Annotated in this window: 54 protein-coding genes; 30 read left to right on the top strand and 24 right to left on the bottom strand. The window is 68.9% G+C overall.

Features of this window, described 5'->3' with window-relative positions; genetic code table 11:
- Positions 1–130 precede the first annotated feature (130 nt).
- Entirely contained in the window at positions 131–259 is a 129-nt protein-coding gene (locus DID98_RS36405; protein WP_260428116.1) for a hypothetical protein, read from the bottom strand.
- Between the two features lie 1,377 nt (positions 260–1,636).
- Positions 1,637–2,194 carry a sugar O-acetyltransferase gene (locus DID98_RS28080; RefSeq protein WP_124486594.1) on the bottom strand — a complete coding sequence of 186 codons (558 nt, stop codon included), beginning with the start codon at positions 2,192–2,194 and terminating at the stop codon, positions 1,637–1,639.
- A gap of 465 nt (positions 2,195–2,659) precedes the next feature.
- On the opposite strand from DID98_RS28080, the gene DID98_RS28075 reads away from it, so the two are divergent.
- Positions 2,660–3,274, top strand: coding sequence for a glutathione S-transferase family protein (locus DID98_RS28075; protein WP_124571782.1), 615 nt, complete (start codon positions 2,660–2,662; stop codon positions 3,272–3,274).
- A gap of 74 nt (positions 3,275–3,348) precedes the next feature.
- On the opposite strand, the gene DID98_RS28070 is transcribed toward DID98_RS28075, so the two are convergent.
- Together DID98_RS28070 and DID98_RS28065 are read right to left on the bottom strand one after the other, a co-directional pair.
- Positions 3,349–4,317 carry an ion channel gene (locus tag DID98_RS28070; protein ID WP_124486595.1) on the bottom strand — a complete coding sequence of 323 codons (969 nt, stop codon included), beginning with the start codon at positions 4,315–4,317 and terminating at the stop codon, positions 3,349–3,351.
- 193 nt (positions 4,318–4,510) lie between these two features.
- Entirely contained in the window at positions 4,511–5,530 is a 1,020-nt protein-coding gene (locus DID98_RS28065; RefSeq protein ID WP_044846167.1) for a sulfate ABC transporter substrate-binding protein, read from the bottom strand.
- Between the two features lie 452 nt (positions 5,531–5,982).
- Between DID98_RS28065 and dapA the strand changes: the two genes are divergently transcribed.
- Positions 5,983–6,876 carry a 4-hydroxy-tetrahydrodipicolinate synthase gene (dapA, locus tag DID98_RS28055; RefSeq protein WP_124571781.1) on the top strand — a complete coding sequence of 298 codons (894 nt, stop codon included), beginning with the start codon at positions 5,983–5,985 and terminating at the stop codon, positions 6,874–6,876.
- A gap of 21 nt (positions 6,877–6,897) precedes the next feature.
- On the opposite strand, the gene DID98_RS28050 is transcribed toward dapA, so the two are convergent.
- The 3 genes from DID98_RS28050 to DID98_RS28040 form a co-directional block, all read right to left on the bottom strand.
- Positions 6,898–7,278 (bottom strand): type II toxin-antitoxin system VapC family toxin, encoded by a 381-nt coding sequence (locus DID98_RS28050; RefSeq protein ID WP_014895868.1) that lies wholly within the window; start codon positions 7,276–7,278, stop codon positions 6,898–6,900.
- Positions 7,278–7,505, bottom strand: coding sequence for a type II toxin-antitoxin system Phd/YefM family antitoxin (locus DID98_RS28045; protein WP_124486598.1), 228 nt, complete (start codon positions 7,503–7,505; stop codon positions 7,278–7,280). The genes DID98_RS28050 and DID98_RS28045 overlap by 1 nt, the downstream gene beginning before the upstream one ends.
- A 96-nt stretch (positions 7,506–7,601) precedes the next feature.
- Positions 7,602–8,648, bottom strand: a complete 1,047-nt coding sequence (locus DID98_RS28040) for a LysR substrate-binding domain-containing protein (protein WP_124571780.1) — start codon at positions 8,646–8,648, stop codon at positions 7,602–7,604.
- Positions 8,649–8,755: 107 nt separating this feature from the next.
- Between DID98_RS28040 and DID98_RS28035 the strand changes: the two genes are divergently transcribed.
- Positions 8,756–10,030, top strand: a complete 1,275-nt coding sequence (locus DID98_RS28035) for an MFS transporter (protein WP_124571779.1) — start codon at positions 8,756–8,758, stop codon at positions 10,028–10,030.
- Between the two features lie 55 nt (positions 10,031–10,085).
- Here the strand turns inward: DID98_RS28035 and DID98_RS28030 are convergent, their stop codons facing one another.
- Positions 10,086–12,287 carry a TonB-dependent siderophore receptor gene (locus DID98_RS28030; RefSeq protein ID WP_124571778.1) on the bottom strand — a complete coding sequence of 734 codons (2,202 nt, stop codon included), beginning with the start codon at positions 12,285–12,287 and terminating at the stop codon, positions 10,086–10,088.
- A 290-nt stretch (positions 12,288–12,577) separates the two neighbouring features.
- Complete coding sequence (locus tag DID98_RS28025) at positions 12,578–13,216, bottom strand: glutathione S-transferase family protein (protein ID WP_124571777.1); 639 nt, start codon at positions 13,214–13,216, stop codon at positions 12,578–12,580.
- A gap of 111 nt (positions 13,217–13,327) precedes the next feature.
- On the opposite strand from DID98_RS28025, the gene DID98_RS28020 reads away from it, so the two are divergent.
- The gene (locus DID98_RS28020; protein WP_124486603.1) at positions 13,328–14,248 is read left to right on the top strand and encodes a LysR substrate-binding domain-containing protein; all 921 of its coding nucleotides are present in this window, start codon (positions 13,328–13,330) and stop codon (positions 14,246–14,248) included.
- Positions 14,249–14,263: 15 nt separating this feature from the next.
- Here DID98_RS28020 and DID98_RS28015 read toward each other — a convergent pair whose 3' ends face one another.
- The 3 genes from DID98_RS28015 to DID98_RS28005 are packed head-to-tail and all read right to left on the bottom strand — an operon-like array spanning position 14,264 to position 18,260.
- Positions 14,264–16,489, bottom strand: coding sequence for a xanthine dehydrogenase family protein molybdopterin-binding subunit (locus tag DID98_RS28015; protein WP_124571776.1), 2,226 nt, complete (start codon positions 16,487–16,489; stop codon positions 14,264–14,266).
- A complete protein-coding gene (locus DID98_RS28010; protein WP_124571775.1) occupies positions 16,486–17,487 on the bottom strand; it encodes a xanthine dehydrogenase family protein subunit M in 1,002 nt (333 codons plus the stop codon). The genes DID98_RS28015 and DID98_RS28010 overlap by 4 nt, the downstream gene beginning before the upstream one ends.
- 17 nt (positions 17,488–17,504) lie before the next feature.
- A complete protein-coding gene (locus DID98_RS28005; RefSeq protein WP_124571774.1) occupies positions 17,505–18,260 on the bottom strand; it encodes a (2Fe-2S)-binding protein in 756 nt (251 codons plus the stop codon).
- A gap of 559 nt (positions 18,261–18,819) precedes the next feature.
- Between DID98_RS28005 and DID98_RS28000 the strand changes: the two genes are divergently transcribed.
- Both DID98_RS28000 and DID98_RS27995 read left to right on the top strand, forming a co-directional pair.
- A complete protein-coding gene (locus DID98_RS28000) occupies positions 18,820–19,104 on the top strand; it encodes a hypothetical protein (protein ID WP_124571773.1) in 285 nt (94 codons plus the stop codon).
- A 57-nt stretch (positions 19,105–19,161) separates the two neighbouring features.
- Positions 19,162–21,282 carry a phosphocholine-specific phospholipase C gene (locus tag DID98_RS27995; RefSeq protein ID WP_124571772.1) on the top strand — a complete coding sequence of 707 codons (2,121 nt, stop codon included), beginning with the start codon at positions 19,162–19,164 and terminating at the stop codon, positions 21,280–21,282.
- Between the two features lie 54 nt (positions 21,283–21,336).
- Here DID98_RS27995 and DID98_RS27990 read toward each other — a convergent pair whose 3' ends face one another.
- The gene (locus tag DID98_RS27990) at positions 21,337–21,960 is read right to left on the bottom strand and encodes an alpha/beta hydrolase (RefSeq protein ID WP_044846156.1); all 624 of its coding nucleotides are present in this window, start codon (positions 21,958–21,960) and stop codon (positions 21,337–21,339) included.
- 257 nt (positions 21,961–22,217) lie between these two features.
- On the opposite strand from DID98_RS27990, the gene DID98_RS27985 reads away from it, so the two are divergent.
- From DID98_RS27985 to DID98_RS27965, 5 genes are read left to right on the top strand one after another with little or no spacing between them, the layout of a single operon-like run.
- Positions 22,218–22,655 carry a VOC family protein gene (locus DID98_RS27985; protein WP_044846155.1) on the top strand — a complete coding sequence of 146 codons (438 nt, stop codon included), beginning with the start codon at positions 22,218–22,220 and terminating at the stop codon, positions 22,653–22,655.
- Between the two features lie 4 nt (positions 22,656–22,659).
- Entirely contained in the window at positions 22,660–23,601 is a 942-nt protein-coding gene (locus DID98_RS27980; protein ID WP_124571771.1) for a glyoxylate/hydroxypyruvate reductase A, read from the top strand.
- 29 nt (positions 23,602–23,630) lie between these two features.
- On the top strand, positions 23,631–24,563 hold the full coding sequence (locus DID98_RS27975) for a hydroxymethylglutaryl-CoA lyase (protein ID WP_124571770.1): 933 nt from the start codon (positions 23,631–23,633) through the stop codon (positions 24,561–24,563).
- Between the two features lie 23 nt (positions 24,564–24,586).
- Positions 24,587–25,093 carry a YbaK/EbsC family protein gene (locus DID98_RS27970; RefSeq protein ID WP_044846152.1) on the top strand — a complete coding sequence of 169 codons (507 nt, stop codon included), beginning with the start codon at positions 24,587–24,589 and terminating at the stop codon, positions 25,091–25,093.
- The gene (locus tag DID98_RS27965) at positions 25,090–25,296 is read left to right on the top strand and encodes a DUF1289 domain-containing protein (protein ID WP_124571769.1); all 207 of its coding nucleotides are present in this window, start codon (positions 25,090–25,092) and stop codon (positions 25,294–25,296) included. The genes DID98_RS27970 and DID98_RS27965 overlap by 4 nt, the downstream gene beginning before the upstream one ends.
- A gap of 218 nt (positions 25,297–25,514) precedes the next feature.
- Here the strand turns inward: DID98_RS27965 and DID98_RS27960 are convergent, their stop codons facing one another.
- On the bottom strand, positions 25,515–26,417 hold the full coding sequence (locus DID98_RS27960) for a DMT family transporter (RefSeq protein ID WP_044846201.1): 903 nt from the start codon (positions 26,415–26,417) through the stop codon (positions 25,515–25,517).
- A gap of 113 nt (positions 26,418–26,530) precedes the next feature.
- On the opposite strand from DID98_RS27960, the gene DID98_RS27955 reads away from it, so the two are divergent.
- Entirely contained in the window at positions 26,531–27,022 is a 492-nt protein-coding gene (locus DID98_RS27955; protein WP_034177375.1) for an Lrp/AsnC family transcriptional regulator, read from the top strand.
- A 62-nt stretch (positions 27,023–27,084) separates the two neighbouring features.
- Here DID98_RS27955 and DID98_RS27950 read toward each other — a convergent pair whose 3' ends face one another.
- On the bottom strand, positions 27,085–27,981 hold the full coding sequence (locus DID98_RS27950) for an alpha/beta fold hydrolase (protein WP_124571768.1): 897 nt from the start codon (positions 27,979–27,981) through the stop codon (positions 27,085–27,087).
- Positions 27,982–28,261: 280 nt separating this feature from the next.
- On the opposite strand from DID98_RS27950, the gene DID98_RS27945 reads away from it, so the two are divergent.
- A complete protein-coding gene (locus tag DID98_RS27945; RefSeq protein WP_124486615.1) occupies positions 28,262–29,221 on the top strand; it encodes a nitronate monooxygenase family protein in 960 nt (319 codons plus the stop codon).
- A gap of 114 nt (positions 29,222–29,335) precedes the next feature.
- On the opposite strand, the gene DID98_RS27940 is transcribed toward DID98_RS27945, so the two are convergent.
- The 3 genes from DID98_RS27940 to DID98_RS27930 all read right to left on the bottom strand — a co-directional run bounded on the left by DID98_RS27940 (position 29,336) and on the right by DID98_RS27930 (position 32,416).
- Positions 29,336–30,298, bottom strand: coding sequence for a LysR family transcriptional regulator (locus tag DID98_RS27940; protein ID WP_044846148.1), 963 nt, complete (start codon positions 30,296–30,298; stop codon positions 29,336–29,338).
- A gap of 174 nt (positions 30,299–30,472) precedes the next feature.
- Positions 30,473–31,549 (bottom strand): porin, encoded by a 1,077-nt coding sequence (locus tag DID98_RS27935; protein WP_124571767.1) that lies wholly within the window; start codon positions 31,547–31,549, stop codon positions 30,473–30,475.
- Positions 31,550–31,918: 369 nt separating this feature from the next.
- Positions 31,919–32,416, bottom strand: coding sequence for a hypothetical protein (locus DID98_RS27930; RefSeq protein WP_044846200.1), 498 nt, complete (start codon positions 32,414–32,416; stop codon positions 31,919–31,921).
- A gap of 358 nt (positions 32,417–32,774) precedes the next feature.
- Between DID98_RS27930 and DID98_RS27925 the strand changes: the two genes are divergently transcribed.
- The 6 genes from DID98_RS27925 (at position 32,775) to DID98_RS27900 (ending at position 39,861) form a co-directional block, all read left to right on the top strand.
- On the top strand, positions 32,775–33,818 hold the full coding sequence (locus tag DID98_RS27925; protein ID WP_124520621.1) for a bile acid:sodium symporter family protein: 1,044 nt from the start codon (positions 32,775–32,777) through the stop codon (positions 33,816–33,818).
- 331 nt (positions 33,819–34,149) lie between these two features.
- The gene (locus tag DID98_RS27920) at positions 34,150–35,988 is read left to right on the top strand and encodes a phosphodiesterase (protein ID WP_124571766.1); all 1,839 of its coding nucleotides are present in this window, start codon (positions 34,150–34,152) and stop codon (positions 35,986–35,988) included.
- A 351-nt stretch (positions 35,989–36,339) separates the two neighbouring features.
- Entirely contained in the window at positions 36,340–37,359 is a 1,020-nt protein-coding gene (locus tag DID98_RS27915; protein WP_044846144.1) for a LacI family DNA-binding transcriptional regulator, read from the top strand.
- A complete protein-coding gene (locus DID98_RS27910) occupies positions 37,356–38,636 on the top strand; it encodes an AGE family epimerase/isomerase (protein WP_124571765.1) in 1,281 nt (426 codons plus the stop codon). The genes DID98_RS27915 and DID98_RS27910 overlap by 4 nt, the downstream gene beginning before the upstream one ends.
- On the top strand, positions 38,633–39,541 hold the full coding sequence (locus DID98_RS27905) for a carbohydrate kinase (protein WP_124571764.1): 909 nt from the start codon (positions 38,633–38,635) through the stop codon (positions 39,539–39,541). Before DID98_RS27910 ends, DID98_RS27905 begins: the two co-directional genes overlap by 4 nt.
- Positions 39,542–39,639: 98 nt before the next feature.
- Positions 39,640–39,861: a hypothetical protein gene (locus tag DID98_RS27900; RefSeq protein ID WP_044849082.1), complete on the top strand. Its 222-nt coding sequence runs from the start codon at positions 39,640–39,642 to the stop codon at positions 39,859–39,861.
- A 103-nt stretch (positions 39,862–39,964) separates the two neighbouring features.
- Here DID98_RS27900 and DID98_RS27895 read toward each other — a convergent pair whose 3' ends face one another.
- A complete protein-coding gene (locus DID98_RS27895; RefSeq protein WP_124486620.1) occupies positions 39,965–40,159 on the bottom strand; it encodes a DUF2905 domain-containing protein in 195 nt (64 codons plus the stop codon).
- 14 nt (positions 40,160–40,173) lie between these two features.
- Positions 40,174–41,364, bottom strand: coding sequence for a class I SAM-dependent methyltransferase (locus tag DID98_RS27890; RefSeq protein ID WP_124571763.1), 1,191 nt, complete (start codon positions 41,362–41,364; stop codon positions 40,174–40,176).
- Positions 41,365–41,377: 13 nt separating this feature from the next.
- Here DID98_RS27890 and DID98_RS27885 point away from each other — a divergent pair, with 13 nt between their 5' ends.
- The 7 genes from DID98_RS27885 to DID98_RS27855 all read left to right on the top strand — a co-directional run bounded on the left by DID98_RS27885 (position 41,378) and on the right by DID98_RS27855 (position 47,689).
- Complete coding sequence (locus DID98_RS27885; RefSeq protein ID WP_124571762.1) at positions 41,378–42,121, top strand: SDR family oxidoreductase; 744 nt, start codon at positions 41,378–41,380, stop codon at positions 42,119–42,121.
- 78 nt (positions 42,122–42,199) lie between these two features.
- Positions 42,200–42,604: a dihydroneopterin aldolase gene (locus tag DID98_RS27880; RefSeq protein WP_124571761.1), complete on the top strand. Its 405-nt coding sequence runs from the start codon at positions 42,200–42,202 to the stop codon at positions 42,602–42,604.
- A complete protein-coding gene (ttcA, locus tag DID98_RS27875) occupies positions 42,601–43,596 on the top strand; it encodes a tRNA 2-thiocytidine(32) synthetase TtcA (RefSeq protein ID WP_124486623.1) in 996 nt (331 codons plus the stop codon). The genes DID98_RS27880 and ttcA overlap by 4 nt, the downstream gene beginning before the upstream one ends.
- A 135-nt stretch (positions 43,597–43,731) precedes the next feature.
- Positions 43,732–45,093 carry a bifunctional UDP-N-acetylglucosamine diphosphorylase/glucosamine-1-phosphate N-acetyltransferase GlmU gene (gene glmU / locus DID98_RS27870; RefSeq protein ID WP_124571760.1) on the top strand — a complete coding sequence of 454 codons (1,362 nt, stop codon included), beginning with the start codon at positions 43,732–43,734 and terminating at the stop codon, positions 45,091–45,093.
- Between the two features lie 54 nt (positions 45,094–45,147).
- Entirely contained in the window at positions 45,148–46,965 is a 1,818-nt protein-coding gene (gene glmS / locus DID98_RS27865; RefSeq protein WP_124571759.1) for a glutamine--fructose-6-phosphate transaminase (isomerizing), read from the top strand.
- A 50-nt stretch (positions 46,966–47,015) separates the two neighbouring features.
- Complete coding sequence (locus DID98_RS27860) at positions 47,016–47,471, top strand: hypothetical protein (RefSeq protein WP_124486626.1); 456 nt, start codon at positions 47,016–47,018, stop codon at positions 47,469–47,471.
- Positions 47,471–47,689, top strand: coding sequence for a hypothetical protein (locus tag DID98_RS27855; protein ID WP_040142345.1), 219 nt, complete (start codon positions 47,471–47,473; stop codon positions 47,687–47,689). Before DID98_RS27860 ends, DID98_RS27855 begins: the two co-directional genes overlap by 1 nt.
- Positions 47,690–47,762: 73 nt before the next feature.
- Here DID98_RS27855 and DID98_RS27850 read toward each other — a convergent pair whose 3' ends face one another.
- Positions 47,763–48,599, bottom strand: coding sequence for an FTR1 family protein (locus DID98_RS27850; RefSeq protein ID WP_044849093.1), 837 nt, complete (start codon positions 48,597–48,599; stop codon positions 47,763–47,765).
- A gap of 12 nt (positions 48,600–48,611) precedes the next feature.
- Positions 48,612–48,944: a cupredoxin domain-containing protein gene (locus tag DID98_RS27845; protein WP_124571758.1), complete on the bottom strand. Its 333-nt coding sequence runs from the start codon at positions 48,942–48,944 to the stop codon at positions 48,612–48,614.
- A 333-nt stretch (positions 48,945–49,277) separates the two neighbouring features.
- Between DID98_RS27845 and DID98_RS27835 the strand changes: the two genes are divergently transcribed.
- The gene (locus DID98_RS27835; RefSeq protein ID WP_044849094.1) at positions 49,278–49,478 is read left to right on the top strand and encodes a heavy-metal-associated domain-containing protein; all 201 of its coding nucleotides are present in this window, start codon (positions 49,278–49,280) and stop codon (positions 49,476–49,478) included.
- Positions 49,479–49,538: 60 nt separating this feature from the next.
- Here the strand turns inward: DID98_RS27835 and DID98_RS27830 are convergent, their stop codons facing one another.
- Together DID98_RS27830 and DID98_RS27825 are read right to left on the bottom strand one after the other, a co-directional pair.
- A complete protein-coding gene (locus tag DID98_RS27830; protein WP_124571757.1) occupies positions 49,539–51,029 on the bottom strand; it encodes an aldehyde dehydrogenase in 1,491 nt (496 codons plus the stop codon).
- Positions 51,030–51,118: 89 nt separating this feature from the next.
- The gene (locus DID98_RS27825; protein WP_044849101.1) at positions 51,119–51,670 is read right to left on the bottom strand and encodes a cupin domain-containing protein; all 552 of its coding nucleotides are present in this window, start codon (positions 51,668–51,670) and stop codon (positions 51,119–51,121) included.
- Between the two features lie 468 nt (positions 51,671–52,138).
- Between DID98_RS27825 and DID98_RS36400 the strand changes: the two genes are divergently transcribed.
- From DID98_RS36400 to DID98_RS27810, 3 genes are all read left to right on the top strand, one after another.
- The gene (locus DID98_RS36400; RefSeq protein ID WP_006402789.1) at positions 52,139–52,321 is read left to right on the top strand and encodes a hypothetical protein; all 183 of its coding nucleotides are present in this window, start codon (positions 52,139–52,141) and stop codon (positions 52,319–52,321) included.
- 285 nt (positions 52,322–52,606) lie between these two features.
- Positions 52,607–53,392 (top strand): gamma-glutamyl-gamma-aminobutyrate hydrolase family protein, encoded by a 786-nt coding sequence (locus DID98_RS27815; RefSeq protein WP_124486629.1) that lies wholly within the window; start codon positions 52,607–52,609, stop codon positions 53,390–53,392.
- Between the two features lie 29 nt (positions 53,393–53,421).
- Complete coding sequence (locus DID98_RS27810; RefSeq protein ID WP_044849097.1) at positions 53,422–54,759, top strand: glutamine synthetase family protein; 1,338 nt, start codon at positions 53,422–53,424, stop codon at positions 54,757–54,759.
- Positions 54,760–54,909: the final 150 nt, after the last annotated feature.

The raw sequence follows: 54,909 nt of genomic DNA, 5'->3' as shown, positions 1-54,909 counted from the left end.
GGGCTGCGTTTCGGGCTGGCCCGCGCGCTCACCATTCGGTTGCACAGGGTTTCGAGTCGCGCCGGAGGCCGGATGTCCACACCTCGATCGGTCCGCGGTTCGAGCGGATGCCGACGCTCACCGTCGAAATTCACAGCGCGGCGAGTCGATGTTGGCGGAAGATATCCACACCGTCGGATTCCTGCGCCGACGACGCGGCGTTCGACCTCACCTGTGGGATGCACAGGTTTGCGAGTCGATTCGGCAGCGCGATATCCACACCGCCGTCCGCCCTCGCGACGTTTCGGAGCGTCCGGGCGACGCGGGACAGCGCGCTTCAGTGTGGATGGGCCCGCCTCCGCAAGCGCCCGCACGGCCTTGGCGTTCGTCGGCGCATGCAGTCGCGTCGCCGGACGAGGTGCCGGCACGGGTTTGGATATCGCCCACACCAGGCGCTGAAATTCCAGTGAATTTCGATGATGAGCATCGGCACGCAATCGAACAAGGATGCCGATCCGGGTGTGGACAGCCCAACCCGCGACGACTCGAAACGCTGTGCATTTCGACGGTGAGCGCCGGCACCCGATCAAACGCGAGCGCCGATCCGGATGCGAACAGCCCGCCACACGACAACGCCAAACGCCGTGATTTGCAACGGTGAGTGACTGCACGGCGATTGAACGAGGGTGCCGATTCAGGTGTGGATAGTTCGATCCGCGACCACTCGAGACGCTGTGACTTGCAACAGTGAGCGACGGCACGGCAGTCGAACGAGGGCGCCGATTCGGGTGTGGATAGCTCGATCCGCGACCACTCGGAACACTGTGAAATTCAACGGTGAGCGAAGGCACGGTATCGCACGAAAGCGCCGATTCAGGCGTGACCGGCAGCACCTGCAACCACGCCGAGGCCCACGCATCCGCAGTCGCACCGACGCGGCAGAGCAGCACGCGCGCGCCCTCTCCACCGAAAGACACAGCACGTCGACTGCTTTCGGCGATCGGATATCCACATCGCGGCAAGCACGCGAATGGCACGCGCGATCACGCGTGCGGTTAGAATGCGCGACCCCGAAGCCGCGTCGAAGATCGGGAACGGGCACGCAAGGCGACACCTGGCCTGTCCGGGTACCGACGCTCACCATTGAAATACACAGCGCTTCGAGTGAATTCCACGGCAGGATATCCACACCGCGATGCGTGCGCGGCTCTATCTCCGATCCGCACTCGCCGTTAGAATGCGCGGCGCTCCGGATTTCGCGCGACGCCCGGAAGTCCGCACCAGGCAAGTCTCACGCGCGATCGGTCGGCGGCGCTCACCGGTCAAAGGCACAGCATTTTTCTTCGTCGCGATTCCCGGTTGTCCACACCCTGCATCGCGCATCCGGCCGCATCCGGTCGCACTCACCGGTGAAATGCACAGTCTGCCGAGTGGTTTCGAGGCCGGGATATCCACAACCGACGCGGCGAAAAAATTCATCGCGGGCGCTGCGGCAACGTCGGTTCACGCACCTGCCCGCGATCGGCGCCGGATGCCGGAAAGCCCCGCAAATTCGGCCTCCGGACGCACGCTCACCGTTCGAATCCACAGCATTTCGAGTGGGCGGAAACCCGGTTGTCCACATCCGCGCCGAAGCGGACGGCGCCCGCAAGCGCGGTCATTCGGCAATCGAACGGATGATCCGCGCCGGGTTTCCGCCAACCAGCGTATTCGGCGGAACGTCGCGCGTCACGACGGCACCCGCGCCGACAACCGAGTTCTCGCCGACCGTCACGCCGCCGATGATCGTCGCACCCGCGCCGATCCACACGTTGCTCCCGATCACGATCGGCCGGGCGACGACGGCGTCGCGCCGGCGGGACGGCTCGACCGGATGGCCCGACGTGATGAGACTGACGTTCGGCCCGATCATCACGTCGTCGCCGATGTCGAGGCCGCCGAGGTCATAGAACGTGCAGTTCTGGTTGATGAACACGTTGCGGCCGATCCGCGTATCGGCGCCGCCCGTCGCATAAAACGGCGGGATCAGCAGAAAACCGTCGTCCATCGCCCTTCCGATCAGTTCTCCGAACAATGTCCGGACGTCGTGCGCATCGTCGAACGTCAGACGGTTGAGCCGCGCGGTGATCGCCATCGTCCGCCCGAGCTCGGCGCGCATCGCGGCCGATTCCGGCGTGCGCCGGGGAATGATCGTGGTGCGATCGTCGTTCGCCATTCGTTGCCGTTCTCCGTGCGCGATCGAACCGGCAACGCCGCGCATCACGCAGCGCCTGACTCGTCGAATACGATCGCATCGCCTTGAATTCAGTCAGTCGGTCGACCCGCGCAGGGTCACCCGGTTTCCTCGTTTCGCGCCCCGCCGACGGCCATCGACCGGACTCGTGCGGGCAGCGCCGACGCTACTGCAAAGCCAGCGGAACAGCAGGGTCGTGACCGCTGCAGCCGAGCTGCGCATACGTCAATCTCAAACTAGTTGTTTCATGACTAGTTAATTCATGAACTTCCGCCATACCAGGCTTTGCGGGAAATTCCCTACCCGCCCGCATCCGCCCGGACACATACGACACGCGCCCGCGCCAGGCTCCGCCATTCTCGCCGTCCGCCCCTGTCCGAACCTCTCCCGCTCGGGTACGCTTGAGCATCCACCGACCCGACACGCACACCCATACGCGGAGGCGCGATGAAGCTCTACTACTGGCCGAAGACCCGGGCATTCCGGGCGCTGTGGATGCTGGAGGAAATCGGCGCCGTCTACGAGCTCGTGCCGATCGACTTGCGATCGCACGAACAGGGTAGCGACGCGTTCGTCCAGGTCAATCCGATGGCCAAGCTGCCCGCGCTCGACGACGGCAGCGAACCGTTCGCCGAATCCGGCGCCGTGCTGCTCTATCTCGCCGATCGCTGTCCGGGCGCCGGGCTCGGCATTGCACCGGACGATCCGCTGCGCGGCCGCTTCCTGCAGTGGATGTTCTTCACGCCCACCTGCCTCGAGCCGGCGATGGCCGAGAAATTCACCGGCGCGTCGGGCAATCCGGTCGCCTTCGGCTGGGGCAACATCACGCGCGTGCAGCGTGCGCTCGCGCAAACGCTCGCCCACAGCCGCTGGCTCGTCGGCGATCATTTCACCGCGGCCGACCTGCTGCTCGCCAGCACGCTGAAGATCGCGTTCGACGCGCACCTGCTGCCGCACGAAGGCGTGCTCGGCGACTACGTCGCGCGCGCCGAGGATCGCGACGGCCATCGCCGCGCGATCGCGGTCGAACAGCGCGAAGCGGCGCGCCTGCTGCATGCGTGACGCGTGAACGGCGCGGCCTTCCGGCGCGGCAGCCGCGCCCGGAGGCCGGCGCCCGCTCGCGCCGCGCACGGCCGTCATGCAGCCGGCCCGGGCGTCTGCGCGGCCGTGCCGGCCTCGACCACCACGCCCGGCGAGCCGCGCTCGTCCGTATCGGTGTCGACCGGCACGACTTCGTGAAAATGCGTGTAGTCGATGTGCGTGATGCCGCCTTCGTCGTGCATCAGGTCGACATAGCGATGACGCCAGCGGATCTCCGCATGCGTCCATGAGTAGCGCGCCTGCATGACTTGCGCGGTCGTCTCGTCGGAGCCCTCGATCGTGATCAGCAGCGACGCGTCGCGCGCGGCGAGCGACTCGGCCGTCTCGCCGAACAGCGGGCTCGTTTCGTCGATCACGTGCATCAGGTTCCAGCCGAGCAGGAAGATCGGATGCTCGTTGCGCACGAGCGGCAAGTCGTGGATCTTGCGCAGCATATAACCCTCGTGCGTGCCTTCGACGCGCATCAGCCGCAGTTTCGCCTGCGCTTCGGCGATCACGTTCTGGCGCGCATTCGCGGCGCGCACCATCAGCGTCATCCGCCCGTTCAGCGGACGCACGATCGCGTAACGCGCGAACAGGATCTTCGCCTGCGGCCGCGAGAAGCGCGCGAACACGAGGCCGGTCGCGAGCGCGATGCCCGACATCCCGATGAAGATCTCGAAGGTCGAGACGACGTGCGCGTAGACGGTCTGCGGATGCATGTCGCCATAACCGACCGTCGCGAGTGTCTCGACGCTGAAGAAGAACGCGCCGGCGAACCCGGCCGGCGACTGGTTCGCGATCGGCGCGTGGCCGAGCAGGTAGAGCGTCGCGAAGCCGCCGTTGAGCAGCAGAAACAGCACCGCGAGCGACAGGAAGAATACGGGCCAGCTCACCGTCAGCGCGCGGTGATAGAGGTCGCGCCAGCCGAGCGGCGGCATCCCGTACGCGATCACGGGGCGGGTGCCCGACCAGATCTTGCGGCCGCGGCCGCGGGAGGCTGGGGAGGACGAATCGACGTTCATCGCGCGAGGGCCTGGAGCAAGGAGGCGATGAGCGTAGCACGCGCGGGCGGCGGCCGGGAATGCGCAGCGATGCGGAGCGGGCCTTGCGCGTGCGGCGCGAAAAAAAGCCGGCCGCATGGGCGGCCGGCTTCGCGGTCGTTCGGCGTGCTCGCGGCGCGGCCTGGGGCTTGCGGCCTGCCGCCTGCCGCCGAACTTACTTGCGGTCGACGATCACGCGGTCGAACGTGCCGCCGTCGGCGAAGTGGGTCTTCTGCGCATTCGCCCAGCTGCCGAAAACCTGCTCGACGCTGAACGTCTTCAGCGGCTTGAACTCGGCCGCATGCTTCTTCAGCACGGTCGCGTCGCGCGGGCGCAGATGGTGCTGCGCGATGATCTCCTGCGCCTGCGGCGTGTACAGGTAGTCGAGATACGCCTGCGCGACCTTGCGCGTGCCCTTCTTGTCGACGACCTTGTCGACGACGGCGACGGGCGGCTCCGCGAGGATGCTCGCCGACGGATACACGGCGTCGAATTCCGCCCCCGACGCACCGGTGTCCATCAGCGCGACTTCGTTCTCGAACGTGACGAGCACGTCGCCGATGCCGCGCTGCGTGAAGGTCGTCGTCGCGCCGCGGCCGCCCGAGTCCAGCACCGGCACGTTGCGGAAGATCGCCTTCTCGAAGTCGAGCGCCTGCTGGTCGGTCGCGCCCTTCTGCTTCTGGTAGCCCCACGCGGCGAGGTACGCGTAGCGGCCGTTGCCCGACGTCTTCGGGTTCGCGATGATCACCTGCACGCCCGGCTTCGCGAGATCGCTCCAGTCCTTGATCGCCTTCGGATTGCCCTTGCGCACGAGGAACACCATCGTCGTCGAGTACGGCGAGCTGCCGTCGGGGAAGCGCGCGCGCCAATCCTTCGGCAGCAGCTGGCCGCGCTCGGCGAGCAGGTCGATGTCGTTCGGCTGGTTCATCGTCACGACGTCGGCCTGCAGCCCCTGCAACACCGACAGCGCCTGCGCGCTCGACGCGCCGTGCGACTGCTTGATCGTCACCGTTTCACCCGTCTGCTGCTTGTAGGCGGCGGCGAAGCTCGTGTTGATGTCCTTGTACAGCTCGCGCGTCACGTCGTACGACACGTTCAGGATCGACGTGTCCGCATGCGCGGCCGTGGCCGCCACGACCAGCGCCGCCGCGGCGCCCGTGTGCAGCCAGCGGCCGATCCCCTTGATGCTTGCCATCGTGATATGCCCCGTTTCCAGTGGTGGTGGATATGCGTGACGGCACGCGTACGCGCTGTCATCGAAACGTAAGCGGGCATTCTAACGGCCGGGCGCGACGCACTTTCCAATCTGTCGTGGAAAGCAAATCTCTAATTCTGCTAAGCGGCGCGCGTCGCTCGCGTACGCGCCGGATCCGGTGTTAAGATCGCCGTTCAGCCCCTTTCACGGTTCATCCATGTCCGTTGCCCCGCGTTCGCCGTCGATCCTTGCCGCCATCGCGGCAGGCGCGCCCGCGGCCGGGCTGAAACTGAAAAAACGACACCTCGACTGACGGGGGCGTCGCGTCCCGTCAGGCGAATGCCGGACGGGATGCCCGCAGGTCGTTTCTTTCTCCTTGCTCGCACGCCTCGCTCCGGCACCCCGCCGGCGGAACGGTTCCTTCCCACTCCGTTTCCACCATGAGGCTTTGCATGTACACACGTTTCGAAGGTATCTGGCTGCCGCTCGTCACGCCGTTCCACGACGGCGAGGTCGACCACGGCGCGCTCGCGCGGCTCGCGCGTCACTATGCGGCGGTGGGCGTCGCCGGGTTCGTCGCGGGCGCGACGACCGGTGAAGGCGTGCTGCTCGACGCGCGCGAACAGGACGCCGTGTTCGCGACGCTGCGCGATGCGGTGCCCGACCTGCCGATCGTCGTCGGCCTCACCGCGAGCGCGACGCACTTCGCAGCCGCCCGCGCACGCGAACTCGCCGCGCTGCGGCCCGACGGGCTGCTCGTCACGCCGCCCGTCTACGTTCGGCCGACGCAAGACGGGATCCGCCGCCACATTGAGGCGATCGTCGAGGCGGCCGACCTGCCGGTCCTCGTCTACAACATCCCGTATCGCACCGGCGTGAACGTCGAACTGGAGACGCTGCAGGCGCTCGCGCGCGATCCGCGCGTCGCGGGCATCAAGGAATGCGGCGGGACGCTCGACCGGATGAGCCGTCTCGTGCACGAGACGCCGCTCGCAATTCTCTCCGGCGACGACAACCAGAACTTCGCCGCGCTGTGTGCCGGCGCGCATGGCGCGATCGCCAGCAGCGCGCACGTGCTGCCCGAATGGCACGTGCGCATCCACGCGCTCCTGCGCGACGGCCGGCTCGCCGACGCGCGACGGCTGTCGGTCGCGCTGCAGCCGCTCGTCGCGGCGCTGTTCGCCGAGCCGAATCCGGCGCCGGTGAAGGCGGTGCTGGCTGCGCAGGGGTGGTGCGAGGACGGGCTGCGGTTGCCGTTCGTGCCGGCGAGCGCGGGGTTGCGGGAGAGGCTCGGCAAGCTGTGCGCGGCGCTGGAGGCGTCGGCGCAGGGGGTCGCGGCAGCGTAGGATTTCGCTCCCGAAACTGTTTCAGACCGTCAGAATCCGCGACGCGCCATACTGCGCAAGATGGCCGTCGGCGGTGATGAGCAGCATCGGTTCGGACCAGGCCTGCGCGACCAGCAAGCGGTCGAACGGATCGCGATGGTAGTGGGGCAGATAGCGCACGGCCGCGCCGTGCGCGGCCCGAACCGGCAGCTCCCGATATCGGCTCATCGCAATCGCTTCGACCATCCGGTCCACATCCACGTCCAGCTTTCCCGTCCCGGCCTTGATCGCGACTTCCCAGATGCTCGCGCTGCTGATGAACACCTCGTCGGCTTCGGCAATCAGGTTGCGCGCGCGAGCGCTCAATTTCGGATCATTGGCCCACATCCAGAGAAAGATGTGCGTATCGAATAGCAGCCGCATCACTTTCCTTCGAACGCATCCAGCAAATCATCGGGAAGCGGTGCGTCGAAGTCGTCCGCGATCCATATCTGCCCCTCGAGGAGCCCGTAATGATGAATCGGCTTGAGCGGCACGAGCCGGACCGACTGCTTGCCGTCCTGCATGATCACGACGCGTTCGCCGGCGATCGCGGCATCGAGAAGCCGCTGAAGATCGAGCGCGGCTTCCGGGACAGTGGCAACTTGCATGATGGCCTCCGTTGAGTGATCCACCATTGTCACGACATTCGCCCCGTCCCTCCAATAGGCCGAACGCCCAGCCGGGCGCAGGCGTGTCGATCGCCATCACGCCGCCAGCGCCCCCGCGTCCCCTCGCGTCGCGTCCCGCACCGCCTGCGTGACGATCCGCGCGAGCCGCTCGACGGTCGGCGTCGCCGACGACGTCCGCCGCAGCAGCATCAGCGGCAGGCCCGGCAGTGCCGGCAGCCCGGACGACGCCGCGCCGAGCACACGCACCGACGCGGGCAGCCCGTAGTGCGAGCGCACGGTCAGCCCGAGGCCGGCCGCCGCCGCCGCCCACAGCCCGGCCAGGCTCGGCGTCGTGAACGCAACGCGCCACGGTACGCCCGCACGGTCGAGCGCATCGGTCGCCGCGCCGAAGAAGCGGCACGGCCGGTCGAACACGACGAGCGGCAACGGCTCGCCCGATGCGCGCATCGCACGCAGACGCGCGGCGCCGTCGTCGACCGCATCCGCCGGTCCGTCGGCGTCCGGCACGCCGAAACCGCTCGCGCCGCCCGCCGCGATCCACTGCATCGGCACCTGCGCGATCGCGTCGCTGTCGATGCCCGCGCGCGACACCAGCGCCGCCGACGCCGGGTCGCCCCACACGAGCGCGAGATCGAGCTGGTTCGCGTCGAGCCGCTCGAGCAACTCGGCATTGCGCGCGACGCGCGCCTCGATCCTCACCTTCGGATGCGCACGCGCGAAACGCCCGAGCACGTCGGGCAGGATCGCTTCGCCGAAGTCCTCCTGAAGGCCGACCCGCACCCAGCCGTCGAGATTCACGCCGCGCACGGCCGCGGCCGCTTCGTCGTTCAGCTCGATCATCCGCCGCGCATAGCGCAGCATCGCGTCGCCGGCGTCGGTCAGCGCGAGCCCGCGGCCGGCCTTCACGAACAGCGGCGTGCCGGCCTGTTCCTCGAGCTTGCGGATCTGCGCGCTCACCGCCGACGACGAACGCGCGACGCGATCGGCGGCCTTCGCGAAGCTGCCGAGATCCACACCCGCGACCAGGCTGCGCAGCGCCGCGACGTCGAAGTTCGGCCGGGCCAGCGTGGCGTCGGGTGCCACGAGCGACGCCTCGCCGTGGGCAGGGTCTTGTCCGGACATCTCAATCATCCCGTTTTATCGAACGATTCATCAAAAACTTTCCGATTTTCAGGATGAATGTAGGTCGCCACACTGGCGATGTCAATTTCCACACGGGCCCTGTCGCCATGGATACCTCCTGCCTAGCATCCCCGTCCCCGTCCTTGCCAGCGCGCGACGCGCGCGGCCCGGCCCATCGCTGGCGCGTGCTCGCGGCCGGCGTCGCCGCGAACATGAGCTTTTCCGCCGCCGCGGCGGGCATTCCGACCACCGCCGTGTGGATGCGCTCGGCCTATCACCTCGACAACGGCGCGCTGGGCCTCGTGCTCGGCGCGCTCGGCTTCGGCGTCGCACTGTCCGAACTGCCGTGGGGGATCGCCGCCGACCGCTTCGGCGATCGTCGCGTACTGCTCACCGGCCTCGTCGCGACCGCCGCGATGCTGGCGCTGATGGTGGCCACGATCGTCCCGGCCGCGCACGCGGTGCCGCCGCTCATGCGCGTCGTCGCTGCGATGTGCTGCGTCGGCCTGCTCGGCGGCAGCGTGAACGGCTCGAGCGGACGCGCGGTGATGCGCTGGTTCGGCGAGCGCGAACGCGGGCTCGCGATGAGCATCCGCCAGACGGCCGTGCCGCTCGGCGGCGGCGTCGGCGCGGCGCTGCTGCCGTCGCTCGCGTCGCATGCGGGCTTCGCCGCGGTGTACGGCGCGCTGATGCTGCTGTGTGCCGGATCGGCCGCGCTCACGTGGCGCTGGCTGCACGAACCGCCCGACGCGGCGGCCACCGCGCCCGCCGACGCGAACCGCGCCGTCGGGCACCAATCGCCGGCCGCGCCCGCGCGCAGTCCGCTCGCGAGCGGCCGCGTCTGGCGCATCGTGCTCGGCATCGGCGCGCTGTGTGCACCGCAGTTCGCGGTACTCACGTTCGCGACCGTGTTCCTGCACGATTTCGGCCGGCTCGGCCTCGCCGGCATCAGCGCGGCGATGGTCGCGCTGCAGTTGGGCGCGATGGTGATGCGCGTGTGGAGCGGCCGCCATACCGACCGGCACGGCAACCGGCGTGCGTACCTGCGCGGGTCGGTCTGCGTCGCGTCCGGATCGTTCGCGCTGCTCGCGGCCGCGACCGCCGGCAGCCCGCATGTGCCGCTCGCAGCGATCGTCGCGATCCTCGTGTTCGCCGGCATCTGCGTGTCGGCCTGGCACGGCGTCGCGTACACCGAACTCGCGACGCTCGCGGGCGCGAACCACGCAGGCACCGCCCTCGGGATGGCGAACACGGTCGTCTATCTCGGGCTGTTCGCGACGCCGCTCGCGATTCCGCCGCTGCTCGCCGTCAGCTCGTGGAGCGTGGTGTGGCTCGCCACCGCGCTGATCGCGGCGGCAACGTACCCGTTGTTTGCCCGCTAGCCAGCAAGCGGGCTCCAGCGGCGACGCCCGTCCTGCCGACCGCATGGCGCGGCATTCAGAACTTGTACACGGCCGACAGCATCGCCGAGCGGCCGTCGCCGAACTCGACGGCCGACGATTGCGATGCGTTTCCCGCCACCTGCCGCACACGTTCGACATAGGCGCGATCGAACAGGTTGTCGACGTTCAGCTGGAAGCGCAGCCTGCGGCTCACGTCGTACGACGCCATCAGGTTGTGCACCCAGTACGCGCCGAGCTTGCCGTCGCCTTGCGACGTCACGTTGCGCCGGCCGACGAAGTGCGAACCGTAGCCGACCGTCCAGCCGGCCGGCAACCGATAGGTCGTCCACAGGTTGAACGCGTGCCGCGGCGTGTTGCCGAGCGCCTGTCCGTCGCGGCGCGGCGTGGCCGGTGAACTGAGCGTGACGCTCGCGAGATACGTGTAGTTGGCGAACACGTCCCACTGCGGCGTCACCTTGCCGGCGGCCCCGAGCTCGATGCCGCGAACGCGCTGCCGGCCCACGAGCGCGTAGCTGCCGTCAGCCATGCGTTCGCGCGCGTTGTTCTTTTCGGTCTGGAACAGCGCGCCGTTCAGCGCGACGCCCGCGAGCCCCTCCCATTTCGCGCCGAGCTCCAAACTCTCGTTCGTCTCGGGCGCGAGCGCACCGGTCGCCGCGCTCACGCCGGAGCCGGAGGTCGCGAGAAATTCGGCGGACGGGTTGAACGACGTGCCGTACGCGAAATACGCGCGACCGTTGTCGGTCGGCTTGAACACGAGCCCCGCGCGCGTGCTCAGGTGACGGTCGGAACTGTCCGCGCGCTCGGCGGGCTTGCCGGCCGCGGCCCCTTCCGCCCAGCCGTCGATCCAGTCGTGCCGCAGCCCGACGTCGATGTCCCAGTAGCGGCCGACCGAGATCGTGTCGAACGCGTACAGCGCCTTCACGACCAGCGCGGTGTCCTGGCGGGCACTGTCCTCGCGCTGCGCCGGGCCGCGCCACACGCCGGGCGGCGCCGCGAGCGCAAAGCCGTCGGCCGGGTAGAACCGGTTGAGCCCGTACGAATAGGTCGTGCGGCCGTACGTTTCGCGCGAGATCTCGAAGCCCGTGACGAGCGTATGCCCGACGCCGAACGTCGTGAACGTGCTCGTCACGTTCGTCTGGTTCGCCCACATCGCGGTCGACGCGTCGCGGCCGTAGCCTTGCGGCCCGGCCGGCTTGTAACGCCCGGGCGGCAGCCCTTCCAGGCTCACGCGCGCTCCCGAAATCACCGTATCGCGATTCAGGTGCGCGTAGCGGCTCAGGTTCTGCACCTTCAGGCCGGACGACACGTCGTGCTCGGCCTTCACCGTGACGGCATCCGTGGTGATCCGTTCGCGATCCAGATTGCGCCAGCCGAAATAGCGGTCGCGCGACATGCCGGCCAGCACCTGGCCGTTGTGCGCAGGCAGCCCGTAGTCGGGCAGGTTGTTGTCGTACTGGTGAAAATAGCCGAGCGTGACGCGCGTCGGCGTGCCGACGCCGAACGCGAGCGACGGCGCGACGCCCCAGCGGCGCTTGCGGATGTCGTTGCGGCCCGGCACGTCGTTCACATGCGCCATCGCGTTCAGGCGGAACGCGGCCCGGCCTTCGGTGCCGGGCACCGGCCGGTTCGCATCGAGCGTCACGCGGCGGTAGCCGGACGTACCGAGCATCGTGCCGGCCTCCGTGAGCGCGCCGGCTTTCGGCGTCTTGCTGATCAGGTTCACCGAGCCGCCCGTCGTGCCCGCGCCGCCGAATACCGAGTTCGGCCCCTTGATCACCTCGACCGCCTCGACGTTGAACAGGTCGCTGCGATTGTTCTGCGCACTATCGCGCAACCCGTCGAGCTGCAGGTTCGCGTTCGCGCCGAAGCCGCGGATATTGAACATGTCGCCCGACCCGCCGCCGCCTTCTCCAGCGTTGAACGTGATGCCCGCGACGTTCGACAGCGCGTCGCGCAGGCTCAGCGCCTGCTGTTCGTCGAGCACCGCGCGTGGCACGACGGTGATCGTCTGCGGCACGTCGAGCAGCGGCGTCGCGTATTTGGCGGAACCCGACCGGTCGACGCGCGTACCGGCGTCGCGATTGCCGTGGACGAAGATCGGGCTCAGGTGCGGCGCGTGGCGCGGCTCGTCCTCTGCCGCGCACGCAGGCGCGGCGGCACAGGTCACCATCGCGAACGCAACGGACGCGGTCGCGCGACGCGGCGGCGTCGCGCTCGACAGAATGCAACGGCTCATGTTCACTCCACCCCATTAACGAGAATGATTCTCATTCAATAGAAATGGAGTCGACGTGGCAATTGGACACGTACGAACTTCGGGATCCGAATGAATCGTCGAACGACGCGGGCACGGCGCAGTGTGGCGTCTCGATCATTTGCACGGAGCGTGAGACAGCTGGCTGCGTGCGGTCTTCGCGTTCAGGAGGCCGCCGACGCTGTACACGCCACCGATGCGCGGCACCGTGAAATGGCAGCCGTTCGTCACACGCGGGCGGCGCACCACGCCCCACGGCGCCCGCGCATCCGTCAGGCCGCCTCGCGCGCCAGCGCGCGCCGCGCGGCCGGCCGCTCGGCCTCGCGCTGCGCGTGGGCTGTCCACGCCGCATGCTGCGTCATGTCGAGTCCGATCGCGACACCCCAGCGATACAGCACCAACAGGAACGGATCGACGATCGAATGCGCACCCGGTTCAGCCCACGTTCGGCCATCGGCGAGCGCGGCCTCGATCGAGGCGTTCGCGGCTTCGATCGTGCCGCGCCCGTGTGCGCTGACCGCGCCGTGCAGCGCCGGATCGCCGATGAAGCGGCCCGGCCGCCACAACGCGCCGTAGCCGACGCCGTGCACCCAGCCGACCAGCCAGGCGAGCCATTCATGACACCGCGCCTCGCGCAGCGGTTCGCCGAGCGGCAGCAATTGCGCGTCCGGATAGCGGTGCGCGAGATACGTGAGGATCGCAGGCGTTTCGGTCAGCACGCTCGGCTCGCCCGGAATCGCGAGCACGGGCACGCGCGCCTTCGCGTTGATCGCCAGATAGGGCGCTGCGAGGTTCTGCTGCTTCTGCACCGAGACGATCTCGACGTCGAACGGCGCGCCGGTTTCCTCCAGCGCGATATGAGCGGCTAGCGAGCAGGCGCCCGGCGAAAGATAGAGACGATATGCGTTCATGGTGTGTGGCCCGACGGCGCTGTGGAAGACGGAACCGAGTGTAGGAACGCATCCCGATGCGCGGCAAACGAAGAATTGTCGTGCTTGAGCATTAGTGTTACTAATACCCGCATGCGACGCATCCACCTCCCCCCGCTCCAGACGCTGCGTGCGTTCGAAGCCGCCGTGCGGCTGCAGAGCTTCACGCGCGCGGCCGATGCGCTTGCGCTCACGCAAGGCGCCGTCAGCCAGCACATCCGCGCGCTCGAGGCGCAGCTCGGCTACCCGCTCTTCACGCGCGAACGCAACGGCGCAACGCCAACGCATGCCGCGCATGCGCTCGCGCTACAGGTGCGCCAGGGCCTGAGCGTGCTCGAACGCGCGTTCGAGCCGGCGCTCGCCGTACGCAGCCGCCCGCGTACCTGCGACGTGACGCTGAACGTCAGCGTGCTGCCAAGTGTCGCCGAGCGCTGGCTCGCACCACGCCTGCCGCGCTTCACGGCCGCGCATCCGCACATCGCGATCGCGCTGCACCCGGACGTGGCGCTCGCGCCGCTGCGCAAGCGCGACCGCATCGACGTCGCGCTGCGCTACGGGCCCGGCAGCTGGCCGGGCGTCGTCGCCGAAAAGCTGATGAACGAGACGATCTTCCCGGTCGCGAGCCCCGCGTACCGCAATCGCGACGGCATTGCGCCGCGCGTGCCGGCCGATCTCGTGCGCGCGACGTTGCTGCGCCATCCCGCGCAGCCATGGGAACCGTGGCTCCAGGCTGCGCGGCTCGACCTCACCGAATCCGCTCGCGCGCCGCGTTTCACCGATGCGAATGCGCTGATCGACGCGACGCTGAAAGGGCGCGGCGTCGCACTCGCGCGCCGCTCGCTGATCGAGCCCGAGCTCGCGGACGGCACGCTCGTGCGCGTATCGACGGTGCGCGTGACCGACGTGTATGCGCACTACGTCGTATGGCGCCCCGGCCATCCGCAGGAAGCGGCGATCCGCACGTGGCTCGACTGGCTGCGCAGCGAAGCGCGGCGCAGAACGCCGCGCCGCTGACGCTGCGGCTGACGCTCACGCGCGCGTCGGCATCGCCACCTTGTCGAGCGTGATCGGCAGATCGCGCACGCGCACGCCCGTTGCGTGATAGATCGCATTCGCGATCGCCGCCGGCACGCCCGTGATCCCTATTTCGCCGATGCCGCGGATGCCGAGCGGGTTGAAATGCGTGTCGCGTTCGTCGACGAAGCTCACGTCGAGATCGCCGATATCCGCATTCACGGGTACGTGATATTCGGCGAGGTTCGCATTCGTGAAGCGGCCATGCCGCACGTCGAGGAACAAGCCTTCCTCGAGCGCGGTGCCGAGCCCCCACACCATCCCGCCGATCAGCTGGCTGCGTGCGGTCTTCGCATTCAGCAGGCTGCCGACGCTGTACACGCCGACGATGCGCGGCACCCGGATCGTGCCGAGTTCGGCATCGACGTGTACTTCGGCGAACACCGCGCCGAACGAATGAGATGCATAGCGCGACTTCTCGTCGCCCGGCTTCGCGGTCGCCTGCGCTTCGAGCGGCCGTCCGCCCGCGCGCGCGATCACCGCGGCGGCCGGATCGCGCCGCGACGGCTCGCCGCGATGCACGAGCCAGCCGTCGTCGACCGTCACGTCGTCCGCCGCGACGCCGTGCAGTGGCGAGCCCGAATCGGCGATCGCCAGCGCGATCAGCATCGCGCGCGCCCGCAGCGCGGCGTCGCGCACGGCCGGCGCGACGCTCGCCGCCGATTGCGAGCCGCCCGACACCGGCGCGCGCGGCAGGCTCGAATCGCCGAGCACGAAGCGCACGTTCTGCAGCGCGAAGCCGAGCGCATCGGCCGCGACCTGCGTCATGACCGTGTAGGTGCCGGTGCCGATGTCCTGCGTGCCCGACGCGACTTCGGCCGTGCCGTCCGGCAGGATGCGCGCACGCGCAGACGCCTCGCTGCGATTCGCCGGATACGTCGCGGCGGCCATCCCGAGACCGACCAGCGTGTCGCCGTCGCGCATCGTGCGCGGCCCGCCGGTGCGCCGCGACCAGCCGAAGCGTTGCGCGCCGGCCTGGTAGCACTCGCGCAGCTTGTTGCTCGACCACGGCTTGCCATCCTCCGGGTCGACCTCCGCGTAATTCGCGAGCCGCAGCGCGACCGGATCCATGCCGAGCCGCCACGCGAGCTCGTCCATCGCCGATTCCAGCGCGAACGAACCGGACGCCTCGCCGGGCGCGCGCATGAACGTCGGCGTGCCGACGTTCAGCGACACGATCCGGTGCGTGGTCGCCTGGTTCGGCACCGCATACATGATCCGCGACGGCATCCCGCACATCTCCGTCCAGTCCTCGAACGTCGACGTGGTGACGATCGAGTCGTGGCGCAGCGCGGTCAGCGTGCCGTCGGCGCGCGCGGCCAGCACGACGCGCTGCTCGGTGAACGGGCGGCCGCCGACCGGGCCGAACATCTGCGGCCGCGTCAGCGCAAGGCGCACCGGGCGGCCCACCTGGCGCGCGGCCATCGCGCACAACGACACGTGCGACCACGACGATCCCTTGCAGCCGAAGCCGCCGCCGAGGAACGGCGAGATCACGCGCACCTGCTCCGGCGCGATGCCGAACACCGCGGCCACCGCCGTGCTGGCGCCCGACACGCCCTGCGTCGCGTCGTGCAGCGTGAGCGTCGGGCCGTCCCAGTGCGCCATCGTCGCGTGCGGCTCGAGCGGATTGTGATGCTGCATCGGCGTCGTGTAGGTGGCGTCGATGCGCACCGCGCCCTCGCGCAGGCCTGCATCGACGTCGCCGCGCTGCGTGTCCATCGCGCGCCCCTGCTGCTTCGGCGGCACGCGCGCGCCGCGCTTCGCGCGCGCGAAATCGAGCGTGGCATCGCTCGCGCGATAGCGCACCTGCACGGCATTCGCGGCGTCGGTCGCCTGCTCGAGCGTTTCGGCGACGACGACCGCGACAGGTTCGTTGCTGTAGCGCACCGTGTCGTCCTGCAACAGCGTGAGCCGGCGCCCGGCCGGCGGCGACAGCGGCGTGCGGCCGCCGTTGGGCAACCGCATCGCGTTCTCGTGCGTCATCACGAGCAGCACGCCGGGCATCGCGCGTGCGCGTGCCGCGTCAATCGATTCGATGCGCCCCGCTGCGATCGTGCTCGTCACGAGCACCGCGTGCGCGAGGCGCGTATCGGCGAATTCGGCCGCATAGCGCGCGCCGCCCGTCACTTTGAGTACGCCGTCGACACGGTCGAGCGGCTGTCCGGTCACCGTGTTCATGCCGCATCTCCCGTCGTGCCAGCGGCCGCATGCACCGCACGGACGATCGCGCGCTGCGCGAGCGCGACCTTGAATCGATTGCCGTCGAGCGGCCGCGCGTCGCGCAACGCGAGCGCAGCCGCCTCGCGCAGCGCCGCATCGGTCGGCGCTCGGCCGACGAGATGCCGTTCCGCGGCCGTCGCACGCAGCGGCTTGTGCGCCACGCCGCCGAGCGCGATGCGCGCCTCCGTCACCTGCGCACCGTCCAGCCGCAACGCGGCGGCCACCGCGACCAGCGCGAACGCGTAACTCGCGCGGTCGCGCACCTTCAGGTAGTGCGCATGGTCCGCAAAGCGCGGCGGCGGCAGATCCACCGACGTAATCAGTTCGCCCGGTTCGAGCGTCGTGTCGAGGTCGGGCCGATCGCCGGGCAACCGGTGAAACGACGCGAACGGAATCTGCCGCGCGCCGCGTGGGCCGCTCACCTGTACGACCGCGTCGAGCGCGGCGAGCGCGACGCTCATGTCCGACGGGTTCACCGCGACGCACTGCTGGCTGGCGCCGAGAATCGCGTGCATCCGGTTGTGCCCGCCGATCGCCGCGCAGCCGCTGCCCGGCTCGCGCTTGTTGCATTGCGCGAACGCGGGATCGTAGAAATACGGGCAGCGCGTGCGCTGCATCAGGTTGCCGCCGACGGTCGCCATGTTGCGCAATTGCGCGGACGCGCCGGAGAGCAGCGCCTGCGACAGCAGCGGATAGTCCGCGCGGATACGCGGATGAGCGGCCGCATCGCTGTTGCGCACGAGCGCACCGATACGCAGTCCGCCATCCGGCAACGCGTCGACCGTATCGAGGCCCGCGATGCGCGTGATGTCGATGAGCGTGACGGGCCGCGCGACGCCGCCCTTCATCAGGTCCAGCAGGTTCGTGCCGCCGCCGATGAAGGCCGCGCCCGGCCGCTGCGCCGCCCGCACGGCGCCCGCGACGTCGGTTGCCCGTTCGTAGGAGATCGCTTCCATGGCCGGGTCCTCCCGCGCTAGCCGTTCGCCGCGTGCGCGGCGCGCACGGCGGCGACGATGTTCGGGTACGCACCGCAGCGGCACAGATTGCCGCTCATGCGCTCGCGGATCTCGTCGTCCGACAGTTGTGCGGGCCGGTGTCGCACGTCGTCGGTGACGGCGCTCGCCGCGCCCGCCGAAAACTCGTCGAGCAGCGCGGTCGCAGAACACAGCTGGCCGGGCGTGCAGTAGCCGCACTGGAATGCATCGTGATCGACGAACGCACGCTGCATCGGGCTCAGCACGCCGCCGCGCGCGAGCCCCTCGACGGTCGTGATCCGCTCGCCTTCGTGCATCACCGCGAGCGTCAGGCACGCGTTGATGCGCCGCCCGTCGACGAGCACCGTGCACGCGCCGCATTGCCCGCGGTCGCAGCCTTTCTTGGTGCCGGTGAGGCCCGCGTATTCGCGCAGCGCGTCGAGCAGCGTGACGCGCGGTTCGAGCTGCAGCGTGTATTCGCGCCCGTTGATGTCGAGCCGCACGGGCTGCGCCGGGACCGTATCGCGATGCGTCGCCGCAGGCGTGAATGTCGTGTGCGGCTGCTGCGGATGAACGTGCGACGCGGCGCCGACGGTCGCGGCCGCCGCCGCCGATTGCAGAAAGCGGCGCCGTGCGGCGCTGGAGGGCGTATCGTGCGGCAACGGCGGCGACGCCGCATGGCCGGCCGCGAGCGGCGACGGGGCAGCATCGCTCGCTGGTCCGGTGGACGGGGGGATGGGTCGATCGCTGGACATGGCTTCTGCTCGCTCCCTGGTTGATGGATGCGGATACGCCGCCCGTGCCCGGTTGGCCGCGCGGGACAGCGCGTGCATCGGCGCTGCGAGCAATTCCGGTGCCGCAAGCCGACACGGGTCTTCGCCTGCGCCGGGCAGATTGCGTTCATGCGTTGCGAACGGACCGCACGCAGGTATCGGTTACCGCTTCTGTCACGTGCGTGCCGCTACGCTGGCGCGTGGCTGACCGCCGGCTGTCGATGCGGTAAAAAACACGCATTCGGCAGTGGCGCTGGCGACACATCGACCGACGCTGGCCAAAGGCGTCCGCACCGCCGTGCACGACACGTCGCATCGCGTGCATGGTTCGTCGCGTTGCGCGCGCGTGTAAATGCGCGCGGCCACTACATCCGCCATGAAAATTCGGCGGGTCGACCCGGCTCCGCCGCCGTGAAAGCATATGGTCAGCATCACGAAAGCCGTTCGCGATCACGCGCCGGTCGCAAACGATTCACCGAATCGTCGCATCGCACGGGCATACTCGAAAACGTTTCCCGATCCGCCTGCCAGGAGAGAAGTGATGCGTCGTGTTGCCCTCGTCGTCGTTCTATGTGCCGCCGCCTTCGCCGCCGCCTGCAGCGACGACGCGCCGCACGACGCGCACGCGACCGACGCCTCGCAACAGGCCGGCGCATCGTCCGGCGCCGCGAGCGCGTTCAACAGCGGCGCGGGCGCGAAAGCCGCCGCGTCCGATGCCGCGCCGCTCGCGCCGCCCGTCGTCCACTACCCGCCCGACGATGACGACGACGCGAAGCCCGCGACGAGCGCGGGCGCGTCCGCCATCGCCGCGTCGTCGCCGCACTGATCCCGCCGTTCCTGTTGGTGTCCCCAGTCCCCGATCGCAGAACCGAGGTGAAATAACATGACGTCATCCAGCCGCCGCCGTTTCCTGCATACCGTCGCACAGTCGGCGGGCGCGGCCGTCGCGCTCAACGCGTTCCCCGAATCGATCCGCCGCGCGCTCGCGATTCCGGCCGCGCGCGGCACCGGCACGATCCGCGATGTCCAGCACATCGTCGTGTTCATGCAGGAGAACCGCTCGTTCGACCATTACTTCGGACACCTGCGCGGCGTGCGCGGCTACAACGACCGCTTCCCGATTCCGCTGCCGAACGGCAAGCCGGTGTGGTACCAGCCGTCGAAGGAAGACCCGGCGAAGCCCGTGCTGCCGTTCCGGCTCGACACGAAGACGACCAGCGCGCAGTGCCTGGGCGCGCTCGACCACTCGTGGGCGAAGACCCACGCGGCGATCGACGGCGGCCGCTACGACCAGTGGCCCGCGAACAAGACCGACATGACGATGGGCTATCACGTGCGCGAGGACATCCCGTTCCATTACGCGCTCGCCGATGCATTCACCGTGTGCGACAACTACTTCTGCTCGCTGCCGGGGCCGACGCACCCGAACCGTTCGTACCTGATGACGGGCACGGTCGACCCGACCGGCAAGTTCGGCGGCCCGCTGCTCGACAACGCCGACTACGTCGACGGCGACCTGCCGCCCGCGTACCAGCTGCTGTCGTGGACGACCTTCCCCGAACGGCTCGAGGCGCGCGGCGTGTCGTGGCAGATCTACCAGCAGGGGCTCACGTGGGCCGATCCGTACAACGGCAACTACGGCACGAACATCCTGCAGAACTTCACGAACTTCATCAACGCGAAGCCGGGCTCGTCGCTGTACCAGCGCGCGCAGACGGTGCGCACGCTCGACAACCTGAAGGACGACGTGATCAACGACCGGCTGCCGCAGGTATCGTGGCTGCTGCCGCCCGCCGTGTTCTCCGAGCATCCGAAATACACGCCGGCGTACGGCGCGAACTACACGTCGCAGATCCTCGACGCGCTGACGTCGAACCCGGACGTGTGGGCGAAGACGGTGCTGTTCATCATGTACGACGAAAACGACGGCTTCTTCGATCACGTCGTGCCGCCGCAGCCGCCGACCTCGGCCGCGCAGGGCGCATCGACCGTGACCACCGACGGCGAGCTGCATACGGTCGTGAATCCCGGCCGCGGCGGCAGCTACACGGCCGACGGGCTGCCGTACGGCCTCGGGCCGCGCGTGCCGATGACGGTCGTGTCGCCGTGGTCGAAGGGCGGCTTCGTGTGCTCGCAGGTATTCGACCACACGTCGGTGATCCGCTTCATCGGCGAGCGCTTCGGCGTCGACGAGCCGAACATCACGCCGTGGCGCCGGACCGTCTGCGGCGATCTCACCGCCGCGTTCGACTTCCGCTCGTCCGACGCGACGTTCCCGACGCTGCCCGATACGAGCCAGTACCGCTCGATCGCCGACCAGCAATGCACGTCGCAACCCGCGCCGAGCGTGCCCGCGACGCCGTTGCCGATCGACCCGCAGGAACCCGGCGTGCGCCCGGCGCGCGCGCTGCCGTACGAACTGCACGTGAACGCGAGCCTCTACGGCGGCAACACGCTGCGCATCGAGTTCGCGAACCGCGGCAACCAGGGCGCGCACTTCCAGGTGTACGCGACCAACCGCACCGACGGCCCGTGGCGCTACACGGTCGGCGCGCGCCGCGTGCTGCACGCGGACTTCGATCTGACGGAGACGAACGGCGCGTATGCGTTCTCGGTATACGGGCCGAACGGCTTCGTGCGGATGTTCGCGGGCAACGTGTCGGCCGCGACGGCGCGCCGCCGCAACCAGGCGCAGCCGGAGGTGAAAGCCGGCTACGACATCGCGAACGGCAACCTGTACCTGAAGCTGCGCAACCACGGCAGCGGTCACGTGACGCTGACGCTGACCGACAACGCGTACGGCACGCCCGGGCGCCAGGTGATCCTGCACGGCGGCGACGAACGCGTCGAGCAATGGGCGCTCGCGTCGAGCCACCACTGGTATGACGTGACGGTGAGCGACGGCGTGAACGGCACGTTCTCGCGCCGCTTCGCGGGCCACGTCGAGAACGGCCGGTCGAGCTACTCGGATCCGGCCGCGGCGCGCCCGGTCTCCGCGTCGTAAGCGCGGCGGCACGACGGTGCGCGGCGTCGGCCGCGCGGCGCGTGCCGTCGAATCTCAGATCGCGTGCGCGAGCGCGCGCTCGACGGGCGCGACGTCGAAGCCGTCGTCCGCGTCGCGAAAGCGCAGCGGCGCCGCGCAGTGCACCAGCGTGTCGATGAAGTACTTCGCGCGCGGCCACGGCCCGAAGCCGGCCGCGGTGTTGATGTGGCCCGCGTCGCCGAGGTTCACGAATGCGCTGCCGAGCCGCTGCGCGAGCGTGCGCGCATCGGCGAGCGGCATCCACGGGTCGGTTTCGCTGCCGATCACGATCGACGGCACCGCAAGCCGGCGCGCGTCGAACGGCCCCGCGAACGTGAATTTCTTCGGACTGGCGGGCGCGACGAGCAGCACGCCCGCGACGTCGGCCGCCTGCGGCCATTGCGCGAGCGCATGCGCGGCCGCGAGGCAGCCGAAGCTGTGCGCGGCCAGCACGAACGGGCCGCGCTCGCGTTCGAGCAGCACGCGCACGGACTGCGCCCAGCGCGCGAGATCGGGGGCGTCCCAGTCGGCCTGCTCGACCCGCAGCGAACGCGGGAACTGCCGCTCCAGCCAGGTCTGCCAGTGGGCGCCTTCGCTGCCGTGCAGGCCCGGAACGGTCACGAGCCGCGGCGGCCACGCCGATTTGCTGCATGCGCGCATGATTGCCCTCGCTTGCTTTGCTTGGAGACGAGGTTCGATTGTGGCGTGGCGTGCGCGGCGGCCGAACCAATATTTTGTGCTTTGCTTTTGCGCGGGACGGTAGCCGGGCGACCGCCGGCGCGGGCCTCGCGGTGCGGGCCGGCGGCCTCGCGGCGGCGCAATGCGCCGCGAAACCGTAGAATGTGGGCTTCCCGCTTGCCTTGCATCGGATCGAACCGGGGCGCCCCGCGCCGGTTCCGATCGACAGGAGACGCCCGATGTCCGCTACGCCCGCCGGCGCGCTGCGCCCGTTCCATCTCGCCTTCCCCGTGTCGAGCCTCGCCGGCGCGCGCGCGTTCTACGGCGGCCTGCTCGGCTGCCCCGAGGGCCGCAGCTCCGAGCACTGGGTCGACTTCGACTTCTTCGGCCATCAGCTCGTCGCGCACCTCGCGCCGGACGAAACCGGCAAAAGCGCAGTGAACCCGGTCGACGGCGACGATGTGCCCGTGCGCCATTTCGGCGTCGTGCTGTCGATGGACGAATGGCATGCGCTCGCCGACAAACTGAAGGCCGCGCATACGCGCTTCGTGATCGAGCCGCATATCCGCTTCAAGGGCGAGGTCGGCGAGCAGGCGACGATGTTCTTCCTCGATCCGTGCGGCAACGCGCTCGAGTTCAAGGCGTTCGCCGACATCGGCCAGCTGTTCGCGAAGTAAGCGCATGAAGATCCTGTTCTACTCGCCGCACCAGGAAGCCGGCGCCTGGCGCGACGCGATCGCGCAGGCGCTGCCCGAGGCCGAGCTACGCGCGTGGCAGCCGGGCGACACGGCCGCCGCCGACTACGCGCTCGTGTGGCGCGCGCCGCGCGAGCTGTTCGCGCCGCGCGACGGCCTGCGCGCGATCTTCAACCTCGGCGCGGGCGTCGATGCGCTGCTCGCGCTCGATCGCGCGCATCCCGGCACGCTGCCGCGCGACGTGCCGCTGGTGCGCCTCGAGGATTCGGGCATGGCGCGGCAGATGATCGAATACGTGACGCACGCGGTGCTGCGCTACCTGCGCCGCTTCGACGAATACGACGCGTTGCAGCGCGAGCGCCGCTGGCAGGTGCTGGAGCCGCATCCGCGCGCGAGCTTCACCGTCGCGGTGCTCGGCCTCGGCGTGCTCGGCGCGCAGGTCGCGCAGGCGCTCGCCGCGCTCGGCCTGCCGGTGCGCGGCTACAGCCGCAGCCCGAAACGGCTCGACGGCGTCGCGACCTTCGCGGGCGACGACGCGTTCGACGCGTGCGTCGACGGCGCGAAGGTGCTCGTCAACCTGCTGCCGAGCACGCACGATACCGACGGGATCCTGTCGGCGCGGACCTTCGCGAAGCTGGCGCCGGGCGCATACCTGGTGAACGTCGCACGCGGCGCGCATCTCGTCGACGCCGACCTGCTCGACGCGCTCGCGAGCGGCCAGGTCGCCGCCGCGACGCTCGACGTGTTCCAGCACGAGCCGCTGCCGGTCGACCACCCGTTCTGGCACGCGCCGCGCATCACGATCACGCCGCACAGCTCGGCCGAGACGCTGCGCGACGAAGCCGTCGAGCAGATCGCCGGCAAGATCCGCGCGCTCGAGCGCGGCGAGCGCGTCGGCGGCATCGTCGACTACGCGCGCGGCTACTGAATTCCACCTATACGAGACCGGAGACAACCATGACGTTCCCCACCGCCGTCAAGATCGTCGAAGTCGGCCCGCGCGACGGGCTGCAGAACGAAAAGACCTTCGTACCGACCGACGTGAAGATCGCGCTCGTCGACCGGCTGTCGCGCGCCGGCTTCCGCAATGTCGAGGCCGCATCGTTCGTGTCGCCGAAATGGGTGCCGCAGATGGCCGACGGCGCCGACGTGATGGCCGGCATCGAGCGCCGCCCGGGCACCGTGTATTCGGTGCTCACGCCGAACCTGAAAGGCTTCGAGAACGCGCTCGCCGCACGCGCCGACGAAGTGGTGATCTTCGGCGCGGCGAGCGAGGCATTCTCGCAGCGCAACATCAACTGCAGCATCGCGGAGAGCATCGCGCGCTTCGAGCCGGTCGCGAAGGCCGCGAAGGATGCCGGCCTGCGGCTGCGCGGCAGCGTGTCGTGCACGCTCGGCTGCCCGTACCAGGGCGAGGTGCCGGTCGCGTCGGTCGTCGACGTCGTCGAACGCTTCGCCGCGCTCGGCTGCGACGAGATCGACATCGCCGACACCATCGGCGTCGGCACGCCGACGCGCACGCGCGAAGTGCTGTCGGCCGTCACGCGCGTGTTCCCGCGCGAACGGCTGTCGGGCCACTTCCACGACACCTACGGCCAGGCGCTCGCGAACATCTACGCGGCGCTGTTCGAAGGGATCGAGATCTTCCACGCGTCGGTCGCCGGCCTCGGCGGCTGCCCGTACGCGAAGGGCGCGACCGGCAACGTCGCGACCGAGGACGTGCTGTACCTGATGCAGGGCCTCGGCATCGACACCGGCATCGATCTCGCGCAGGTGGTCGCCGCCGGCGACTTCATCTCGAACGCGATCGGCCGCGCGAATGTGTCGCGCGCCGGTCGCGCGCTGCTCGCCAAGGCGCAGAGCGCGGCCGACGCGCCGAGCTGCGCGTGACCCCGACACTCACCGGACTCCCCATGACGACACCCGCTTCATTCGACTCTCTCCCCGATTCCGCGCGACGCGTCGCGCTGCTGCTGCGCGAACGCGGGCATGCGAAAGGGATCGTGATGCTCGCCGAAACCGGCAAGACCTCCGCCGAAGCCGCGGCCGGGCTCGGCTGCTCGGTCGCGCAGATCGCGAAGTCGATCCTGTTTCGCCGCGAATCCGACGGCCTGCCGGTGCTCGTCGTCGCGAGCGGCGTGAATCGCGTCGACGAGAAGAAGGTCGCCGCCCAGGTCGGCGCGGTCGGCCGCGCCGATGCGAAGTTCGTGCGCGACCATACCGGCTACGCGATCGGCGGCGTGTGCCCGATCGGCCATCTCGTCGAACCGGTCACGCTGATCGACGCCGACCTGCTCGAGCTCGACAGCCTGTGGGCCGCCGCCGGCCATCCGCACGCGGTGTTCAACCTGTCGCCGCAGGAACTCGTCGCGCTGACGGGTGCGCCGGTCGCCGACGTCGCATTGCGTAACGACGCATGAGCGACGTGCCGGTACCGGTCGGCACGGTCGCCTCGCCGTGCACCGACGTCTGCAGGATCGATCCGCGCACCGACTGGTGCGCGGGCTGCCTGCGCACGCGTGACGAGATCAAGGGATGGCGCGCGTCGGACGACGACGCGAGACGCGTGTTGCTCGCGCGGCTCGACGCGCGGCGGCGCCTGCTCGCGCGGAGCGGCGCATAAAAAAATGCCGTTCGGCCTGCTTGGCGAACGGCATGAGATCGGAATCCTGTGAACGTGATCAACGTCACAGCCGCATCATACGAGCGACGCTGCAGCGTCGCATCGGGTGTTTCCCTACAACTCCTTACGGCCTGTCTGGCGCGCAATCCGCGTGCCCGGAGGCGACGCCGACGGGCCTGGCGGCAAGCCGTAGCGGCAAGCCGAATCGCACGACCGTTTCAGTTGCCGACCGCCGCGCGACGCGCGGGCACGATGCGCCAGCCGAGGTTCACGCCGGCCGCCGCGAGCAGGATCAGCAGCGCGCCGAGCACCTGCGTCCACGCGAGCGTCTGCCCGAACGCGATGCGATCGACGATGATCGCGACGACCGGATAGACGAACGACAGCGCGCCCGTCATCGCGACCGGCAGCTTCTGGATCGCGCCGTACAGCAGCACGTACATCAGGCCGGTGTTGACGACGCCGAGCACGACGAGATCGAGCCACTGCGCGGCCGTCGCCGGCAGCGTGTCGAAGTGCGCGAACGGCGCGAGCAGCACGATGCCGAGGCCGGCCTGCAGCAGTGCCAGCAGGTGCGGCGGCGTGCCCTTCAGGTGCTTCGTGACGATCGACGACACCGCGTACAGGAACGCCGCGCCGAGCGACAGCGCGACGCCTTCGAGATATTCGCCGGGCACCGCGAGCACGGCCGGCTCGACCCGCACCACGCAGACGAGCCCGATGAAGGCAAGCGCGAGCCACGCGATCGTCGACGCGCTGATCCGTTCGCGGAACACGAGCGCGCCGAGTGCGACGAGCATGAACGGCTGCGTGTTGTAGACGGCGGTCGCCATCGAGATCGACGCGCGCGAATACGCGGCGAACAGCAGCAGCCAGTTCGCGACGATCGCGACGCTGCCGAGCGTCGCGAGCGCGAGCATGCGCGGCGAGAACAGCGCGCGGCGCAGCAAGCCGAGCGCCGCGCAGACGATCGCGAGCGTCGCGGCGCCGAACAGGCAGCGGAAGAACACGACGTTGGTGAGCGGTTGCTGCGACGACATCACGAGCCAGCCGATCGTGCCGGACATCAGCATCGCGACGACCATCTCGGCGGCACCGCGGCGGATTTCGTTCGAGGCCATCATGGACTCCGTTTGGCGAGAGAAGATGACTTCGATTCTAGGAACTTGCTTTCCGTGCATCCACGGCTAAACTGAAGCGAAACGACCGATTCACCTTCGAAAGCAAAGCGATCATGTCGAAACGCCTTTCCCCGCCCGCCGTCGCGTCGCTGGACGCGACCGACCGCGCGATCCTCGCGGCGCTCGCCGAGGATGCGCGCATCGCCACCAGCGAGCTGGCGCGACAGATCGGGCTGTCGGCGCCCGCGACCGCCGACCGCGTGCGGCGGCTCGAGGCGCAGGGCGTGATCGCGGGCTTCACCGTCGAGCTCGACCCGCGCGCGCTCGGCTACACGCTGCAGGCGATCGTCCGCGTGAAGCCGCTGCCGGGGCAGCTGCATCTGGTCGAGGAGGTGCTGCGGCGGATTCCGGAATTCGTCGAATGCGACAAGGTGACCGGCGAGGACTGCTTCATCTGTCGGCTCTACCTGCGCACGATCGAGCACCTCGACGACATCCTGTCGAAGGTGACGGAGCGCGCGGAAACGAGCACGGCGATCGTGAAATCGACGCCCGTGCCGCGCCGCCTGCCGCCGCTGGTCGAAGACGACGCCGCGCGCCGCTGATCCTCGAACGCTGACCGTCGACGCGCAGCAAGCGCCGCGCGACCGGCCGCGGCCGGCCCCGCTCACGCGGCCGCGTCGCGCGCTTCGAAGAACGCGAGCAGCTCGTCGATCAGCGCGACGGGCGCCTCTTCCGGAATGTAGTGCCCGCAATCGAGCGCGCGGCCGCTGACGTCGCGCGCGACGCGCCGCCATTCGTCGAGCGGATCGAAGCAGCGGCCGACGATCCCGTGCTCGCCCCACAGCACGCGCAGCGGGCACGCGACCTTGTTGCCGCGCTCGAGATCCGCGCGGTCGTGTTCGAGATCGATCGTCGCCGACGCGCGGTAATCCTCGCACATCGCATGTACGGCGCCCGGCTGCGCGAGCGCGGCGCGATACGCGGCGAGCGCCTCCGGCGCGAACGGCGCGAGCCCGGCCGAGCGGTTGCCCATCACGCGCTCGATGTACGCATCGGTGCGGCCTTCGATCAGCGTTTCGGGCAGCGGCGCCGGCTGGATCAGGAAGAACCAGTGGAAATACGCGGTCGCGAACGCACGGTCGGTCTGCTCGTACATCGCGAGCGTCGGCGCGATGTCGAGCAGCATCATCCGCTCGACGGCCGCCGGATGATCGAGCGCGAGGCGGTGCGCGACGCGCGCGCCGCGATCGTGCGCGCACACATGGAATTGCTCGAAACCGAAATGGCGCATCACGGCGACCTGGTCGGCCGCCATCGCGCGTTTCGAATACGGCGCGTGCCGCGCGTCGCTCGGCGGCTTGCCCGACGCGCCATAGCCGCGCAGGTCGGTCGCGATCACCGTGAAGTGATTCGCCAGCGTCGCGGCGACGCGATGCCAGATCATGTGGGTCTGCGGGTGGCCGTGCAGCAGCAGAAGCGGCGGCCCCGCGCCTCCTTTGACACCGAAGATGTCGGTGCCCTGCACCGTCACGCGAAACGGAGCAAACGCCTCAAACGACATGGTTTGTTTCTCGTTGGTTTGTTATGGCGGATATTGTAGGAGCGCCCGGCCGGCTGCCGCGCGCGCCAGATGCCCGAATACGTAGAAAGAGAACACTCACTCGATTGTCGCCACGCCGCGCAGTTTGTTAAGCTCGCGTAGAATCGCACGACCGTTCGTATTAATATGAACGCGCGGCTGTACCGCTACACTCGAAGCACCGTTCGACCGCCAAGCATGCATGCCGGCGTCGGCGCGACCCGCGCCGGGCCCGGCCGCCCCTCGAGACTGGAGACATCACATGGCATTGCCCGCCGTCCTGCAGAACCTGACGCTGCCCGTCATCGCGTCGCCGATGTTCATCGTCAGCTACCCCGAACTCGTGCTCGCGCAATGCAAGGCGGGTATCGTCGGATCCTTCCCCGCGCTCAACGCCCGTCCTGCCGAACTGCTCGACGAATGGCTCACGCAGATCCAGTCCGAGCTCGCCGACCACAAGGCGAAGCACCCGGACGCGGTGATCGGCCCGATCGCAGTCAACCAGATCGTCCACCAGTCGAACGCACGGCTCGAGCACGACGTGCGCGTGTGCGTCGAGCACAAGGTGCCGATCTTCATCACGAGCCTGCGCGCGCCGGCGCGCGAGATCGTCGACGCGGTGCACAGCTACGGCGGCATCGTGCTGCACGACGTGATCAACCTGCGCCACGCGCAGAAGGCGCTCGAAGCGGGCGTCGACGGACTGATCCTCGTCGCGGCCGGCGCCGGCGGCCATGCGGGCACGACGTCGCCGTTCGCGCTCGTCGGCGAAGTGCGCAAGATGTTCGACGGCCCGATCGTGCTGTCCGGCGCGATCGCCAACGGCGGCTCGATCCTCGCCGCGCAGGCGATGGGCGCCGACTTCGCGTACATGGGCACGCGCTTCATCGCGACGCAGGAAGCGCACGCGGTCGAGGACTACAAGCACGCGATCCTCAACGCGAAATCGTCCGACATCGTCTACACGAACCTCTTCACCGGCGTGCACGGCAACTACATCCGCGAGAGCATCGAGAAGGCCGGCCTCGATCCGGACGCACTGCCGGAATCGGACAAGTCGAAGATGAATTTCGGCGGCGACAAGGCGAAGGCGTGGAAGGACATCTGGGGTGCCGGCCAGGGTGTCGGCCTGATGGACGACCTGCCGAGCGTCGGCGCGCTCGTCGAGCGCCTGAAGCGCGAGTACGACGACGCGAAGGCACGACTCGGCATCGCGCGCTGACGCGGGCGGCGGGTTGCGCCACCGGCGCGCACGACGTCGGACCAAACAAAAAAGCGCGAACCGCAACGGCTCGCGCTTTTTTGTTTGGTCCGCCACGCGGGCGGCCGGCGCCGGTCAGCCCGCGCGCTTGATCCGCGTGATCGGCAGCACGCGCAGGCGCGACTCGATCGACGGGCACAGCGACTGCCCTTCGAATCGTGCCGCGAGGAAGTCGACGAACGAGCGCACCTTCGCGGACACGTGGCGACGGCTCGCGTACACCGCATAGATCGGCGCCTCGTGCGGCGGCACGGCGTCGAGCAGCACCGGCACGAGCCGGCCGGATTCGATGTCGTCGCCGACCACCTCGGTGCCGAGCAGCGCGATGCCCGCGCCCGCGAGCACGGCTGCGCGCAGCCCCTCGAGATGGTTCACGATCAGGTTGCCGTTCAGGTTCACGCGCGACGCGGCGGCCGCGTCGATCACCAGCGAATCGAGCATCGTCGAATTCGAATCGCGACGCAGGTAGTTGTGGTGCGCGAGATCGGCGATCGTCTGTGGCGTGCCGTGCTTGTCGAGATACTCGGGCGACGCGACCAGCAGGATGTGCGCGGTCGCGATCTGCCGCGCGACCAGCGACGACGATTTCAGTCCGTTCGGCGCCGCGCGCACCGCGACGTCGTAGCCTTCCTCGATCAGGTCGACCACGCGATCGGACAGCGTCACGTCGACGGTCACGTCCGGGAACCGACCCGCATAATCGGTGACGGCCTGCATCACGTGCCGCAATCCGAACGCGGACAGCGACGTCACGCGCAGGCGGCCCTGCGGCACCACGCTCGCGGCGCCGACCGCCTGTCCGGCTTCGTCGAGTTCCGACAGCGCCTGCACGAGGCGCTCATAGTATTCGCGTCCCGCCTCGGTCGGCGCGACACGTCGTGTCGTGCGATGCAGCAGCCGCGCGCCGAGCTGCTGCTCGAGATGCATCACGTGCTTGCTCGCCATCGCGGCCGACATCTGCATGCGCTCGGCCGCGCCGACGAAGCTGCCCACTTCGACGACGTAGCGAAACACATTCATGCTGACGAGGGTATCCATCGAACTAGCTCGCAATTCCTGGGAATTATGCAATTACGAGATAGGGTAACAAAGGCGAGGAAACAAAAAGGTCAACAAAGGCAAAACGGCGCCGCGAATAGCGGCGCCGTTTTTTCGGGGCGCAATGCCGGCACATGCGACGCGCGTTGTGTGCGCGTCCGAACCGACGAATCGTCAGAACTTCGCGCGGATGCCTGCGCCGAACGTATTGCCGCTCGACAGGCCGCTGATGTGGTCGTTCATGTACGCAGCGTAGACGTCGGTGCGCTTGGACAACGGATAGTCGTAGCCGACGGCCCAGGTCTGGCGCGTCTGGTCGAGGCCGCCGCCGTCGCGCGAGTACGCGTACGACGCCATCGCGTTGCCGACGCCGAGCGGCACCGACACGCCGCCCTGCGCGGTGTTCACGTGCCAGCTGCCGGCGACCTGATCGTTCTTCGTATACATGTACTGGCCGAACAGCTTCACGTATTTCAGATCGTAGGTCGCGCCGACCAGCCCGATGCCCTGGCTCTTCATGCCGGTCACGAGCGAGCTCAGGTCCTGCGGGCCGTTGTTGAAGTTCACGTACTGGTAGACGGCGGTCGCCGCGAACGGGCCGTTCGCGTAGTTGAACTGCGCGCTCCACTTCTTCGAGCGGTTGTCGCCGGCCGTGTTGCCGAGCGCGTACATCGCCGCGAAATTCAGGCCCCCGAACGAAGGCGACGTGTAGGACAGTGCGTTGTTCCAGCCCGAATCGCCGACCGCGCCCTGGTCGCTCGGATAGGTCGGGAACGTGCCGAGGCCGAGGAACACGTGGTACACCATCGGCGAGAAGGTGTACGAATCGTAGAACGGGTTGAACAGGATCGTCGACAGGAACAGGTGCGTGGTCAGGCGGCCCGCCGTCACCGTGCCGTACGGCGAGCTGACGCCGACGTATGCGTTGCGCGCGAAGAACGTGTCGCCCTGGAAGCGGCCGAACTGGCCGTTCTGCGCACGGAAGAAGCTCTCCAGCGTGAAGATCGCCTTGTAGCCGTCGCCGAGATCCTCGGCGCCGTGCAGGCCCCAGTAGGACGTCGACATCCCGCCGCCCGACACGTTCCATGCGCGATCGCCGCCCGGGAACTTGGTGGCGCCGACCCATTCGTCGACCTGACCGTAGAGCGAGACGCTCGACTGCGCGTGAGCGGGTGCGGTTGCGGCCACGCAGGCGGCCGCGGCGATCAGCTTGACGGACGTGCGCGACGCACGGCGAGCGAATGCTTTCATGGGATCTCCAGGGTTTTGTCGAATGTCGATAAGTGGCGCGAGCGTTGTTGTTTGGAGCCGATTGCTTGCGTCGTATGGGGCGCAGCCATCTTTACGGAACCTGCGTCCCGTCAAAATTGCGCACACTTATTGCGGGTATAGCGGCAGCATTAACTTCGCGGAATCGGCACATGGCCAGGCGCGCCGCAGCGGCCCCGCGCGGTGCGGGCACGCGACGGGACGGCCGCGAGGGGCGCGCGTGCCGGGCGCGAAAGATAGCGCAATGCGACGGGAAAATCAGCGGAAATCTATGCGCGACTGTGGCGAATTCGCATCACAGCCGGCGGGGGAACGAACGCGCGAGGCGCGCTCGGCGAACGCGCGGGGCGCTCAGTTTCGGTAGAACGGGGAAAAAAACGGCGAGTGGGAAGGCTCTTCCTGCGCGCGGGGCGGCGGCATCGGACGGCCGCCACGCTCTTCGTTGTAGCGCGCGACGTCGGCGCGGATCGAGCCGGCCCGCAACGGAACGTTGCCGCCGCCCGGCGGGCGCGGCATCTGGCGGGACTCGGCGCTGATCGGACGATACGGGCTCTGCGCGGCGTAATGCCCGTAAGACGGCGTCGGACGCAGGCCCCAGCGGGAACCATAGCCGCTCACGCCGCCGGCACGCGCGCCGCCCGGCGGCAGCGCCCGGCGCCATACCTGCGCGTTGCCGGCCGGCTGGCCGTACATGCGCATGTCGCCGCCACCGAAACCGTGACCGAAGCCATGACCGCCGCCGAACGCCTGACCGCCATGCGGCGGTTGCGCGAGCGCGAGCGGCATCAGCAGCGCGCCGAGCACGCCTGCCACCCATCGTCCGACCTTCAGTTTCACCCGTTCCGTCATCATTCAGTGCCTGTTGCCGCTCGCCGCCGGCTGTTTCCAGCCGACGCAAGCCTTTCAGCAGTAATTTATGAGCGGTCCCAAACGGTGTCGAGCCAAAAAGTGTTATGTCGCGGGCATCGGTGTAACACCATGTTACTGCTAGGTTTTTTCACTTCAGGGTGGGATCGCGACAGAACATTCTTCTGCCGCTTCGCGCGACGCCGGGCCGCCGCGGGCGTGCCGTGTTGCGCAGCCGCATCATGCAATCGATTCATCAATGGATTCGTACAATGAATTTGTTTATTGAATGACCAACCGGGACAATACCGGCTTCGCGCGCGCGACATGTGCGCCCGCCGTTTCCGAATCGAGTTCCCCGATGGCCCGTCCCCGTTTTCTTCCCGACAACTTCACGCTCGCGCTCGTCGGCACCGTCGTGCTCGCGAGCCTGCTGCCGTGCCGCGGCCCGGCCGCCCATGCGTTCAATTGGGCGACCAACATCGCGGTCGGCCTGCTGTTCTTCCTGCACGGCGCGAAGCTGTCGCGCGAAGCCGTCGTCGCGGGCGCGACCCACTGGCGGCTGCATGCGGTCGTGCTGCTCAGCACGTTCGCGCTGTTCCCGCTGCTCGGCCTCGCGCTGAAGCCCGTGCTGCAGCCGCTCGTCACGCCGACGCTGTATGCCGGCGTGCTGTTCCTGTGCACGCTGCCGTCGACCGTCCAGTCGTCGATCGCGTTCACGTCGATCGCGAAGGGCAACGTGCCGGCCGCCGTGTGCGCGGCATCGGCGTCGAGCCTGCTCGGGATCTTCGTGACGCCGGCGCTCGTCGGGCTGATGATCACGTCGCAGTCGGCCGCGGCCGCGTCGCCGTGGAGCACCATCGGCAGCATCGTGATGCAGCTGCTCGTGCCGTTCATCGCCGGCCAGCTGCTGCGGCCCGTGATCGGCGGCTGGATCGAACGCAACCGCGGCGTGCTGCGCTTCGTCGACCAGGGCTCGATCCTGCTCGTCGTCTACGTCGCGTTCAGCGAGGCCGTGAACCAGGGGCTGTGGCACCAGATTCCGGCGCGCGCGCTCGGCGGCCTGCTGATCGTCAACGTCGTGCTGCTCGTGATCGCGCTGGGGCTGACCGCGTTCGTCAGCAAGCGGCTCGGCTTCAACCGCGCCGACCAGATCACGATCATTTTCTGCGGGTCGAAGAAGAGCCTCGCGGCCGGCGTGCCGATGGCGAAGGTGATCTTCTCCGCGCAGGCGGTCGGCGCGATCGTGCTGCCGCTGATGCTGTTCCACCAGATCCAGCTGATGGCCTGCGCGGCGCTCGCGCAACGCTGGGGCGCGCGCGACACGAGCGGCGAGCGCGACGGCGACGCGGGTGCGGCCGGTGCCGCACGCGGGCGCGGTGCGCTGAGCGCGGGCAAGCGCTGACGCGGGAGGCTGCGCGGCCGGCATGACTGGCCGCGCTGGGGTGTTCGTCTTGTTCCTTTCGTCCCTGCCTCTCGCCTCTCGCCTCTCGCCTCTCGCCTCTCGCCTCTCGCCTCCCGGCTCCCGCCTTCCGCTTCCCGCCTTCCGCTTCCCGCCTTCCGCCTTCCGCCTTCCGCTTCCCGCTTCCCGCTTCCCACTTCCCACTTCCCACTTCCCGCCTCCCCGCCGCGACGCATGCACCATCGACGCGCATCGCGTCACGAAATCTTCATTCAATTCTCCGAGCGTACTGCCGTTAAAGTCGGGCGTCCCGTCGTCTCGGCCGCCCCCCTCCATGCCCGCGCCCCATCCCGACTCGTCCGCCGCCCCGACCACCCGCCTGATCGCGGAACGCGCGCTCGCGGCCGTGTTCCAGCCGATCGTCGATCTCGGATCGGGCACGGTCGTCGGTTACGAAGGCCTGATCCGGGGCCCGCGCGGCACCGACCTCGAGCCGCCGGCCGCACTGTTCGCGCAGGCCGCCCGCGACGGCACGACCGTCGCGCTCGAACAGGCGGCCGCGCGCACCTGCCTCGACGCATTCGCGGCGCTCGGCTGCGACGGCAAGCTGTTCCTCAACTTCAGCGCGGGCACGATCCTGCAACTCGCGCGCGAACGCGAGCGCGCGCGGCAACTGCTCGTGCGCGCGCGGATCGGCGCCGAGCGCATCGTGATCGAGCTGACCGAGCAGACCGCGCTGCCGGACGTCGCACGCATCGGGCCGGCGGTCGCCTCGCTGCGCGACGCCGGCATCCAGTTCGCGCTCGACGACTACGGCACCGCGAACGCGAGCATGAACCTGTGGCTGCGCCTGCACCCGGATGTCGTGAAGATCGACCGCTTCTTCATCCACGACATCGCGCGCGATCCGCTCAAGTTCGAGGCGGTCAGGGCGATGCAGCACTTCGCGCAGGCAAGCGGCGCGCAACTGATCGCGGAAGGGATCGAGAACGAGTGCGACCTGCTCGTCGTGCGCGACATGGGCATCGGCTGCGTGCAGGGCTTCCTGCTCGGGCGACCGGACGCGCAACCCTCGCCGGTCGTCGCGCCGGCCGCGCGCGACGCGATCCGCGCCCCGCACATCGCGGTGTTTCCCGGTGCGACCCGCGCCGTGCGGCCGGCAGGCACGATCGCGGCGAAGATGCTCGTCGCCGCGCCGGCGCTGCCGCGCGACGCGACCAGCAACGACGTGCTCGACCTGTTCAACCGGATGCCCGCGCTGCACGCGGTCGCACTCGTCGAACGCGGCCGGCCGGTCGCGCTCGTGAACCGGCGCGGCTTCATCGACCGCTTCGCGCTGCCGTACCACCGCGAGGTGTTCGGGAAGAAGCCGTGCCTGCAGTTCGCGAACGACGCGCCGCTGATGATCGACAACGCGACGACGGTCGAGCAGCTCGCGATGCTGCTCGCGAGCCACGACCAGCGCTACCTCGCGGACGGCTTCGTGATCACCGAACACGGCCGCTACGTCGGGCTCGGCACCGGCGAAAGCCTCGTACGCGCGGTGACCGAAATGCGCATCGAGGCCGCGCGCTACGCGAATCCGCTGACGTTCCTGCCCGGCAACATCCCGATCAGCGCGCATATCGAGCGCCTGCTGGCGCGCGACGCCGGCTTCCACGCGTGCTACGTCGACCTGAACCAGTTCAAGCCGTTCAACGACCAGTACGGCTACTGGCAAGGCGACGAAGTGCTGAAGTTCGCGGCGACGGTGCTGGCCGGCGTGTGCGATCCGCAACGCGACTTTCTCGGACACGTCGGCGGCGACGATTTCCTCGTGCTGTTCCAGCGCGACGACTGGCACGCGCGCGCGGCCGACGCGATCGCGCGCTTCAACGACGGCGCGCAGCGCTTCTATACGCAGGCCGACCGGCTGGCGGGCGGGCTGCGCGGCGAGGACCGCTACGGCAACCCCGCGTTCTTCGGCTTCGTGACGATGGCGATCGGTGTGGTCGGCGTGCCGGCCGGCGCGAACGGCGCGATACGCTACGGCAGCGACGAGATCGCATCGGTCGCGGCGCTCGCCAAGCGGCGCGCGAAACAGCAGCCGGGCGGGCTCGCGGTCGTCGATCTGGACGCGGGCCGCGCGGCGCTGCGCGATCGCGGCGAGCCGCCACTCGCGGCTGCCGGCTGAGTGGCGGCCCGTTGCCGGTCGCAGGCAGGTCGCCGGCCCGCCCGAGCGACGTTGCCGGTGCCGCGCCAGCCCGGCCGGGCCGCGCCCCGGCAACCGCCGGCCGATCGCCCCGCCCGCCCCGTTCACGCCGGGCAGCGGAACGTGCCCGACGCTCCACCTGCCGGCACCGCCACATTCCGCGTGATCACCTTGCCTTTTCCGCGTTTTGTTTAGTATTTTTAGTAACGGCGTTTTCGCAGATTAGCTCGCAAAAACCCGCTATTTCCGGGTATTCCCCGGTTATCCGGCCCGAATTAGGCGCCGCGTTTACTATACAATCGCCGTCACCCTAAACAAACCGGATCCCGAACGATGGGCACCACCATTCGCGACGTAGCGCGGGCGGCAGAGGTCTCGATCGGCACCGTCTCCCGCGCGCTGAAAAACCAGCCGGGCCTGTCCGAAGCCACTCGGGCGCGCATCGTCGAGATCGCGCAGCGGCTCGGCTACGACCCGGCCCAGTTGCGGCCGCGCATCCGCCGGCTCACCTTCCTCCTGCACCGCCAGCACAACCGCTTTCCCGCCAGCCCGTTCTTCTCGCACGTGCTGCACGGCGTCGAGGACGCGTGCCGCGAGCGCGGCATCGTGCCGACGCTGCTCACGGTCGGCCCGAACGACGACGTGCTGCGCCAGATGCGCCCGCACGCGCCCGACGCGATCGCGGTGGCCGGCTTCATCGAGCCCGAGACGATCGAGGCGCTCGCCGCGACCGGCCGGCCGCTCGTGCTGATCGACCTGTGGGCGCCCGGCCTGCGCTCGGTGAACATCGACAACGCGACGGGCGCGGCGCTCGCGATGCGCCACCTGCTCGCGATCGGCCGCTCGCGGATCGCGTTCATCGGCGGCTCGGCCGCGCACTACAGCATCGCGCAGCGCGCGATCGGCTACCGGCGCGCGTTCTTCGAGGCCGGGCGGCTGTTCGATCCCGCGTACGAAGTGACGATCGACGCCGGGCTCGACCCCGACACCGGCGCCGCGCGGGCGATGCAGCAGCTGCTCGACGCGCCGGGCCCGCGCCCGGACGCCGTGTTCGCGTACAACGACGCCGCCGCGCTGGCCGCGCAGCGCGTGTGCCTCGCGCGCGGCGTGCGGATTCCGGAAGACATCGCGATCGTCGGCTTCGACGACATCCCGGCCGCCGCGCACGCGAACCCGCCGCTCACGACGCTCGCCGTCGACAAGGAAGCGCTCGGCCGCCGCGGCGTCGAACTGCTGCTCGCGGAAGCCCCCGAGCGCACCGAGATCTCCCTGCCCGTCGAGCTGATCGTACGGGCCAGCAGCCAGCCCGCCGGCTCACCGGCGCTCGATACCGCCACGGTCACCGAATCATGAACATGCCCCCGGCCCAATCCCGCACGGCCACGCCGGCCAACCACACGCAAGCGGCACCGTTCGTCGCGAGCTTCCGCGATCCGTCGTTCCTGCTGTCGCACATCGAGGACACGCTGCGGTTCTACGCGACGAACGCGTTCGACCCGACGGGCGGCTTCCACCACTATTTCCGCGACGACGGCAGCGTCTACAACCGCACGTCGCGGCACCTGGTCAGCAGTTGCCGGTTCGTCTTCAACTACGCGATGGCGTACCGGCATTTCGGCGATCCGCGCCATCTCGACTACGCGCGCCACGGGCTGCGCTTCCTGCGCGACGCGCACTGGGACGAGGCGCTGCAAGGCTACGACTGGGAGCTCGACTGGCGCGACGGCACGAAGCACGCGACGCTCGACGGCACGCGCCATTGCTACGGGCTCGCGTTCGTGCTGCTGGCCGCCGCGCACGCGACGATGGCCGGCATCGACGAAGCGCGCGCGCTGATCGCGTCGACCTACGAGCTCGCCGAACACCGCTTCTGGGATGCGGCCGCCGGCCTCTACGCGGACGACGCGACGCCGAACTGGATCGTGTCGTCGTACCGCGGCCAGAACGCGAACATGCACATGACGGAAGCGCTGCTCGCGGCATACGAGGCGACCGGCCACCTCACCTACCTCGATCGCGCGGAAAAGCTCGCGACCCACATCACGCAGCGCCAGGCCGCGCTGTCGGGCGGCCTCGTGTGGGAGCACTACCACGCGGACTGGTCGGTCGACTGGGACTACAACAAGGAAGACAGCTCGAACATCTTCCGTCCGTGGGGCTTCCAGCCCGGGCACCAGACCGAATGGGCGAAGCTGCTCCTGATCCTGGAGCGGCACCGCCCGCTCGACTGGCTCGTGCCGCGCGCGGCCGAGCTGTTCGACGCGGCGCTCACGCACGCATGGGACGCCGATCACGGCGGCCTCTGCTACGGCTTCGGCCCCGACTTCACGATCTGCGACCACAACAAGTATTTCTGGGTGCAGGCGGAGACCTTCGCGGCGGCCGCGATGCTCGGCGCGCGCACCGGCAGCGAGCGTTTCTGGGATTGGTACGACGAGATCTGGCGCTACAGCTGGGCGCATTTCGTCGATCACCGCTACGGCGCGTGGTATCGGATCCTCACCTGCGACAACCGCAAGTACAGCGACGAGAAAAGCCCGGCCGGCAAGACCGACTATCACACGATGGGCGCGTGCTACGACGTGCTCGCGACCCTCGCGCGGGCGGCGCGCAGCGAGCCGACGCAATGAGCGGCGGCACCTTTCCGGCCTTCGTGTCGGCGGGCGACATCCTGACCGACATGGTGCGCGCAGGCGACGCGCAGTGGACCTCGGTGCCGGGCGGCGCCGGCTGGAACGTCGCGCGCGCGGTCGCGCGGCTCGGCCTGTCGAGCGCGCTCGCGGGCGCGATCGGCGAGGACTGCTTCTCCGACGTGCTGTGGCGCACCAGCGAGGCCGCCGGGCTCGACCTGCGCTTCCTGCAGCGGGTCCCGCGTGCGCCGCTGCTCGCGATCGTCCACGAGACGCGGCCGCCCGCGTACTTCTTCATCGGCGAAGCGAGCGCGGACCTCGCGTTCGACCCGGCGCGGCTGCCGGCCGGCTGGGCCGCTCACGTGAAATGGGCGCACTTCGGCTGCATCAGCCTGGTGCGCGAGCCGCTCGCGGGCACGCTCGTCGCGCTCGCGGCCGACCTGCACGCGCGCGGCGTGAAGATCAGCTTCGATCCGAACTACCGGAACCTGATGACGGCCGCGTACCGGCCGACGCTGGAGAAGATGGGCGCGCTCGCCGACCTGATCAAGGTCTCCGACGAGGACCTGCGCCACCTGTTCGGCGGCGACGGCCCCGACGCGGTCGCGGCGGTGCGCGCGCTGAATCCGCGCGCGGCCGTGCTCGTCACACGCGGCGCGCAGGCGGCGACGCTGTACGCGGACGGCGACGTGCTCGAGGCCAGCCCGCCGCGCGTCGAGGTGGTCGACACCGTCGGCGCCGGCGACGCGTCGATCGGCGGCATGCTGTTCAGCCTGATGGCCGCGCCGCAGCGGTCGTGGCGCGAGCATCTCGCGTTCGCGCTCGCGGCGGGCGCCGCCGCATGCCGGCACACGGGCGCGCACGCGCCGACGCTCGACGAGGTCGTCGCGCTGCTCGAAGGGTGACGGGATGATGACGGCGCGCTGATCGGTCGCCGATATGCGGCGCTGTACATGCTGCGCCGCAGTGCTACGATGAAGTGTCCTATTGCGGGAGAGGCACGATGGACACGAACACGTTCACGAAGGGCATCTACACGGCCAAGGCGCATACGCAGCACGCCGCCAACGGACAGTTCCAGGGCTACGTGATCCTCGCCCGGGACGACGGCGACGAGACGGAGAACGTGCGCTACGACGTCCACACGACGAGTCCGAGCGAGGAAGAGGCGTTCGACGAGGCGAAGGCGCTCGCGCACCGGATCCTCGGCGAAATCGAGCTGTAATGCGCGAGCTTCAATGCACGAGCCGTCATGCACGAACTACCCCGCGCCGAACCCGTCACGTGCGCGCCGCGGCCGGACCGCGACGCGCCGTCTTCGGCACGGCTCAGAGCAGCCGCGCCACCAGCGACACCAGCATCGTCAGCACCAGCGTCGACATGAACGGGAACGGATAACGCCGCCCGCCGAGCGTCAGCGTGACGTCGCCCGGCATCCGCCCGATGCCGAACTTGCCGAGCCACGGCCAGCAGCGCGTCAGGATCATCACCGCAACGAACGACGCCATGAACCAGCGCAGCATCCCGGTCTCCGCCGTCAGAGCGCGTGCGAGCGGTCGCCGCGCGCGAACGCGTCGAGCGTGCCGTCGATGCCGCGCGAGAACGCGATCACCTTGAACAGCTCGCCCATCTCGGCTTCCGAGATCAGCTTCTGCACCGCGTTCGCGGCCGGCAGGAACCGGTGGATGTCGGACGGATCGATCGCGGCGAGCGCGTCGGTGATGCCCGCGTTCAACAGGAAACGCGCCTGCGACGTGTAGCCGAGCAGGTCCGCGCCGGTCGCGACGCCCGCGTCGTAGATGCCGGTGAATTCGACGTGCGCGGTGATGTCCTGCAGGCCCGGGTAAAGGAATGCGTCGTCGTGCGCGTGGTGGCGGTAGTGGCACATCAGCGTGCCGCGGTCGCGCTGCGGGTGGTAGTACTCGTGCGCGGGGAAGCCGTAGTCGACCAGCAGCACCGCGCCGCGCCCGAGCATCGTGCACACGGTGCGCGTGAACGCCAGCGCGGCTTCATGTGTTTCGGTCACGTAGCCGTCGTCGACGTCGAGCGTCGCGAGCACCGGCGGCAGGCCGGCCGCGCCCACGGGCCGGTCGTCGAACACGAACGCGTGCCGCGCGTCGAGCGCGACGCCGCGCTCGCGCCACGCGCCGCCCGCCTTCGCAAAGAGGCGCACCGGCATCGCGTCGAGCACCTCGTTGCCGACCACGACGCCGTCGAAGCGCTCGGGCAGCGCGTCGAGCCAGCGTACTTTCCCCGCAAGCGCCGGCGCAGCCGCCGCGATCGTGTCGCGCTGCCGTTCGCGCAGTTCGCCGGACAGGTCGACGATCAGGTATTCGTCGAGCTCGACGCCGAGCGCATCGAGCGCCGCGAGCAGCCCGGCCGCGAGCTTGCCGGTGCCCGCGCCGAATTCCATCACGCGGCGCGTGCCGCTCGCCGCGAGCGCGTCGGCGACGGGATTCGCGAGCGTCTGCGCGAACAGCGGCGACAGCTCGGGGGCCGTCACGAAGTCGCTGCCGTCGTCGGCGCGGCGCCCGAACTTGCGCGCGCCGCCGCTGTAATAGCCGAGGCCGGGCGCGTACAGCGCGCGCTCCATGAAGCGATCGAACGGCAGCCAGCCGCCGGCCGCCGCGATCTCGTCGCGCAGTTGCGCGGCGAGGGTTTCGGACTGCGCGAGCGCGTCAGGGCCGGGAGCAGGTAAACTAGCGGGTTCGTGAGCTTTCGGGTTCATCCCGGCATTGTAAATGACCGTTTCAGCCGATACGTCGCCCCCGCGCATCGCGCTCGTCGCGGGCGCGCTGGGCAGCGCGGCCGACGCCGCGTCGCTCGGCCGTGCGCTCGCGACCGGATTCGCGCAGCGCGGCTGGGACGTCGCGCTGCAGCGCAGCCCCGGCGCGCCGCGCGCGGCTGGCGACGCGCTGGTCGCCGAAGTCGCCGCACTGGGCCGCCGCGCGGCCGTGCTCGATGCCGATCTGGCCCTGGAAGCCGATGCGGCCGCGCTCGTTGCCGCGTGCGGCGTGGCACTCGGCCGGCCCGCCTGTGCGGTGTTCGTGAGCGCTTGCGCCGGCACCGACGACGCGCATACCGTGGACGGCGCGTCGCTCGCCGGCGCGCTCGCGCGCAACGTGACGGCGCCGCTCGCGCTGGCCCGCGCGCTCGCCGACGCGACGCCCGATGCCGCGCGCGACGACGAATCGCTGCGCGCCTGCGCGATCCACGTGCTGGACCAGGCCCTGTTTCACCCGGCGCCGGCGCAGCTGTCGCACGCGCTGATGCAGGCCGCGCTGAACCGCGCGACCTCGGCGCTCGCGCTGGCGCTGGCGCCGAAGGTGCGCGTCGCGGCGCTCGTGCGCGGCCACGCGCCGCACGCGAACGACATCGCGGCGGCGGCCTGCTATCTCGCGAGCGCGCCCGGCGTCACGGGCGCGACGCTGACCGTCGACGGCGGCGAGCACCTGGTGCCGCCCGCCGCCGGCCCGAATGACTGAACTGCGCGGAGCGCGCGGCCCGACCGCCGCCGCCCGCGCCGCTTTGCGTGCACGCACGCCAATTTGACTGGGACGACCATGTTTTCCGCTCTCCTGCACCCCCGCCTCGCGGACTGCCGCAGGCTCTACCTGCGCGACTACGAGGTGCACATCAACATCGGGGCCTTCGAACACGAGAAGCGCGGCGAGCAGCGCGTCGTCATCAACATCGACCTGTTCGTGCAGCTCGCGCTGTCCACCCCCGTCGACGACCGGCTGCATGAAGTCGTCGACTACGACCTGATGAAGCAGAGCGTCGCGCAGTGCCTGGCGCGCGGCCACATCCACCTGCAGGAAACGCTGTGCGACGCGATCGCCGCGAACCTGCTGGCGCACGACACCGTGCGCGCGGTACGCGTCTGTACCGAGAAACCGGACGCCTATCCGGACTGCGACGCCGTCGGCGTCGAAGTCTTTCGCATCAAGGACGAGGAGCGCGCATGAACGCCCCCCACATGAACGACACGGCGGCCGATGGCGCCGCCATCGAAGCCACCGTCGCCGACACCGGCCGCCGCGCGCTGACGCGCCGCGAGCAGAAGGAAGCGTACGAGAACAACAAGCTGTTCAAGCGGATCGTTCGCCAGGTCGGCCAGGCGATCGGCGACTACAACATGATCGAGCAGGGCGACAAGGTGATGGTGTGCCTGTCGGGCGGCAAGGACAGCTACGCGATGCTCGACGTGCTGCTGCGCCTGCGCGAGCGCGCGCCGATCGACTTCGACATCGTCGCGGTCAACCTCGACCAGAAGCAGCCGGGCTTCCCCGAGCACGTGCTGCCCGAGTACCTGACGCAGGTCGGTGTGCCGTTCCACATCGAGAACCAGGACACCTACAGCATCGTCAAGCGGCTCGTCCCCGAAGGCAAGACGACCTGCTCGCTGTGCTCGCGGCTGCGCCGCGGGATCCTGTACCGCGTGGCGGGCGAGCTCGGCGCGACCAAGATCGCGCTCGGCCACCACCGCGACGACATCCTGCAAACCTTGCTGCTCAACATGTTCTACGGCGGCAAGCTGAAGGGGATGCCGCCGAAGCTGCAGTCGGACGACGGCCGGAACGTCGTGATCCGCCCGCTCGCGTACGTGAAGGAAACCGATCTCGAGAAATACGCGGAGCTGCGCGAATTCCCGATCATCCCGTGCAACCTGTGCGGCAGCCAGCCGAACCTGAAGCGCGCGGAAATGAAGGCGCTGATCCGCGAATGGGACAAGCGCTTCCCGGGCCGCGTCGACAACATGTTCAGCGCGCTCGCGAACGTCGTGCCGTCGCACCTGATGGATACGACCCAGTTCCCGTTCGCGTCGCTGCGCGCGACCGGAGAAGCCGATCCGCAGGGCGACATCGCGTTCGACGAGGAGCCGTGCGCGTCCGGCGAAGACACCGCCGTGCCGGGTGCCGCGAAACCGATCTCGATCGTCCAGTTCGACGACCTGTAAGCAGGGTCCGAACATCGCCGGAACGGGGCCCAGCGTGCCCTGTTCCGGCACTGTCGCCCGGTCGCGACAGGCCAGGAATGCCAGGGGCCGCATGCTAAAATGGACGGCTACGAACTCCTCTGACAAGCTGGCGCCATGAATATCGTGATTTTGGCGGCAGGCACCGGCAAGCGCATGCGTTCCGCGCTGCCGAAAGTGCTCCATCCCCTGGCCGGCAGGCCGCTCCTCTCCCACGTCATCGCCACCGCGCGCACGCTGCAGCCGTCGCGGCTCGTCGTCGTCGTCGGTCATGGCGCCGAGCAGGTCCAGGCCGCCGTCGCCGCGCCCGACGTCCAGTTCGCGGTACAAGCCGAGCAGCTCGGCACCGGCCACGCGGTGCGCCAGGCGCTGCCGCTGCTCGATCCCGCGCAACCGACGCTGGTGCTGTACGGCGACGTGCCGCTCACCCGCGCGTCGACGCTGCGGCGTCTGGTCGACGCCGCGCGCGAGGGCCGCTACGGGATTCTGACGGTCACGCTCGACGATCCGACCGGCTACGGCCGCATCGTGCGCGACGCGTCCGGCTTCGTCACGCGCATCGTCGAGCAGAAGGATGCGTCGCCCGAGCAACTGAAGATCGCCGAGATCAACACCGGCATCATCGTCACGCCGACGGCCCAGCTGTCGATGTGGCTCGGCGCGCTGAAGAACGAGAACGCGCAGGGCGAGTACTACCTGACCGACGTCGTCGAACTCGCGATCGAGGCCGGCTTCGAGATCGTCACGGCGCAGCCCGACGAGGACTGGGAAACGCTCGGCGTGAACAGCAAGGCGCAGCTCGCGGAACTCGAGCGCATCCATCAGCGCAACGTCGCCGATGCGCTGCTCGCCGACGGCGTCACGCTCGCCGATCCGGCGCGCCTCGACGTGCGCGGCACGCTCCGGTGCGGCCGCGACGTGTCGATCGACGTGAACTGCGTGTTCGAAGGCAACGTGACGCTCGCCGACAACGTGACGATCGGCGCGAACTGCGTGATCCGCAACGCGTCGATCGGCGCGGGCACGCGCATCGACGCGTTCACGCACATCGACGGCGCCGAACTCGGCGCGCACACCGTGATCGGCCCGTACGCGCGGCTGCGCCCGGGCGCGCAGCTCGCGGACGAAGCGCACGTCGGCAACTTCGTCGAGGTGAAGAACGCGGTGATCGGCCACGGTTCGAAGGCGAACCACCTGACCTACATCGGCGACGCCGACATCGGCGCGCGCGTGAACATCGGCGCCGGCACGATCACCTGCAACTACGACGGCGCGAACAAGTTCCGCACCGTGATCGAGGACGACGTGTTCGTCGGCTCGGACACGCAGCTCGTCGCGCCGGTGCGCGTCGGCCGCGGCGTGACGATCGCGGCCGGCACGACGATCTGGAAGGACGTCGCCGAGGGCGTCCTCGCCTTGAACGAGAAGACGCAGACCGCGAAAAGCGGCTACGTCCGACCGGTCAAGAAGAAGAGCTGAACCTTTTGCGGGCGCCCGAACTGCGCCCGCGTCGACTTACAGGATTGACCATTCATGTGCGGCATTGTCGGCGCAGTTGCGCAGCGTAATATCGTTCCGGTGCTGATCGAAGGATTGCGGCGCCTCGAATACCGTGGCTACGACTCGTGCGGCGTCGCCGTGCTCGAGCCGGACGCACCGAAGCGCGCGCGCAGCGTCGCGCGCGTCGCCGATCTCGACGCGCAGGTGCAGGAATCGCACCTCGCCGGCACGACCGGCGTCGCGCACACGCGCTGGGCGACGCACGGCGCGCCCGTCACGCACAACGCGCACCCGATCTTCTCGTCGAACGCGCTCGCGCTGGTGCACAACGGCATCATCGAGAACTTCGAGACGCTGCGCGACGCGCTGCGCGCGAAGGGCTACGAATTCGTGTCGCAGACCGACACCGAAGTGATCGCGCACCTCGTGCACAGCCTGTATCGCGGCAATCTGTTCGAGGCCGTGCGCGAAGCCGTGCAGCAGCTGCACGGCGCGTATGCGATCGCGGTGACCCACAAGGACCAGCCGCACATCGTCGTCGGCGCGCGCCAGGGTTCGCCGCTCGTCGTCGGCCACGGCGACGGCGAGAACTTCCTCGCCTCCGACGCACTGGCGCTGGCCGGCAGCACCGACCATTTCACGTTCCTCGAGGAAGGCGACGTGTGCGAGCTGTCGCTCGACGGCGTGAAAATCGTCGACCGCCACGGCGCGCTCGCGCAGCGCGAGATCCGCGTGGTCAGCGCATACGGCGGCGCGGTCGAGCTGGGCCCGTATCGCCACTTCATGCAGAAGGAAATCTTCGAGCAGCCGCGCGCGATCAGCGACACGGTGCCGCAAACCGAAGCATTCGACGCAACGCTGTTCGGCGACGCGGCGCCCGCCGCCTTCGCGGACATCGACAGCCTGCTGATCCTCGCGTGCGGCACGAGCTACTACTCGGGCCTCACCGCGAAGTACTGGCTCGAATCGATCGCGAAGATTCCGACCCAGGTCGAGATCGCGAGCGAATACCGCTATCGCGAATCGGTGCCGAACCCGCGCCAGCTGGTGCTGGTGATCTCGCAGTCGGGCGAGACGGCCGACACGCTCGCCGCGCTCAAGCACGCGCAGTCGCTCGGCCACACGCATACGCTCGCGGTCTGCAACGTCGCGACGAGCGCGATGGTGCGCCTCACCGAGATGCAGTTCCTGACGCACGCGGGCACCGAGATCGGCGTCGCGTCGACCAAGGCGTTCACGACCCAGCTCGTCGCGCTGTTCGTGCTGGCCGCGACGCTCGGCAAGCTGCGCGGGCACGTCGACGCCGCGCAGGAAGCGCAATTCCTGAAGGAGCTGCGCCACCTGCCGGCCGCGCTGAACAGCGTGCTCGCGCTCGAGCCGCAGATCATCGCGTGGTCGGAGGAATTCGCGCGCAAGGAAAACGCGCTGTTCCTCGGCCGCGGGCTGCACTACCCGATCGCGCTCGAAGGCGCGCTGAAGCTGAAGGAAATCTCGTACATCCACGCCGAGGCCTATCCGGCCGGCGAACTGAAGCACGGCCCGCTCGCGCTCGTCACGGAAGCGATGCCGGTCGTCACGGTCGCGCCGAACGACACGCTGCTCGAGAAGCTGAAGTCGAACATGCAGGAAGTGCGCGCGCGCGGCGGCGAGCTGTACGTGTTCGCGGATGCCGACACGCAGATCGTCAACGACGACGGCCTGCACGTGATCCGGATGCCGGAACACTACGGCCAGCTGTCGCCGATCCTGCACGTCGTGCCGCTGCAGCTGCTCGCATATCACACCGCGTGCGCGCGCGGCACCGACGTCGACAAGCCGCGCAACCTCGCGAAGTCGGTGACGGTGGAGTAAGCAATCGGCGCAGCGCAGTCCGGCGCGCCGGCGAGACTGACGGAGAGACCATGGTAAGACTGTTTGGATGCGGATTGCTGGCGCTGAGCTTCGCGTCGACGGGCTGGGCGACCGAGCACTACGTCGAAGTCTGGAACCCGCCCGAGGCGCGCGTGCCGGCGGCACGTACGCCGACCCCGCGCGCGGCCGCCGACGCGCACGCCGGCAACAAGACCGCGGAAAAGCACGCGAGCGTGCAGCCGAAGGTCGCCGTCAAGCCGCACAAGCGCCGCGTCGCACAAGCCGTGAAAGCCGCGCCGCATCGACCGACCGCCGCGACGGTCGATGCGCCGGCCGCACCGCGCCCCGTCGCGCAGCCCGCGCCGGGCCGGCTCACCGTGATGCAGCCGACCGTGCCCGACACGCCGCACGCACTCAAATTCTCCGATATCCCGCGGCAATACACGCCGGACGGCAACGTGCTGCGCGTCGGCGCGAGCCGCCGTTCCGCGGAGGTGACGCGATAATGGAAGCGCAGACCTATCACGGCTACCAGATCTGGGGCCATTCGATCCTGCAGCAGGACGAAATCCTGCAGCCCGAGCGCTTCGCGGCGAGCGGCACGATCACGCAGAACAACCGGCTCGTCGAAGCGTCGGGCGTGCTCGGCGTGTTCGATACCGAGGACGAAGCGCGCGAAGCGGGGCTCGAATGGGCCCGCGCGTGGATCGACAGCCATCGCTGAACGGGGCGCGAACCGTCAACGCAAGTAACAAGGGGCGTCCACGACGCCCCTTTTTGCATTCGGCCCCGCCCGCTCAGGCGACGGGCCGCGGCGGCGGCACGACCGTCCGCGGCCGGCCGACGAGCCGCGCCAGCACGACGATCGCAACCAGCGTGACCAGGTACGCGGCGATCTGGATCCCCGCCGGACGCGCGGTATAGCCGATCAACGTATGCAGCGCCTTGCCGACGATGCTCGTTTCCTTGAGCAGCCACGAGGTATCCCAGACCGCGTCGCCCCACGACGGCACGAGGCCCGCGGCAAGCAGGAAGCCGACGCACTGGCTCGCCATCCCCGCCGCGAGCAGCACGATCAGCGCATTGGTGACGGAAAACAGGCGCTTGAGCGGAATCTGCAGCAGGCCCGCATACATCGCATAGCCGAGCCCGGCGCCACCCAGCACGCCGAGCAGCCCGCCGACGATCATCTGCGGCGTCTGTCCCGGATCGCCCGCCGCGATGCCGTACAGGAACAGCACGGCCTCGGAGCCTTCGCGCAACACCGCGACGCCGACCACGATCGCGAGCCCCGTGAGCGGCCGGCTGCCGGCCGCGACGGCCCGCCCGACCTCGCCCATGTGCAGCGCCATCTCGCGGCCGTGGCGGCTCATCCAGATGCAATGCCACGCGAGCATCAGCGTCGCGACGAACATCACGCCCGCGTTGAAGACTTCCTGCCCCATGCCGGATGCCCACTGCGAGATCACGTCGGCGAACGCGGCGATCAGGCCAGCGCCGATCACGCCGCCGACGAGCCCGCCGCCGACCCACCAGCCGCGCCGCGGCACGCCCTTCGTGGCGGCCATCACGATCGAGACCACCAGCGCGGCCTCGAGCACTTCACGAAAGACGATCAGGGCAGTAGACAGCATGGCGATATCCGCTTACTTGACGGTCAGGTGCGTCTTCGACTGCGCTTCGTGATACTCGTCGTGGAACTCGTAGGTGCCGGCCTTCAGCGGCCCGACGAGGATCTCGACCGACTTGCCGGCCGGCACGACCTTCTCTGCCTTGAAATCGTCGCTTTCGAATTCCGCGGGCGTCGCGTCGAGGTTCTTCACGACGAACTTCACCTTCTTGCCGGCCGGAATCGTGACGCCGTCGGGCGAGAACTTGTGGTCCTTCAGGGTCAGGTTGACGAGGTCGTCGGCAGCGAAGGCGGACGTTGCCGATGCGCCCAGCAGGGCCAGTGCGAAACCGAAAGCGAAGCGATTCATATGGGTAACGAAATGAAATATCGAGGGGGAACCGATAGTAAGATCGATTCGCATTTCCCTCTCGAAGTACCCTTACTGATGGCATGGGCATCGGGCGTCGTCGACGCGACACGCACCTTGTCGTGCAAGGCTCCGCCAGATTTCGCCGACAATGCGCGACCGTCAATCGGGAAAAATTCCGACTGACGTACATCGGCGCATCACGATTCGTCTGACTTATGCTTTACAAATAGCTTTCGCGATGCCGAACGCGACGAATCGCTTGACATTCCCACCATGGCAAGCTTCATGCTGGCGACGTTTGTGAATCGCCACCCAACCCAGGAGAACACGATGGAATTCGAAGTCCAGGACATGACCTGCGGCGGCTGCGCCAACGCCATCACGCGTGCCGTGACGGCAGCCGACCCCGCTGCGAAGCTCGACATCGACGTGGCCGCGAAGACGGTCAAGGTCGAATCGGCGCAAGGCGCCGAACGCGTGCAGTCGATCATCGAAGCCGCGGGCTTCCACCCGGCGCTGCGCACGGCCTGACGCGCGCATGCGCAGCACGGGCGCGGCGCCCGTCGGCACCGCGCCCGCACACCGGCCGCGTCAGCGCAGCCGGATCAGCGTCGACTTCAGTTCGGTGTACTTCTCGAGCGCATGCAGCGACTTGTCGCGGCCGTTGCCCGACTGCTTGTAGCCGCCGAACGGGAAGTTCATGTCGCCGCCTTCGTCGTAGCAGTTCACCCACACCGTGCCCGCCCGCAGCCGGCGCGACACGTCGTGCGCGGTCGTCAGGTCCGACGTCCACACCGCCGCCGCGAGCCCGTACTCGGTATCGTTCGCGATCCGCACCGCCTCGTCGACATCGTCGAACACGATCACCGACAGCACGGGACCGAAGATCTCCTCGCGCGCGATCTTCGCATCGGGCTTCACCTCGAACACCGTCGGCTCGACGTAGAAGCCGCCCGTCTCCGCCTTCACGCGCGCACCGCCCGTGACGAGCGTGCCTTCCTTGCGCCCGGCGTCGATGTAGCCGAGCACGCGCTCGAGCTGGATGCCGTCGACGATCGCGCCCATCGATACCGACGGATCGAGCGGGTTGCCCGGCACGTACGTACGCGCGGCCGCGACCAGCTTCTCGATGAACGCGTCCTTGATGTCGCGATGCACGAGCAGGCGCGAGCCGGCCGTGCACATCTCGCCCATGTTGTAGAAGATCGCGCCGGCCGCGGCCTGCGCGGCGCGGTCGAGATCCGGGCAATCGGGCAGCACGATGTTCGGCGACTTGCCGCCGAGTTCGAGCCATGCGCGCTTCAGGTTCGACTGCGCGGCGTACTGCATGATCAGCTTGCCGACTGCCGTGGAGCCGGTGAACGCGATGCAGTCGACGTCGCGATGAAGCGCGAGCAGCTTGCCCGGTTCGCCCGCGCCCGGCACGACGTTGAACACGCCGGCCGGGATGCCGGCCTCGTACGCGAGCTGCGCGACGCGGATCGCGGTCAGCGGCGATTTCTCCGACGGTTTCAGCACGACGCTGTTGCCGGCCGCGAGCGCCGGGCCGAACTTCCATGCGGCCATCAGGATCGGGAAGTTCCACGGCACGACGGCCGCGACCACGCCGACCGGCTCGCGCGTGACGAGGCCGACGAGATGATGGTCGGCCGGCGCGACTTCGCCGCCGACCTTGTCGATCGCCTCCGCGAACCACTCGACGCAATACGCGGCGCCCGGCACGTCGACCGTCGTCGTGTCGCCGATCGGCTTGCCGGCGTCGAGCGTCTCGAGCAGCGACAGTTCGTCGAGATGCTCGCGCATCAGTGCGGCCCAGCGCAGCAGCACGGCCTTGCGCGCGCGCGGGTTCAGTCCGGCCCACACGCCGGCGTCGAACGCGCGGCGGGCGGCCGCGACGGCGGCGTTCACGTCGGCCTCGCCGCAATCGGCCACCTTCGCGAGCACGCGGCCGTCGATCGGGCTCACGCAGTCGAACGTCTTGCCGCCGTGCGCGTCGCGCGACGCGCCGTCGATGAATGCGCGCCCCTCGATCTCGAGCGACGCCGCCCTGTCCTGCCAGTCAGCCAAAGTCAACTTGTTCATTCAGGATACCTCAACGGTTGTGGCATTCGCGCTGCGGCACGCCGTGCAACGGCAACGCTGCCGGCGGTGGCGAATGCGGTGATGCGCGGTCAGAAGGTGGCCGGCGAATTGGCCGACACGACCTCGCAGAGCTGTTCCGCGCTGGGATTGCGAAAACGGTGCGGCAAACGGCTTTCGAAGTAGTAGCCGTCTCCGGGGTCGAGCAGCCAGGTCGCGCCGTCGACGGTGAGCTCGAGCCGGCCCGACACGACCACGCCACCCTCGTGCCCCGCGTGCACGAGCATCTCGGGCCCCGTATCGGCGAGCGGCTGGTAGACCTCGCGCATGATGCACATGTTGCGGTCCTTCACGCCCGCGCCGACGAGGTGAAACGCGAGCGCGTCGTTGCCGAGGTTCGGCATCTCGTCACGTCGCGACACGACCGAGCGCGATTCGACCAGCTCGAACGTGAAGAACTCCGCGAGACTCATCGGGATGCATTCGAGCAGTTTCTTCAGCGAGCCGACCGACGGGCTCACGCGCCCCTGTTCGATCAGCGAGATCGTGCCGTTGGTCACGCCGGCCCGCTTCGCGAGTTCGCGCTGCGACAGGCCATGCTTGTTGCGCACGAAACGCAGGCGCTCGGCGACTTCGGTGGACATCGATTCGGTTTCGGACACGATAGAAGTGCGGTGAAAAAGTGAAACGACGCGTTGGACAGCGTTGAGCAGCCGTTGAATATTCTAATCACTTTATGCCACACATCAGCGGGGAAAACCCTGAAAGGCGTTCGAAATAATGAACACCCCACGCGTCATTCCATTTACGAATATTTTGTTCGCAGTGCCTCGGGAAAGCCCTGACACGAGACCGTCAAAAAACATTTGACGCCGTTTTTGGCTCGTATATGCTGGCTCTCAGGTCAGCGTCATTGGCCATTCATCGGCACCGAAAAACGTTATTGCAACGTAAAAATTGATGCCCATCAATGTAAATGACGCAGGCCGGGCACCTTGATTATTTTAAACGCCTCGCGCGCCGAAACGATCAGGTGTTCAATACTTTCAACAAACCAGTCGAGTGTAATCGTGAGAGTCCGTGGCCCTCTGGTGAGGTGGGATCGAGGCGATGTGCGAAGTTTGCGCAGCGCTGCTCCCGCTTCCGATGGCAGTTGCGGCTGGCATAGTCCTCGCCTGCTGCATCTGTCGATCTACACCATCCTGTCCCGTCGTTCCGTTCGCCGTCACAACGCCGTTTCCGCACGCGCGTTCGTGGCCGTCGATACCGACGAAGTCGCGTCGCTGCTGCCATAGCGCCTCTCCTCCTTTTCTCGTCGTTCGTTTCAACTGCCTGTTCGTCAGCCGCGTCGTCTGCGCGGTGACGGAACGCGTTCGCGCATTCGTTGCCGCGTCGCACGGCACGACGAAACGAACGATGGCCTGACCGTCGCGCGCAGCGCGGATCGCCATGCGAACCCGTTGCGCCCATTCACCAGCGGCCTTGCGCGTTTCGCGAGGCTGCGGGGTCGTGTCGCGCCTGCATTTTGCGGTTTTCCCGCGTCATGCACGCAACGGCCCTACGGACAACTGATTGACGTCATGGAAAGGAAACCCCTCGTCGGCATCACCGCCGACTTCACGCAGATCGGCGCACATGCGTCGCACACGGTCGGCGACAAGTACGTCGCGGCGATCGTCGACGGCGCACACGCGCTCGCGATGGTGCTGCCCGCGCTCGGCGATCGCCAGTCGGTCGACGACGTGCTCTCAACGGTCGACGGCCTGTTGTTTACCGGCAGCTATTCGAACGTCGAGCCGCACCTGTATGGCGGCGAGCCGAGCGCGCCCGGCACGAAGCACGATCCCGCACGCGACGCGACGACGCTGCCGCTGCTGCGCGCGGCGATCGTCGCGGGCGTGCCCGTGCTGGCCGTGTGCCGCGGCTTCCAGGAGCTGAACGTCGTTTGCGGCGGCACGCTGCATCAGCGCGTGCACGACGTGCCGGGCCTCGCCGATCACCGCGAGGACGACGACGCGCCGATGGACACGCAATACGGCCCCGCGCACGTCGTGCGCCTGACGCCCGGCGGCGTGCTGCACACGCTCGCCGGCGGCCGCGACGACGTGCACGTGAACTCGCTGCACAAGCAGGGCATCGCGCAGCTCGGTTCCGGCCTCGCCGTCGAAGCCGTCGCGCCGGACGGCCTGATCGAGGCCGTCAGCGTCGTCGATGCCCCGGCCTTCGCCCTCGCCGTGCAGTGGCACCCGGAATGGCGGCATGCGCATGACCCGCTGTCGAGCGCGATCTTCCGCGCCTTCGGCGACGCCTGCCGCGCGCGCCGCGACGCCCGCACACGTGCCACGGCCGCCGCCGCGCTCGCCTGAGCGCGCCGACCCACACAACGAGAACAGACATGCAAGACATCGAAGACTTTCTGAAGCAGCACCGGATCACCGAGATCGAAGCGATCATTCCCGACATGGCCGGCATCGCGCGCGGCAAGATCACGCCGCGCAACAAGTTCACGTCCGGCGAATCGATGCGGCTGCCGCAGGCCGTGATGGTGCAGACCGTCACCGGCGACTATCCGGAAGACGGCTCGCTGACCGGCGTGACCGATCCCGACATGGTGTGCGTGCCCGACACGTCGACCATTCGCCTGATCCCGTGGGCCGTCGATCCGACCGCGCAGGTGATCCACGACTGCGTGCACTTCGACGGCTCGCCGGTCGAGATCTCGCCGCGCTACGTGCTGCGCCGCGTGCTCGACCTCTACAAGGCGAAGGGCTGGAAGCCGGTCGTCGCGCCGGAGCTCGAGTTCTACCTGGTCGACATGAACAAGGACCCGGACCTGCCGCTGCGTCCGCCGGTCGGCCGCACGGGCCGCCCCGAAACGGGCCGCCAGTCGTATTCGATCGAGGCGGTCAACGAGTTCGACCCGCTGTTCGAGGACATCTACGAGTACTGCGAAGCGCAGAACCTCGACATCGACACGCTGATCCACGAAGTCGGCGCCGCGCAGATGGAGATCAACTTCATGCACGGCGACGCGCTGTCGCTGGCCGACCAGGTGTTCCTGTTCAAGCGCACGGTGCGCGAGGCCGCGTTGCGCCACAACATGTACTCGACCTTCATGGCCAAGCCGATGGAAAACGAGCCGGGCTCGGCGATGCACGTGCACCAGAGCATCGTCGACGAGGAAACGGGCCGCAACCTGTTCACGTCGCCGGAAACGGGCGGCGCGACCTCGCTGTTCTACAACTACCTCGCGGGGCTGCAGAAGTACACGCCCGCCTTGATGCCGATCTTCGCGCCGTACATCAACTCGTATCGCCGGCTGTCGCGCTTCATGGCCGCGCCGATCAACGTGCAGTGGGGCTACGACAACCGCACGGTCGGCTTCCGCATCCCGCACTCGGGCCCGGCCGCGCGCCGCATCGAGAACCGGATTCCGGGCGTCGACTGCAACCCGTACCTCGCGCTCGCGGCGACGCTCGCGGCCGGCTATCTCGGCATGACGCAGCGTCTCGAGCCGACCGAACCACTCGTCAGCGACGGCTACGAGCTGCCGTACCAGCTGCCGCGCAACCTCGAGGAAGGGCTCACGCTGATGGCCGCGTGCGAGCCGCTCGGCGAGATTCTCGGCCACAAGTTCCTGAAGGCGTATTTCGCGCTGAAGGAAACCGAATACGAAGCGTTCTTCCGCGTGATCAGTTCGTGGGAACGCCGCCATCTGCTGCTGCACGTCTGAGCGTGCACACGACCGAATACGGAATCACGGAGGAAACATGACGTACCGCAACGAATCTGCCTGGATCCAGCCGGCCGCGCCGGCCACCGCACCGCGCACGACGCAGGCACGCTCGACCGCCGAATACCGCGCGCTCGACGCCGCGCACCA

Origin of the sequence: Burkholderia sp. Bp8984 (assembly GCF_003853755.1) — a bacterium.
In the GTDB taxonomy this organism is placed as follows: domain Bacteria; phylum Pseudomonadota; class Gammaproteobacteria; order Burkholderiales; family Burkholderiaceae; genus Burkholderia.
This window is presented reverse-complemented; position numbering and strand designations above follow the sequence as displayed.

Excerpts from the sequence above, each read along its gene's own strand:
- DID98_RS28080 (WP_124486594.1), bottom strand. The coding sequence starts at position 2,194 with ATGGCGAACGACGATCGCACCACGATCATTCCCCGGCGCACGCCGGAA.
- DID98_RS28075 (WP_124571782.1), top strand. The coding sequence starts at position 2,660 with ATGAAGCTCTACTACTGGCCGAAGACCCGGGCATTCCGGGCGCTGTGG.
- DID98_RS28070 (WP_124486595.1), bottom strand. The coding sequence starts at position 4,317 with ATGAACGTCGATTCGTCCTCCCCAGCCTCCCGCGGCCGCGGCCGCAAG.
- DID98_RS28065 (WP_044846167.1), bottom strand. The coding sequence starts at position 5,530 with ATGGCAAGCATCAAGGGGATCGGCCGCTGGCTGCACACGGGCGCCGCG.
- dapA (WP_124571781.1), top strand. The coding sequence starts at position 5,983 with ATGTACACACGTTTCGAAGGTATCTGGCTGCCGCTCGTCACGCCGTTC.
- DID98_RS28050 (WP_014895868.1), bottom strand. The coding sequence starts at position 7,278 with ATGCGGCTGCTATTCGATACGCACATCTTTCTCTGGATGTGGGCCAAT.
- DID98_RS28045 (WP_124486598.1), bottom strand. The coding sequence starts at position 7,505 with ATGCAAGTTGCCACTGTCCCGGAAGCCGCGCTCGATCTTCAGCGGCTT.
- DID98_RS28040 (WP_124571780.1), bottom strand. The coding sequence starts at position 8,648 with ATGTCCGGACAAGACCCTGCCCACGGCGAGGCGTCGCTCGTGGCACCC.
- DID98_RS28035 (WP_124571779.1), top strand. The coding sequence starts at position 8,756 with ATGGATACCTCCTGCCTAGCATCCCCGTCCCCGTCCTTGCCAGCGCGC.
- DID98_RS28030 (WP_124571778.1), bottom strand. The coding sequence starts at position 12,287 with ATGAGCCGTTGCATTCTGTCGAGCGCGACGCCGCCGCGTCGCGCGACC.
- DID98_RS28025 (WP_124571777.1), bottom strand. The coding sequence starts at position 13,216 with ATGAACGCATATCGTCTCTATCTTTCGCCGGGCGCCTGCTCGCTAGCC.
- DID98_RS28020 (WP_124486603.1), top strand. The coding sequence starts at position 13,328 with ATGCGACGCATCCACCTCCCCCCGCTCCAGACGCTGCGTGCGTTCGAA.
- DID98_RS28015 (WP_124571776.1), bottom strand. The coding sequence starts at position 16,489 with ATGAACACGGTGACCGGACAGCCGCTCGACCGTGTCGACGGCGTACTC.
- DID98_RS28010 (WP_124571775.1), bottom strand. The coding sequence starts at position 17,487 with ATGGAAGCGATCTCCTACGAACGGGCAACCGACGTCGCGGGCGCCGTG.
- DID98_RS28005 (WP_124571774.1), bottom strand. The coding sequence starts at position 18,260 with ATGTCCAGCGATCGACCCATCCCCCCGTCCACCGGACCAGCGAGCGAT.
- DID98_RS28000 (WP_124571773.1), top strand. The coding sequence starts at position 18,820 with ATGCGTCGTGTTGCCCTCGTCGTCGTTCTATGTGCCGCCGCCTTCGCC.
- DID98_RS27995 (WP_124571772.1), top strand. The coding sequence starts at position 19,162 with ATGACGTCATCCAGCCGCCGCCGTTTCCTGCATACCGTCGCACAGTCG.
- DID98_RS27990 (WP_044846156.1), bottom strand. The coding sequence starts at position 21,960 with ATGCGCGCATGCAGCAAATCGGCGTGGCCGCCGCGGCTCGTGACCGTT.
- DID98_RS27985 (WP_044846155.1), top strand. The coding sequence starts at position 22,218 with ATGTCCGCTACGCCCGCCGGCGCGCTGCGCCCGTTCCATCTCGCCTTC.
- DID98_RS27980 (WP_124571771.1), top strand. The coding sequence starts at position 22,660 with ATGAAGATCCTGTTCTACTCGCCGCACCAGGAAGCCGGCGCCTGGCGC.
- DID98_RS27975 (WP_124571770.1), top strand. The coding sequence starts at position 23,631 with ATGACGTTCCCCACCGCCGTCAAGATCGTCGAAGTCGGCCCGCGCGAC.
- DID98_RS27970 (WP_044846152.1), top strand. The coding sequence starts at position 24,587 with ATGACGACACCCGCTTCATTCGACTCTCTCCCCGATTCCGCGCGACGC.
- DID98_RS27965 (WP_124571769.1), top strand. The coding sequence starts at position 25,090 with ATGAGCGACGTGCCGGTACCGGTCGGCACGGTCGCCTCGCCGTGCACC.
- DID98_RS27960 (WP_044846201.1), bottom strand. The coding sequence starts at position 26,417 with ATGGCCTCGAACGAAATCCGCCGCGGTGCCGCCGAGATGGTCGTCGCG.
- DID98_RS27955 (WP_034177375.1), top strand. The coding sequence starts at position 26,531 with ATGTCGAAACGCCTTTCCCCGCCCGCCGTCGCGTCGCTGGACGCGACC.
- DID98_RS27950 (WP_124571768.1), bottom strand. The coding sequence starts at position 27,981 with ATGTCGTTTGAGGCGTTTGCTCCGTTTCGCGTGACGGTGCAGGGCACC.
- DID98_RS27945 (WP_124486615.1), top strand. The coding sequence starts at position 28,262 with ATGGCATTGCCCGCCGTCCTGCAGAACCTGACGCTGCCCGTCATCGCG.
- DID98_RS27940 (WP_044846148.1), bottom strand. The coding sequence starts at position 30,298 with ATGGATACCCTCGTCAGCATGAATGTGTTTCGCTACGTCGTCGAAGTG.
- DID98_RS27935 (WP_124571767.1), bottom strand. The coding sequence starts at position 31,549 with ATGAAAGCATTCGCTCGCCGTGCGTCGCGCACGTCCGTCAAGCTGATC.
- DID98_RS27930 (WP_044846200.1), bottom strand. The coding sequence starts at position 32,416 with ATGACGGAACGGGTGAAACTGAAGGTCGGACGATGGGTGGCAGGCGTG.
- DID98_RS27925 (WP_124520621.1), top strand. The coding sequence starts at position 32,775 with ATGGCCCGTCCCCGTTTTCTTCCCGACAACTTCACGCTCGCGCTCGTC.
- DID98_RS27920 (WP_124571766.1), top strand. The coding sequence starts at position 34,150 with ATGCCCGCGCCCCATCCCGACTCGTCCGCCGCCCCGACCACCCGCCTG.
- DID98_RS27915 (WP_044846144.1), top strand. The coding sequence starts at position 36,340 with ATGGGCACCACCATTCGCGACGTAGCGCGGGCGGCAGAGGTCTCGATC.
- DID98_RS27910 (WP_124571765.1), top strand. The coding sequence starts at position 37,356 with ATGAACATGCCCCCGGCCCAATCCCGCACGGCCACGCCGGCCAACCAC.
- DID98_RS27905 (WP_124571764.1), top strand. The coding sequence starts at position 38,633 with ATGAGCGGCGGCACCTTTCCGGCCTTCGTGTCGGCGGGCGACATCCTG.
- DID98_RS27900 (WP_044849082.1), top strand. The coding sequence starts at position 39,640 with ATGGACACGAACACGTTCACGAAGGGCATCTACACGGCCAAGGCGCAT.
- DID98_RS27895 (WP_124486620.1), bottom strand. The coding sequence starts at position 40,159 with ATGCTGCGCTGGTTCATGGCGTCGTTCGTTGCGGTGATGATCCTGACG.
- DID98_RS27890 (WP_124571763.1), bottom strand. The coding sequence starts at position 41,364 with ATGAACCCGAAAGCTCACGAACCCGCTAGTTTACCTGCTCCCGGCCCT.
- DID98_RS27885 (WP_124571762.1), top strand. The coding sequence starts at position 41,378 with ATGACCGTTTCAGCCGATACGTCGCCCCCGCGCATCGCGCTCGTCGCG.
- DID98_RS27880 (WP_124571761.1), top strand. The coding sequence starts at position 42,200 with ATGTTTTCCGCTCTCCTGCACCCCCGCCTCGCGGACTGCCGCAGGCTC.
- ttcA (WP_124486623.1), top strand. The coding sequence starts at position 42,601 with ATGAACGCCCCCCACATGAACGACACGGCGGCCGATGGCGCCGCCATC.
- glmU (WP_124571760.1), top strand. The coding sequence starts at position 43,732 with ATGAATATCGTGATTTTGGCGGCAGGCACCGGCAAGCGCATGCGTTCC.
- glmS (WP_124571759.1), top strand. The coding sequence starts at position 45,148 with ATGTGCGGCATTGTCGGCGCAGTTGCGCAGCGTAATATCGTTCCGGTG.
- DID98_RS27860 (WP_124486626.1), top strand. The coding sequence starts at position 47,016 with ATGGTAAGACTGTTTGGATGCGGATTGCTGGCGCTGAGCTTCGCGTCG.
- DID98_RS27855 (WP_040142345.1), top strand. The coding sequence starts at position 47,471 with ATGGAAGCGCAGACCTATCACGGCTACCAGATCTGGGGCCATTCGATC.
- DID98_RS27850 (WP_044849093.1), bottom strand. The coding sequence starts at position 48,599 with ATGCTGTCTACTGCCCTGATCGTCTTTCGTGAAGTGCTCGAGGCCGCG.
- DID98_RS27845 (WP_124571758.1), bottom strand. The coding sequence starts at position 48,944 with ATGAATCGCTTCGCTTTCGGTTTCGCACTGGCCCTGCTGGGCGCATCG.
- DID98_RS27835 (WP_044849094.1), top strand. The coding sequence starts at position 49,278 with ATGGAATTCGAAGTCCAGGACATGACCTGCGGCGGCTGCGCCAACGCC.
- DID98_RS27830 (WP_124571757.1), bottom strand. The coding sequence starts at position 51,029 with ATGAACAAGTTGACTTTGGCTGACTGGCAGGACAGGGCGGCGTCGCTC.
- DID98_RS27825 (WP_044849101.1), bottom strand. The coding sequence starts at position 51,670 with ATGTCCACCGAAGTCGCCGAGCGCCTGCGTTTCGTGCGCAACAAGCAT.
- DID98_RS27815 (WP_124486629.1), top strand. The coding sequence starts at position 52,607 with ATGGAAAGGAAACCCCTCGTCGGCATCACCGCCGACTTCACGCAGATC.
- DID98_RS27810 (WP_044849097.1), top strand. The coding sequence starts at position 53,422 with ATGCAAGACATCGAAGACTTTCTGAAGCAGCACCGGATCACCGAGATC.